54 protein-coding genes, 3 tRNA genes and 1 pseudogene (1 of these 58 only partly in view) are annotated in these 56,001 nt (G+C 66.2%); 24 read left to right on the top strand and 34 right to left on the bottom strand.

What is annotated here, in order from left to right; all coding sequences use genetic code 11:
* From LZ586_RS00285 to LZ586_RS00265, 5 genes are all read right to left on the bottom strand, one after another.
* Positions 1-369, bottom strand: the 5' end (the start) of a protein-coding gene (locus LZ586_RS00285) for a sulfotransferase family protein (RefSeq protein WP_235077730.1). The gene continues 945 nt to the left of window position 1, outside the view; 369 of the gene's 1,314 nt are visible here — the first part of the coding sequence; it begins with the start codon at positions 367-369; its stop codon lies beyond the left edge, outside the window.
* 42 nt (positions 370-411) lie between these two features.
* Positions 412-813 (bottom strand): hypothetical protein, encoded by a 402-nt coding sequence (locus tag LZ586_RS00280; RefSeq protein ID WP_235077729.1) that lies wholly within the window; start codon positions 811-813, stop codon positions 412-414.
* Between the two features lie 94 nt (positions 814-907).
* Positions 908-1,960, bottom strand: a complete 1,053-nt coding sequence (locus LZ586_RS00275) for a Glu/Leu/Phe/Val family dehydrogenase (protein WP_235077728.1) — start codon at positions 1,958-1,960, stop codon at positions 908-910.
* A 25-nt stretch (positions 1,961-1,985) separates the two neighbouring features.
* Positions 1,986-2,062, bottom strand: a tRNA-His gene (locus LZ586_RS00270).
* 57 nt (positions 2,063-2,119) lie between these two features.
* Positions 2,120-2,818, bottom strand: a complete 699-nt coding sequence (locus LZ586_RS00265; protein WP_235077727.1) for a hypothetical protein — start codon at positions 2,816-2,818, stop codon at positions 2,120-2,122.
* Between the two features lie 108 nt (positions 2,819-2,926).
* Between LZ586_RS00265 and LZ586_RS00260 the strand changes: the two genes are divergently transcribed.
* The gene (locus LZ586_RS00260) at positions 2,927-3,607 is read left to right on the top strand and encodes a prolyl hydroxylase family protein (RefSeq protein ID WP_235077726.1); all 681 of its coding nucleotides are present in this window, start codon (positions 2,927-2,929) and stop codon (positions 3,605-3,607) included.
* A gap of 67 nt (positions 3,608-3,674) precedes the next feature.
* Here LZ586_RS00260 and LZ586_RS00255 read toward each other — a convergent pair whose 3' ends face one another.
* From LZ586_RS00255 to LZ586_RS00230, 6 genes are all read right to left on the bottom strand, one after another.
* Complete coding sequence (locus LZ586_RS00255; protein ID WP_235077725.1) at positions 3,675-6,482, bottom strand: TonB-dependent receptor domain-containing protein; 2,808 nt, start codon at positions 6,480-6,482, stop codon at positions 3,675-3,677.
* A gap of 85 nt (positions 6,483-6,567) precedes the next feature.
* Positions 6,568-8,196 (bottom strand): hypothetical protein, encoded by a 1,629-nt coding sequence (locus LZ586_RS00250; RefSeq protein WP_235077724.1) that lies wholly within the window; start codon positions 8,194-8,196, stop codon positions 6,568-6,570.
* Positions 8,197-8,384: 188 nt separating this feature from the next.
* Positions 8,385-8,720, bottom strand: a complete 336-nt coding sequence (locus LZ586_RS00245) for a DUF423 domain-containing protein (protein WP_235077723.1) — start codon at positions 8,718-8,720, stop codon at positions 8,385-8,387.
* Positions 8,717-10,498 carry a cation:proton antiporter gene (locus LZ586_RS00240; protein WP_235077722.1) on the bottom strand — a complete coding sequence of 594 codons (1,782 nt, stop codon included), beginning with the start codon at positions 10,496-10,498 and terminating at the stop codon, positions 8,717-8,719. The genes LZ586_RS00245 and LZ586_RS00240 overlap by 4 nt, the downstream gene beginning before the upstream one ends.
* The gene (locus LZ586_RS00235) at positions 10,498-10,923 is read right to left on the bottom strand and encodes an iron-sulfur cluster assembly scaffold protein (RefSeq protein ID WP_235077721.1); all 426 of its coding nucleotides are present in this window, start codon (positions 10,921-10,923) and stop codon (positions 10,498-10,500) included. Before LZ586_RS00235 ends, LZ586_RS00240 begins: the two co-directional genes overlap by 1 nt.
* Positions 10,924-10,980: 57 nt before the next feature.
* Positions 10,981-11,544, bottom strand: a complete 564-nt coding sequence (locus LZ586_RS00230) for a CvpA family protein (RefSeq protein WP_235077720.1) — start codon at positions 11,542-11,544, stop codon at positions 10,981-10,983.
* A 105-nt stretch (positions 11,545-11,649) separates the two neighbouring features.
* Between LZ586_RS00230 and LZ586_RS00225 the strand changes: the two genes are divergently transcribed.
* A complete protein-coding gene (locus LZ586_RS00225) occupies positions 11,650-11,841 on the top strand; it encodes a hypothetical protein (RefSeq protein WP_235077719.1) in 192 nt (63 codons plus the stop codon).
* Here the strand turns inward: LZ586_RS00225 and LZ586_RS00220 are convergent.
* The gene (locus LZ586_RS00220) at positions 11,838-12,050 is read right to left on the bottom strand and encodes a DUF4287 domain-containing protein (RefSeq protein WP_235077718.1); all 213 of its coding nucleotides are present in this window, start codon (positions 12,048-12,050) and stop codon (positions 11,838-11,840) included. The genes LZ586_RS00225 and LZ586_RS00220 overlap by 4 nt on opposite strands.
* A gap of 133 nt (positions 12,051-12,183) precedes the next feature.
* On the opposite strand from LZ586_RS00220, the gene LZ586_RS00215 reads away from it, so the two are divergent.
* Complete coding sequence (locus LZ586_RS00215; protein ID WP_235077717.1) at positions 12,184-12,741, top strand: hypothetical protein; 558 nt, start codon at positions 12,184-12,186, stop codon at positions 12,739-12,741.
* A 12-nt stretch (positions 12,742-12,753) separates the two neighbouring features.
* On the opposite strand, the gene radA is transcribed toward LZ586_RS00215, so the two are convergent.
* Together radA and LZ586_RS00205 are read right to left on the bottom strand one after the other, a co-directional pair.
* Positions 12,754-14,121, bottom strand: a complete 1,368-nt coding sequence (gene radA, locus LZ586_RS00210) for a DNA repair protein RadA (protein ID WP_235077716.1) — start codon at positions 14,119-14,121, stop codon at positions 12,754-12,756.
* 88 nt (positions 14,122-14,209) lie between these two features.
* Positions 14,210-15,175: an SDR family NAD(P)-dependent oxidoreductase gene (locus LZ586_RS00205; RefSeq protein ID WP_235077715.1), complete on the bottom strand. Its 966-nt coding sequence runs from the start codon at positions 15,173-15,175 to the stop codon at positions 14,210-14,212.
* A 140-nt stretch (positions 15,176-15,315) separates the two neighbouring features.
* On the opposite strand from LZ586_RS00205, the gene LZ586_RS00200 reads away from it, so the two are divergent.
* The 3 genes from LZ586_RS00200 to LZ586_RS00190 all read left to right on the top strand — a co-directional run bounded on the left by LZ586_RS00200 (position 15,316) and on the right by LZ586_RS00190 (position 19,029).
* A complete protein-coding gene (locus LZ586_RS00200) occupies positions 15,316-16,215 on the top strand; it encodes an AraC family transcriptional regulator (protein ID WP_235077714.1) in 900 nt (299 codons plus the stop codon).
* A 256-nt stretch (positions 16,216-16,471) separates the two neighbouring features.
* A complete protein-coding gene (locus LZ586_RS00195; RefSeq protein WP_235077713.1) occupies positions 16,472-17,641 on the top strand; it encodes a glycosyltransferase family 4 protein in 1,170 nt (389 codons plus the stop codon).
* 188 nt (positions 17,642-17,829) lie between these two features.
* Positions 17,830-19,029 (top strand): MFS transporter, encoded by a 1,200-nt coding sequence (locus LZ586_RS00190; protein WP_235077712.1) that lies wholly within the window; start codon positions 17,830-17,832, stop codon positions 19,027-19,029.
* Positions 19,030-19,035: 6 nt separating this feature from the next.
* Here LZ586_RS00190 and LZ586_RS00185 read toward each other — a convergent pair whose 3' ends face one another.
* Positions 19,036-19,530, bottom strand: coding sequence for a GAF domain-containing protein (locus tag LZ586_RS00185; protein ID WP_235077711.1), 495 nt, complete (start codon positions 19,528-19,530; stop codon positions 19,036-19,038).
* Positions 19,531-19,807: 277 nt separating this feature from the next.
* Between LZ586_RS00185 and LZ586_RS00180 the strand changes: the two genes are divergently transcribed.
* Complete coding sequence (locus LZ586_RS00180; protein ID WP_235077710.1) at positions 19,808-22,630, top strand: PAS domain-containing sensor histidine kinase; 2,823 nt, start codon at positions 19,808-19,810, stop codon at positions 22,628-22,630.
* A 118-nt stretch (positions 22,631-22,748) separates the two neighbouring features.
* The gene (locus LZ586_RS00175) at positions 22,749-24,431 is read left to right on the top strand and encodes a cation:proton antiporter (RefSeq protein ID WP_235077709.1); all 1,683 of its coding nucleotides are present in this window, start codon (positions 22,749-22,751) and stop codon (positions 24,429-24,431) included.
* A gap of 3 nt (positions 24,432-24,434) precedes the next feature.
* Here LZ586_RS00175 and LZ586_RS00170 read toward each other — a convergent pair whose 3' ends face one another.
* Positions 24,435-24,758: a DUF2218 domain-containing protein gene (locus LZ586_RS00170; RefSeq protein WP_235077708.1), complete on the bottom strand. Its 324-nt coding sequence runs from the start codon at positions 24,756-24,758 to the stop codon at positions 24,435-24,437.
* Between the two features lie 64 nt (positions 24,759-24,822).
* The gene (locus LZ586_RS00165) at positions 24,823-25,437 is read right to left on the bottom strand and encodes a PadR family transcriptional regulator (RefSeq protein WP_235077707.1); all 615 of its coding nucleotides are present in this window, start codon (positions 25,435-25,437) and stop codon (positions 24,823-24,825) included.
* Positions 25,438-25,552: 115 nt separating this feature from the next.
* Here LZ586_RS00165 and LZ586_RS00160 point away from each other — a divergent pair, with 115 nt between their 5' ends.
* The 4 genes from LZ586_RS00160 to LZ586_RS00145 all read left to right on the top strand — a co-directional run bounded on the left by LZ586_RS00160 (position 25,553) and on the right by LZ586_RS00145 (position 28,631).
* Positions 25,553-26,869: a replication-associated recombination protein A gene (locus LZ586_RS00160; protein WP_235077706.1), complete on the top strand. Its 1,317-nt coding sequence runs from the start codon at positions 25,553-25,555 to the stop codon at positions 26,867-26,869.
* Between the two features lie 387 nt (positions 26,870-27,256).
* Positions 27,257-27,922 (top strand): hypothetical protein, encoded by a 666-nt coding sequence (locus tag LZ586_RS00155; protein WP_319938025.1) that lies wholly within the window; start codon positions 27,257-27,259, stop codon positions 27,920-27,922.
* Positions 27,923-28,024: 102 nt separating this feature from the next.
* Positions 28,025-28,366, top strand: coding sequence for an SWIB/MDM2 domain-containing protein (locus LZ586_RS00150; RefSeq protein ID WP_413777304.1), 342 nt, complete (start codon positions 28,025-28,027; stop codon positions 28,364-28,366).
* A 189-nt stretch (positions 28,367-28,555) separates the two neighbouring features.
* A tRNA-Thr gene (locus LZ586_RS00145) sits at positions 28,556-28,631 on the top strand.
* A gap of 183 nt (positions 28,632-28,814) precedes the next feature.
* On the opposite strand, the gene LZ586_RS00140 is transcribed toward LZ586_RS00145, so the two are convergent.
* The 8 genes from LZ586_RS00140 to LZ586_RS00105 all read right to left on the bottom strand — a co-directional run bounded on the left by LZ586_RS00140 (position 28,815) and on the right by LZ586_RS00105 (position 37,800).
* The gene (locus tag LZ586_RS00140; protein WP_235077705.1) at positions 28,815-29,009 is read right to left on the bottom strand and encodes a hypothetical protein; all 195 of its coding nucleotides are present in this window, start codon (positions 29,007-29,009) and stop codon (positions 28,815-28,817) included.
* A gap of 146 nt (positions 29,010-29,155) precedes the next feature.
* Positions 29,156-31,894, bottom strand: a complete 2,739-nt coding sequence (locus LZ586_RS00135; RefSeq protein WP_235077704.1) for a TonB-dependent receptor — start codon at positions 31,892-31,894, stop codon at positions 29,156-29,158.
* Positions 31,895-31,989: 95 nt separating this feature from the next.
* On the bottom strand, positions 31,990-32,277 hold the full coding sequence (locus LZ586_RS00130; protein ID WP_235077703.1) for a hypothetical protein: 288 nt from the start codon (positions 32,275-32,277) through the stop codon (positions 31,990-31,992).
* A 172-nt stretch (positions 32,278-32,449) separates the two neighbouring features.
* Entirely contained in the window at positions 32,450-34,615 is a 2,166-nt protein-coding gene (locus LZ586_RS00125) for a TonB-dependent receptor (RefSeq protein ID WP_235077702.1), read from the bottom strand.
* A gap of 49 nt (positions 34,616-34,664) precedes the next feature.
* A complete protein-coding gene (locus LZ586_RS00120; protein WP_235077701.1) occupies positions 34,665-34,862 on the bottom strand; it encodes a hypothetical protein in 198 nt (65 codons plus the stop codon).
* Entirely contained in the window at positions 34,859-36,037 is a 1,179-nt protein-coding gene (locus tag LZ586_RS00115) for a PepSY-associated TM helix domain-containing protein (protein ID WP_235077700.1), read from the bottom strand. The genes LZ586_RS00120 and LZ586_RS00115 overlap by 4 nt, the downstream gene beginning before the upstream one ends.
* Positions 36,038-36,150: 113 nt before the next feature.
* A tRNA-Leu gene (locus LZ586_RS00110) sits at positions 36,151-36,235 on the bottom strand.
* Between the two features lie 56 nt (positions 36,236-36,291).
* Positions 36,292-37,800 carry a YifB family Mg chelatase-like AAA ATPase gene (locus tag LZ586_RS00105; RefSeq protein ID WP_235077699.1) on the bottom strand — a complete coding sequence of 503 codons (1,509 nt, stop codon included), beginning with the start codon at positions 37,798-37,800 and terminating at the stop codon, positions 36,292-36,294.
* A 122-nt stretch (positions 37,801-37,922) separates the two neighbouring features.
* Between LZ586_RS00105 and LZ586_RS00100 the strand changes: the two genes are divergently transcribed.
* From LZ586_RS00100 to yidC, 5 genes and pseudogenes are all read left to right on the top strand, one after another.
* Positions 37,923-38,222, top strand: a complete 300-nt coding sequence (locus tag LZ586_RS00100) for a PGPGW domain-containing protein (RefSeq protein WP_235077698.1) — start codon at positions 37,923-37,925, stop codon at positions 38,220-38,222.
* An 87-nt stretch (positions 38,223-38,309) separates the two neighbouring features.
* Entirely contained in the window at positions 38,310-38,444 is a 135-nt protein-coding gene (gene rpmH, locus LZ586_RS00095) for a 50S ribosomal protein L34 (RefSeq protein ID WP_066813008.1), read from the top strand.
* 26 nt (positions 38,445-38,470) lie between these two features.
* Positions 38,471-38,782 (top strand): annotated as a pseudogene (rnpA, locus tag LZ586_RS00090) (ribonuclease P protein component); the annotation flags it as partial.
* Between the two features lie 20 nt (positions 38,783-38,802).
* Positions 38,803-39,015, top strand: a complete 213-nt coding sequence (gene yidD / locus LZ586_RS00085; protein ID WP_235079851.1) for a membrane protein insertion efficiency factor YidD — start codon at positions 38,803-38,805, stop codon at positions 39,013-39,015.
* Positions 39,016-39,037: 22 nt separating this feature from the next.
* Entirely contained in the window at positions 39,038-40,750 is a 1,713-nt protein-coding gene (gene yidC, locus LZ586_RS00080) for a membrane protein insertase YidC (protein ID WP_235077696.1), read from the top strand.
* Here yidC and LZ586_RS00075 read toward each other — a convergent pair.
* From LZ586_RS00075 to LZ586_RS18085, 4 genes are read right to left on the bottom strand one after another with little or no spacing between them, the layout of a single operon-like run.
* Positions 40,674-41,579 (bottom strand): SDR family oxidoreductase, encoded by a 906-nt coding sequence (locus LZ586_RS00075; RefSeq protein WP_235077695.1) that lies wholly within the window; start codon positions 41,577-41,579, stop codon positions 40,674-40,676. The two genes, yidC and LZ586_RS00075, sit on opposite strands and share 77 nt — an antisense overlap.
* A gap of 11 nt (positions 41,580-41,590) precedes the next feature.
* On the bottom strand, positions 41,591-42,475 hold the full coding sequence (locus tag LZ586_RS00070) for a transposase (RefSeq protein ID WP_235077694.1): 885 nt from the start codon (positions 42,473-42,475) through the stop codon (positions 41,591-41,593).
* Between the two features lies 1 nt (position 42,476).
* Entirely contained in the window at positions 42,477-43,448 is a 972-nt protein-coding gene (locus tag LZ586_RS00065; protein WP_235077693.1) for a hypothetical protein, read from the bottom strand.
* Between the two features lie 56 nt (positions 43,449-43,504).
* Positions 43,505-43,639 carry a hypothetical protein gene (locus LZ586_RS18085; protein ID WP_261346017.1) on the bottom strand — a complete coding sequence of 45 codons (135 nt, stop codon included), beginning with the start codon at positions 43,637-43,639 and terminating at the stop codon, positions 43,505-43,507.
* A 277-nt stretch (positions 43,640-43,916) separates the two neighbouring features.
* On the opposite strand from LZ586_RS18085, the gene yihA reads away from it, so the two are divergent.
* Positions 43,917-44,561, top strand: a complete 645-nt coding sequence (gene yihA / locus LZ586_RS00060; RefSeq protein ID WP_235077692.1) for a ribosome biogenesis GTP-binding protein YihA/YsxC — start codon at positions 43,917-43,919, stop codon at positions 44,559-44,561.
* A 49-nt stretch (positions 44,562-44,610) separates the two neighbouring features.
* Positions 44,611-45,276 carry a glutathione S-transferase family protein gene (locus tag LZ586_RS00055; RefSeq protein ID WP_235077691.1) on the top strand — a complete coding sequence of 222 codons (666 nt, stop codon included), beginning with the start codon at positions 44,611-44,613 and terminating at the stop codon, positions 45,274-45,276.
* Between the two features lie 7 nt (positions 45,277-45,283).
* On the opposite strand, the gene LZ586_RS00050 is transcribed toward LZ586_RS00055, so the two are convergent.
* Entirely contained in the window at positions 45,284-45,745 is a 462-nt protein-coding gene (locus tag LZ586_RS00050) for a cupin domain-containing protein (protein ID WP_235077690.1), read from the bottom strand.
* A 17-nt stretch (positions 45,746-45,762) separates the two neighbouring features.
* Here LZ586_RS00050 and dapE point away from each other — a divergent pair, with 17 nt between their 5' ends.
* Positions 45,763-46,902, top strand: a complete 1,140-nt coding sequence (dapE, locus tag LZ586_RS00045; protein ID WP_235077689.1) for a succinyl-diaminopimelate desuccinylase — start codon at positions 45,763-45,765, stop codon at positions 46,900-46,902.
* Positions 46,903-47,039: 137 nt separating this feature from the next.
* Here dapE and LZ586_RS00040 read toward each other — a convergent pair whose 3' ends face one another.
* The 3 genes from LZ586_RS00040 to LZ586_RS00030 form a co-directional block, all read right to left on the bottom strand.
* On the bottom strand, positions 47,040-47,531 hold the full coding sequence (locus LZ586_RS00040; RefSeq protein WP_235077688.1) for a Smr/MutS family protein: 492 nt from the start codon (positions 47,529-47,531) through the stop codon (positions 47,040-47,042).
* 308 nt (positions 47,532-47,839) lie between these two features.
* A complete protein-coding gene (locus tag LZ586_RS00035; protein ID WP_235077687.1) occupies positions 47,840-49,135 on the bottom strand; it encodes a murein transglycosylase A in 1,296 nt (431 codons plus the stop codon).
* A gap of 12 nt (positions 49,136-49,147) precedes the next feature.
* Positions 49,148-49,768: a Tim44/TimA family putative adaptor protein gene (locus tag LZ586_RS00030; RefSeq protein ID WP_413777349.1), complete on the bottom strand. Its 621-nt coding sequence runs from the start codon at positions 49,766-49,768 to the stop codon at positions 49,148-49,150.
* Between the two features lie 184 nt (positions 49,769-49,952).
* Here LZ586_RS00030 and secB point away from each other — a divergent pair, with 184 nt between their 5' ends.
* The 4 genes from secB (at position 49,953) to LZ586_RS00010 (ending at position 54,426) form a co-directional block, all read left to right on the top strand.
* Positions 49,953-50,462: a protein-export chaperone SecB gene (gene secB, locus LZ586_RS00025; RefSeq protein WP_235077685.1), complete on the top strand. Its 510-nt coding sequence runs from the start codon at positions 49,953-49,955 to the stop codon at positions 50,460-50,462.
* Positions 50,463-50,646: 184 nt separating this feature from the next.
* Positions 50,647-52,218 carry a murein biosynthesis integral membrane protein MurJ gene (murJ, locus tag LZ586_RS00020; RefSeq protein WP_235077684.1) on the top strand — a complete coding sequence of 524 codons (1,572 nt, stop codon included), beginning with the start codon at positions 50,647-50,649 and terminating at the stop codon, positions 52,216-52,218.
* A 14-nt stretch (positions 52,219-52,232) separates the two neighbouring features.
* Positions 52,233-53,237, top strand: a complete 1,005-nt coding sequence (trpS, locus tag LZ586_RS00015) for a tryptophan--tRNA ligase (protein ID WP_235077683.1) — start codon at positions 52,233-52,235, stop codon at positions 53,235-53,237.
* Between the two features lie 145 nt (positions 53,238-53,382).
* A complete protein-coding gene (locus LZ586_RS00010; RefSeq protein WP_235077682.1) occupies positions 53,383-54,426 on the top strand; it encodes a CAP domain-containing protein in 1,044 nt (347 codons plus the stop codon).
* A gap of 97 nt (positions 54,427-54,523) precedes the next feature.
* Here the strand turns inward: LZ586_RS00010 and dnaA are convergent, their stop codons facing one another.
* Entirely contained in the window at positions 54,524-55,882 is a 1,359-nt protein-coding gene (gene dnaA / locus LZ586_RS00005) for a chromosomal replication initiator protein DnaA (protein WP_235077681.1), read from the bottom strand.
* Between the last annotated feature and the right edge of the window lie 119 nt (positions 55,883-56,001).

Here is a 56,001-nt window from a genome sequence, read left to right as displayed (position 1 = left end):
CACGACGATCGGTGCCGGTATCGGTATGTCGAGTATCTCGGGGTGGCGCTGCCATAAGGTGTGGGCTCGCGCGCGATTGGCAAGCGCCGCGACCAGCTGCCCATATGCGATCACCTTGCCCAGCGGCGTCAGCGCTGCCTCTTCGTGCAGGGCGTGCAGCAGCAGCTCCAGCCGCTCGCGCCATCCTGGCTCGGCGCCCAGATCCTGCAACCCCGTCCGCGCGCGCGCGGCGCCGATCAGCGCATCGGGCTCCAGCACCGGTCGCGACAGCCAGCCTTTGCTCCAGGCCTTCTCGAGTAGCGCGTTGACGCGAGGCGCCGCGGAGGAACTTGGTGCGATCGCGTCATTGGGCATGGTGGGAGAACCCACCAGCCCTGTAATCGTGCCGATAGCCTCAATAGATTGAGGTATTTAGCGCGCGGCCTTCGTCTTGGTGTAAGGCACGAAGTCCCCGAGCAACACGAAACCTCGCGGGAACCGCGACCCACGGTCGATCAGGTTCACCGCTTCGCCGCGGCAAAGCTGCGAGCCGACCGTTCGCGTCACCAGGATCGAGTCATCGTCAAGCGACTCGGCGCCCGAGCTGGGCTGGTTGACGTACAGCTTGCCACCCACCCGGTAAACGATCGCCCGCCCAGGGACGACTTCGCTCGACCGCGACAGGTTCAGGCTGATGCAACTGACCGGCTTGCCTGCGGTCCGGCCCGCAAGCAGTTTCTGCATTTGCACGTCGGGATTGTCGCGAGGCGCGGCAACGGCAGGCGCCGCGATCACCGCGGAGCCGATCAGGAAGGTCTTCAGGATGTTTCGCATGACACGTCCTTTGCAACACTGCAGCTGAACGTTTGCTGACCCACAGAGGCTCCGTGGATCGTGCTGCCTTGCGGGGACGTCGATGCGGGCGCGGTCAGCCGCGGCCGATCAGCCGCTGCGCGATCCGGTCCGCTACTTCGCTCTCCGGATCGCCGGTGCGTGCGCTTTCGTCCCACACCTCGGCAAGCCGCACCGGGATCTTCTCGACGCGGGTGTCCACCTCGGCGCGGTCGCCCTGGCCTAGATACTCCAGCCCGACATTGATGATGCCGCCAGCGTTGATCACATAATCGGGCGCATACAGGATGCCGCGGTCGTGCAGCCTGTGGCCGTCCTGGCGGGTCGCCAGCTGGTTGTTGGCGCCACCGGCGACCACCTTGCACTTCAGCGCGGCGATCGACTGTTCGGTCAGGATCGCGCCCAGCGCGCACGGGCTCAGCACGTCGGTGTCGAGCGTCAGGATCTCGTCGGCGTCCACGGCCTCGGCACCCAGTTCGGCTGCCAGCGCTTTGGCACGCTCGGCATGAACATCGGCCAGCACCAGCTTGGCGCCATCCGCCGCCAGCAGCCGGGCAAGCCCGCCGCCGACCGACCCAACGCCCTGGATCGCCACGCGTACGCCAGCCATCGAGTCCGCACTCAGGCCGCGCTTGGCCGCAGCCTTCACGCCCAGATAGACGCCGCGCGCAGTCACCGGCCCCGGATCGCCGCCGGCGCTGCCCGCGGCCACGGGCAGGCCCGACACATGCTTGGTCTGGGTAGCCACGACCTTCATCCGCGCTTCGGACATGCCGACATCCTCGGCCGTCACGTAGCGGCCCTGGAGCGATTCCACCGCGCGCCCGAACGCCTCAAGCTGTGCGGTGGTGATCTCGGCCCCCGGCTTGTCGGCCAGCACGACGCCCTTGCCCCCGCCCATCGGCAGGTTGGCCATCGCGTTCTTGTAGCTCATGCCGCGCGAAAGCCGCAGCGCGTCGGTGATCGCCGCGTCCGAATTCGCGTAATGCCAGAAGCGCACGCCGCCGGCTGCCGGTCCAAGCGCCGTGGAATGCACCGCGATGATCGCGCTCAGCCCCGACTCGCGGTCGCTGAAGAGGTGCAGACCCTCATGGTCGTCGAAGTCGGGAAAGCCCCAATCGGTCAGCACAATCACTATCCAGACTGTGAGTGGATGGGGCGACCGACGGGACTTGAACCCGCAACTTCCGGCATCACAAGCCGGCGCTCTAACCAATTGAACTACGGTCGCCGTGGAGGTTGGCCGCTTAGCGGGGCGTTTCGCCGAACGCAAGATAGTTGCCGCGATTCATTCGCGCGAAATCCGCACCGCCGCGTCGGCGGCGATCACTCCGTCGCGCGCCAAAGTCCGCGCCGCGGAGGCCAAATTGGGCATCGCCAGAAACGCGTGCCGCGCCAGCAGCGGAGCATCCGCCCCGTCATAGATCAGCCGCCGCATCGCCGGATCGGCTTCCAACCCTTCGAAGACGCTGATCTCGCCCGCGGTCCCGCTATTACCACATGCCGCGCACCCGGGCGCCGACCACAGGATCGCACCCGGATCGAGCCCCAGCAGCGCCGACAATGAGCCATAGGCCTGTTCGGGCCGTCGGCAGGCGCCGCACAGGCGCGCCGTGACGCGCTGGGCGATCACCAGCCGCAACATCGCCGCGAAGGCAAACCGGTCCGGCGCGAGCCGGCGCAAACTCGCCAGCGTCGAGATCGCGTCGCCACCCTCGCTCGTCGCCACGCCCAGCCCCTGCTCGGCGGCTTCCAAAGCATGCCCCAGCGTGTCGCGGTCGTGGATCGCGCCGAGCACCGTTACGCCGTGCTTTGCAAGCATGGCGACGCTCCGATCCACGCCCGATCCGGTCACGACGATCAGCCCGAACCGCTTGGCGCAGCTGCGCGCCAGCGCGCGGCGCAACGCCGGCGCCATGCCCGGCCATGCGCCGGCTTCCACCGAAGTGGCAGCGTCTTTCGCTTCCAGCTCGATCCCACTGGTCATGTGCCAGAGGTGCCGCACCATTGTGACGCCGAGCTTGCACTTTTGTGACGAGCGGCACCGCCAAGCCTTTGCTGGTCTTCCAACCGCGGATTTGGCAGGATGCCGCCCATGCAAACCGCCGCCGCGACCGCATCGTCCATCGTCCCAACTCCGGGCTCGGGATACCCCGGCGAACCCGTCATCGCCCGGCTGCTGTCGCAGCAGGGCATCCAGCGCGTGCCCAGCCCCAAGGTCGCGATGTTCATCGTCCGGAACTTCCTCAGCCCCGACGCCTGTCAGCAGCTGATGCGCCAGATCGATGCCCGCCGCCGCCCGTCGACGATCGCCGACGCCAATGGCGACAACGCCTTCCGCACCAGCGAGACCTGCGACCTCGATCCCGAGGATCCCGCCGCCGCCGACCTCAAGCAGCGGATCGTCGCGCTCACCGGCCTCGCCCCCCGCCATGGCGAGCCGATGCAGGGCCAGCGCTATGCCGTCGGCCAGGAGTTCAAGGCGCACACCGACTATTTCGAGCCGAACGGCCAGGATTTCGAACGCTTCTGCGCGGTATCGGGCCAGCGCACCTGGACGGTGATGCTCTACCTCAACGACGTGGAAGCCGGCGGCGCGACCCGCTTCAAGGCGATCGACAAGATTGTCCAGCCCGAAGCCGGCAAGCTGCTCGCCTGGAACAATCTGCGCCCCAATGGCACCCCCAATCCATCCACGCTCCACCACGCGATGAAGGTGCGCGCCGGCACCAAATACGTCATCACCCAGTGGTTCCGCGAGCGGCCCTGGGCCTAGGCGCAACGAAAAAGGGGCTCCGGAACCGGTGTTCCGAAGCCCCCTATTCCGCCGGCGCGCCGGGGACTTAGAAGGTGGTGCTCAGCCCCAGGGTGAACACCCGGCCCAGATCGTACTTGTTGATATAGACCACGTTGCCGCCCTCGAAGGTCTGGCGTTCGTTGAACTTGGTGCGCGTCAGGTTGCGGCCTTCCAGCTTCAGCTCGAACTGACCGCCGCCGACCTGGAAGCCCTGGCGGGCGACGATGTCGAAGCGGATGCCGGGGCGCTCGATGATGTCGGGCTGGAAGCCCTGCCCCGACAGCAGCGACGGGCCGCGATTGGTCACGCGGTCGCTGGCATAGTTGAACAGGAAGGTCAGCTGCGACAGGCGATCGGTGTCCTCAATCCCCAGCTGCAGGTTCACCAGATGGTCCGACTGCCCGGTAAGCGGCGCGCCGTCGCGGAACTGGAGGTTGGCCGGGCCGAAGCCGGTCGCGCAACCACCCAGCGTCTGGTTCAGCACGTTGGGAGCGCAGGTCTCGTCCGCGGTGATCTCGGACTTGGTATAGGTGTAGTTCGCGATCGCCAGCAGGCGCCGCGACGAGAAGAAGTCGCCGCCCAGCGATGCCAGCGCGAAATACTTCTGCAGCTCGACTTCGGCACCGTAGAGCTTCGCCTTGGGCAGGTTGGTGAAGCCGGTCTGGAGCCGGTCGTCGGCGCCGGTGTAGAAGCCGACCTGCTCGATGGGGTTCTCGAGCCGCTTGTAGAAGCCCGCCAGGGTGAAGCGCTGGTCACGCGCGAAGAACCACTCGAGGCGGCCTTCGAAATTGTACAGCTCGGTATCCCGAAGCAGCGGGTTGCCGAAGAACAGGCGGTCCGAGTCCGGATCGCGGAACTGCTGCGGCGCGAGTTCACGGAACTGCGGGCGCGAGATCGTCTTGGCCGCGCTCGCGCGCAGCTGCAGGTCCGGCGCGAAGTTCCAGGTCAGGGTTAGGGCCGGCAGCCAATAATCGTTGTTCAGCTGCGTCGTGGCGGTGCCGATCGGCGTAACCGACTGCTCACCCTTTTCATAACGCACACCGCCGACCGCGCGGAGGCCGTCGAACGGCTGCACTTCGGCCTGCACATAGCCGGCATGCGTGGTGAGCTTGGCGTCATACGCATAGGCGCCCAAGGGGGTGCTGAACTGAAGCTGCAGCGTGCAGGCGCCGGTGCCCGCCTGCGGGCAGGCGTTGTTCACGACGTCGGGGCTCAGCAGATAGTCCGGGCGCAGCAGGTTGTATGGGTATCCCGGCGCCGTACCGCCACCCGAGCTGGTCTGGTAGTTGAACTGGAGCCGCCGCGAGAAACGCTCGGTGTCCGAATAATAATAGCCGGCCGACAGCGTGCCCACATCGCGGATCTTGTACGAAACGTCGGCCTGGCCGGTCCACAGATCCTCGTTCAGGTCCGAGAAGATGATCGACGCGAACGGCGAGAAGCGCTGCGTGACCTGATAGGCGCCGTTGCACTGGAAGCCGGTCGTGCCGTTGCCGCCGTCATAGTTGATCGGCAGGCCCGTGGTCGTGCGGTCGGAGCAGAGATAGTCGAACTGGCGCTCATAAGGCGCGTCGCGCTTGGAGTTGGCGTAGGCGCCGCGCAGATCGATGTTGAGCCCGTCGATCGGGCGCAGCTCGGCAACCGCCTGCGATTCGAACAGCTGGCGCTGGAACCAGTTGGTATTCTGCTGGAAGCGCAGGCCGCTGGCGTTGTTGTACACTTCGGCCGCGGAACCGCGCGCCTGCTTCAGCACGTCGCGGATATAGACGTTGGTCCAGCGCAGCGTGTTCTCGCCGAACTTGTAGCCCAGGCCAAGCAGCGCATTGCCGACGATGCGGTTGTCGGTCAGCAGCGTGCGGAAATCGTTGCGGATCGTGCCGGTGTCGGTGACCGAATCCTGCTGGATCGCCGAACGCGTGCGGAAGGTATTGCTGTAGCCGACCGAGGTGATGATGCCGAGCTGGTCGCTGCCGATGTCGATTGCCGTGCCGGTGCTCAGCTCGCCCGACCAGTTGGCCGGCAGCTGCTGGTTGCGCTGGAGCAACGTGGTCGAGGCGTTCGAAAGCTGGAGCAGCTGTTCGGCCGGGATGATCCCCGTGCCATCGGGCGCATTGCGGATGAAGCCCGGCACGCGGCGGGTGCCGTCGTCGAAGCCCAGCCAGTCGGTATCGCCACCATAATAGGTATAGCCAAGCTCGCTGGTGGTCGCGTCGTCCGCGGAGATCGAGCCGCCGACCGTCACGAAATTCTTCTCGGGAATGGCCTTGGTCGTGAGGTTGATCACGCCGCCGCCGAACTCACCGGGATAATTGACCGAATAGGTCTTCTGGACGAGCGCCGAACCCACGATCGTCGTCGGGAAGATGTCGAGCGGCACCGAGCGGCGCAGCGGTTCGGGGCTCGGCAACGGCGAGCCGTTCAGCAGCGACGAGGAATAACGGTCGCCGAGGCCACGGACATAGACGAAGCCGCCCCCGACGACGCTCAGGCCGGTGACGCGAGTAAGCGCGCCGGCGATGTCGCCTTCGCCGGTGCGGGCGATGTCGGCGGTGGACAGAACGGACACGATCTGGGGCGTCGCGCGAACCACGTTCGGGATGTGGCGGCCGGTCACGACGATTTCTTCGCCAGCCAGCGGGTCGATGCCAGGCGCAGAAATTTCCGGCGAGGCCTGCTCGCTCTGCGGATCCGTGGCGCCTGCGTCATCCGCGGCGGCATCCGCAGGGTTGCTGGTCTGCGGCGGAGCGGCCGGTGCGGGCGCGGCGGTTCCTCCGGCAGTCTGGGCGAGCACGGCCGGCGAAACCAGCTGCGTGGTCAGGAAAAGAAGCGTGGCAAAGGCGGGGCGTCGCTGCATGGCCGTGTCATCCAGTCAGGTAATAGGAGCAATGCCGGGGCGGCGGATCGCGCCGCCCCGGCAAGGGGTACAGGTGCGCGGCGCCTTAACGGCCCTGGCAGCTGAAGTAGATCGAGTTGAACACCGGCGGGCCCTGATCGGAGATCGCCGGGTTGGCCGGACGGATCGTGGTGGGCACGCCGCCCGGGGCTTCCTGGGCGATCATGTTGACGCAGGCGCTGCCCGACGGACTCTTCACCACACCGTTGACGAAGGTCATGTCGGCACCGCCGCGCAGACGGATCGCCGCCGGAGCATTGGTCGCCGTCTGGATGAAGGTGAAGTTGGCGTAGCGGCCCCAGGTGCGCGGGATCAAGTCTTCGGCACCGTTCGAGTCGATCTCGGTTGCGAACGAGTCGGCAGTCGCGCCGGACACCTTCTGTGCCGCAACCATGAACTGCATGAACCCGCGCCAGCCATTGTCGACGTCGAAGCCGTCATCGTCCGCGCCGGTCACCGCGATGTACTTCACGTTGGTCGTGCCGCCGAAGATCTCGATGCCGTCATCCGCCGAGTTGTGGCTCTGGATGTGGTCGAGCACGGTGCCCGAACCGGTTGCACCCAGCGTCAGGCCCTGCAGCTCGTTGCCGTCCGAAATCGCGATGCCGCTGTAGCGGATCTGGACATAGGACATCTGGCCGCTGCTGTCGGCTTCGTTGGTGCCGCCATAGAAGCGCTGCGTCACGCCTTCGATCGCCTGCTGGCACGGGGTCGGGTTGGCACCACCGGTGCCGGTCGCGCAGATCGCGGTGGTCGAGCGGCCGAGCAGGATGATGCCGCCCCACTGGCCCTGGGTCACGTCGCTGACGCCGTTCGAAACCAGGTTCTGCTGCGAGGTGAAGACGATCGGCGCATCGCGCGTGCCGACGGCCTGGATCTTTGAGCCGCGGTTGACGAGCAGCAGGTCGTTGGTGGCCTCGCTGGCATCGGCTGCGATCACGACGCCGGCAGCGATCGTCAGCGTGACGCCCGCGCCACCGGTTGCGCCGAGATCCGCGCCGACTTCGGTCTGACCGCGCAGACGGTAGAACACGCCAGCGATCTTTGGCAGCGTCAGGTCGGCAGTGATGTTGGTCGGCAGGCGGCAAGCGCGGAAGCCGGTGTTGGTGGTGCCCACGGTGAGAACACCATCGTCGATCGTGCCGGTCGGGCAGGCCGCGGTCGCGCCGCCGCTACCCACGGCAGGTACTGCCGAGCAGGCCGCGCTGGTGCCGCCAAAGTTCGCGCTGGTCGAATTGCAGGTCCAGCCCTGGAACGACGTATCGGTCGGGCCATTGAGCGCGCCGACGAAGTTGGTGCTGGTGAAGAAGGGGTTGATCGTCGAAGGATCGAGCGCGGTCGTCAGCGAAGTGGCCGAGACCGGGTACACGCCGTTCAGGCTGGCGCCGGTGCCGTTCACATTGTTGTTGGTGCCGGCGTTGACGATCGCGAGCTGCTGGTCGGCGGTGATGGTCACGGCCGGAGTGCCCTGCGCCGTGGCCGCAGCGAACTGCGCGGCGGTGATCGGCGCGGTCGGCGTCGGCGTGGCCGTCGGCGTGGGAGTCGGGGTCGGCTGAACGATCACGACCTCGCCTGCGCCCGGAGATGCCACGTTGTCGGCGCCGTTGCAGGCGGAAAGGGCCGCGGAGGCGGCTGTCGTCAGTAGGATGAGGCCGTAGCGCTTGAAGCTCGCCATCGCGGAATAACTCCCGGTCGTATCGTTGCGGATCCGGACGCGCGGCGATTGAATGTCGATACCCCCTATCGCGCCCAAGAGCGGCGTTAGGCGCGCTACATGACTCGCTCGTTATGGTAGCGAGACGATTTGGCGACAGTCAGATGTCGATTGTGTGACAGTCGCAGCGCGGCGAAACGTGCCTCGGCTCAGCTAGCGCGCGCTGTCGTCCATGCCAGCCACAGCCATCCCAGGATCAACCCGGCGCCCCCGATCGGCGTCACCGCGCCCAGCCAGCGCGGCTGGCCCAGCGCCATCGCGTACAGCGTACCGGCAAAGATCAGCGCCCCGCCCAGAAACAGCCAGGCCGGTCCACGCGCGCCCATCTGTGCCGCTATCAGCGCCGCGACCGCGTGCACCATCTGGTACTGCGCGCCGGTCTTCAGCCACTCGGCCGCGTCGCCCTGCGCGCCATGCGCGCCGAACGCGCCCGCCGCCACCGCGAGCGCGCCGGAAAGCGCCGCCAGTACCGCAATCGGATTCATTTCCGCTCCAGATCGCTCAGCATCGCCGCTGCCTGCCCCGCCTGACTGAACATCGAATCGCGCGCGGCATACAGGTCGCCGGTATCGCGCTGGATCTTCAGCCGCTCGTAATCGCGGCGGCGATATTCGCCTTCGGTCTTGTCGATCTCGCTCCCGTCGACGCCGACCGCCTGCATCGCACGTCTGGCCATCACGATCGCGCTTTCCAGCACCTCGCGCACCGCGCCGGCAATCGGCGCGCCCTTCATCTTCATCACCGATCGCCGGTCATACGCGCGCACGAAGATCGTCGCGTCGGGGAAGGCGTGGTGCAGCCCTTCGAGCTTTTCGGTGTCGAGCCCGTCGCCATCCTGGCAGAACAGCAGCAGCTCGGCATCCGCCGCCCCGGCCTGCCGCAACAGGTCGATGCGGGTGCCGTCGCCATAATAGACCTTCATGCCGAAATCGCCGGCTGTCTGGATCATCTCGACATCGGTGTCGACGATCGTCACCGGAATGCCCTGCCCGATCAGCATCTGCGCCACTGTCTGGCCGAACCGGCCATAGCCGACCACCACTGCGTTGCTGCCATCCTGGCGCGGAGCGTCCAGTCCTTCGGAGCTCGGCGCCGGCTCGGCCCGCAGCCGCTTGGTTGCCATCATCACGAACGGCGTCGTCGCCATCGACAGCGTCACGATCGCGCCGAAGATGCTCGCGGCCTGCGGCTCCACCAGCAGCGCCCGCTGCGCCTGCGCGAACAGCACGAAGCCGAACTCGCCGCCCTGGCTCAGCAGGATGCCCAGCGCGAACGCCTGGCGCCGCTTCATCCCGAACACCAGCCCCAGCGCCATGATCAGCCCGGCCTTGGCCGCGATCAGCGCCAGCGCCATGCCCGCCACGAAGAACGGCCGCTCGGCGATCGCATGCAGGTCCAGCGCCATGCCCACCGCCAGGAAGAACAGCCCCAGCAGGATCGCGCGGAACGGTTCGACATCGGCCTCCAGCTCGTGCCGGTAGGGCGAGTCCGCCAGCATCACGCCGGCGATGAACGCGCCCAGCGCCGCCGACAGCCCCAGTGCCTCCATCACCGCCGCGCTGGCGATCACCGCGAACAGCCCGGCGAAGACGAACATCTCGCGCTCGCCCAGATTGCCGATCAGCCGGAACAGCGGCCGCAGCAGGAAGCGCCCCGCCAGGATCAGCCCGACCACCGCCAGCACCGTATACAGCGCCAGCTGCCACCCCGGCGGCCCGTTCTGGTCGGCCGGGTTGCGCGACATCGCCGCGACGATCGTGATCAGCGGCACGATCGACAGGTCCTGGAACAACAGGATCGCAAAGGCGCGCTCGCCGAAATCGGTGCGCAGCCGCCCCGCCGACTGCAGCAGCGGCAGCACCTGCGCGGTCGACGACAGCGCCAGCGGCAGTCCCAGCGCCAATGCCGCGCCCGGCGAGAAGCGCGTCGCCACCCACACCAACGCCGCGAGCACCAGCCCGCAAATCGTGACCTGCAACAGCCCCAGCCCGAAGATGTCGCGCCGCATCCGCCACAGCCGCGACGGGCTCAGCTCCAGCCCGACCAGGAACAGCAGCAGCGCGATGCCCAGCTCGGCGATGCCCATCTTGGCCTCGGCGTCACCCACCAGCCCCAGAACCTGCGGCCCGACCACCGCGCCGGCGACCAGGAAGCCCAGCGTGGCACCCAGCCCGAGCCTGCGGAACAACAGCACGAAGACCAGGGCGAAGCCAAGCAGCGGCGCGCCGTCGTGGAGCAGCGAGATGCCGGCATTTTCCTCCATCAGCCGCGCGCCTGCTCGGCGGCTTCGGCCGCGGCTTCGAACGCCAGCCGGATCGAGGCGTGGCGCCCGCGATGCGGCAGCGCCGGCGCGAATATCTCCATTCCGGGCCAGTCCGGCGGCACGTCGCGCTCGCCCGCCAGCCAGGCAGTCAGCTCGTCGCGCGCCTGCGCCAGTTGGGCGGCGCTACGCCCGACGACATGCGCGCCCATCAGCGAGGCGGACGCCTGCCCCAGCGCACAGGCCCGCACCAGCATCCCCACCGCCGAAATCTGGCCTTCGGCGTCAACCATAACGTCAACCGTCACGCGGCTGCCGCACACCGGCGAGCGTTTCTCCACGCTCCCCATCGGCTCGGCCAATCGCTCGTCAAAGGGAACGGACGCGGCAAGCCGCAGGATCTCGGTGTTGTAGAGCGGCGCATTCATGCCGGCAGACTTAGGCAAGATGACCGCCCGGCGCCATCGCTTTGCGCGCGCCCCGCCTCACTCCTGGCTATGGCTTGCATTCTCCAGCCCGTCCCGCCGGGTCTTGCCGAACACCGGCTCCCCGCGCCGCCGCCGGTCGACGATCTCGGCGATACCCGCGCTGGTCCGGTCCAGGATCGGGTAAGTCGCAGACCCGGTGATCCACGCCGGCCGGCTCGACTTGCCGCCGCCCACGGTGTCGAACACCAGCACCACCAGCAGGAACGCGACGCTGACCAGCACCAGCCCCTTCAGCGCGCCGAAGCCGAAGCCCAGCGCCCGGTCGATCGGTCCCAGGAAGCTGTCGCGCGTCCGACCGCCGATCGACCGCGCGATCAGCCGCCCGCCGAAATAGGTCGCCCCACCCAGCAGCGCGAACGCCAGTACCGCCCCGCCCTGCACCGTGCCGACCGCACTCGCCAGCACCTGCGACAAGGGCCCGTGAAACAGCTTGAGCGCCAGCACGACCAGCAGCCAGGCGAGCAGCGCCAGCACCTCGGTCACGAAACCGCGGATAAACCCGAGCACCCCCGCCCCGCCGATCGCCAGCAGCACGATGATATCCAAACCGGTCAACGCCATGAAAACCCTCCGGCCGCCCCTCTAGCGCAGGACGGGCCGCCCGCGAAAGCGGAGATCCTTTGCCGCGCATGCACGTTGTACCCGTGATATCTACAGGAGCGGACCATGCCCGACGACGAGAAGATCAGCGAAGGCCCCAACGAGCGCCCCAGGAACGAAAGCATCGCCGGCACCGGCCCCGGCATCCCCGACGAGGCGCTTGCCCCCGGCGAAGACCTCCCCGACACGCCGACCGACGAGGAGATCGCGCGGATCGCCGAAAAGCTCGGCGCCCCCATTCCCGACGGCGGCCGCTAGCGCTTCTCCGCCGCCAGCGTGTGCGCCACCAGCGCATTGGCGTGGCCATGCCCCATGCCGTGATCGTTCTTCAGCATCGCGACGAGGTCCATGTGCTTGGCCGGCAGGTGGGTGCGCACCAGCGCCTGCCAGTCGGCGATCGGCCGGCCATATTTCTTCTCGATCGAGGGGAAATAGGATGCGGGTCCTTTTGTCGGTTCGTTGGCCATCTCGAGTCAGGCTCCCCAAAGTGCGGCGGCGCATAGTCCGTCGTGCGCCGCGCAACTGCAAGGGCGCGCCTGAGCGCCGCTTTGCCGTGGCGATCGTCGCACGATAAGGGCGCGACACGCTGGAGGAATCGCCATGATCGTTCGAGTTCTCGCCCTGCTCGCCGCTTCGGTGCTGGCGGCGGCGCCCTTGCCGGCGCTGACTCCGATCCGCCTCCAGCCTGGCGTGAACCCCGTCCCCGACATCGCCGGCGATGGTCAGAGCGGCAGCATCTCGCTCGATTGGCGCGAGAACGGCAATGCCTGGGGGTACGACATCTTCATGGTGCGCGTCGGCGGGTCGATCGCCACGATCGGCGGCAAGGACCTGATCACCGATCAGCCGCATACCGGCGAGGATGCCATCCGCGCGGTGCGCTTCGCCCGCGGCACGCATGCGGGAAAATCGACCACCTTCGCGCTGGTCGCGGACCGCGCGGTCGGCGAAGCCGTGCCCGACCCGGCGGCGACGACGATCTCGATCTATGCGCTGGTGGCGAACGACGAAGGCTTCGGAACGCCTTACCAGTTCGTCAAGGTCGAGGAGCGGCATGCCAAGCGGCGCTACTGCAACGCACACAACGCGCTGCTCACCGAGCTTAGCTTCCCGCTCCCCAAAAGCTTTGACGGGGTTCGATCACCCGACGGCTGCTGAGGCGCCGGTCCTTTACCGCCCGAGCAGATGCTCGACAAAGCCGCCCAAATTGCGGAAGCCCGCCACCTTCAGTCCGCCGGCGTCCGGCTGCGACGACGGCGCCAGCGCCCGGCCGAACCCCAGCTTGGCCGCCTCGCGACAGCGTAGCGCGCCATGGGCCACCGGCCGCACTTCGCCGGAAAGCGCGATCTCGCCGAACGCAACCGCATCCGCCGGAACCGGCCGCTCGGACAGCGCCGATACCAACGCCGCCGCAACCGCAAGGTCGGCGGCAGGGTCCTGCACCCGGTACCCGCCAGCGATGTTGAGATACACTTCGCTCGCCGAGAAGCTCAGTCCGCACCGCGCCTCCAGCACCGCCAGGATCATCGCCAGCCGCCCGCTGTCCCATCCGACCACCGCCCGCCTGGGCGTCGCCCCACTCGCCAGCCGCACCACCAGCGCCTGGATCTCGATCAGCACTGGACGCGTGCCTTCCAGCGCGGGGAACACCACCGTCCCGGTCACGCTCTCGTCACGCTGCGTCAGGAACAGCGACGACGGGTTCGACACTTCCTCCAGCCCTTCGGACTGCATCGCGAACACGCCGATCTCGTCGGTGCCCCCGAAGCGGTTCTTCACTGCGCGAAGGATGCGATATTGATGGCTGCGCTCGCCTTCGAAGGCGAGCACCGTATCGACCATGTGCTCGAGCACGCGCGGGCCGGCGATCGATCCGTCCTTGGTTACGTGCCCGACCAGCACCAGCGCGGTGCCGCGCTCCTTGGCGAAGCGGATCAGCTCGCCCGAGGCAGCGCGCACCTGGCTCACCGTGCCCGGCGCGCCCTCGATCAGGTCGGAATGCATCGTCTGGATCGAGTCGATGATCAGCAGCGCGGGCGGCGTCCCATGCCCCAGCGTGGTCAGGATGTCGCGGACCGACGTCGCCGCGGCCAGCTGCACCGGCGCATCGCCGAGCCCCAGCCGCCGCGCCCGCAGCCGCACCTGATCGGACGCTTCCTCGCCCGAGACATAGGCGACGTGCCGCCCCGCCTTGGCCAGCTTCGCCGCCGCCTGGAGCAGCAGCGTCGACTTGCCGATACCCGGGTCGCCGCCGATCAATGTCGCGCTCGCCTCCACGAAGCCGCCGCCCAGCGCCCGGTCCAACTCGGCGATCCCGGTCGCCATCCGTTCGGGCAGCGCAACGTCGGTGTCCAGCCCGGTCAGCTGGATCGCACGCCCCCCGGACTGCAAATTATGCCGTGCCTGGAACGGCGTCACCACTCCGCCGGCATCCTCCAGCAGCGTGTTCCACTCGGAGCAGTCGCCGCATTGCCCCGCCCATTGCGACGTCACCGACCCGCAGGACTGACAGACATAACGTTTCTTCGGCTTGGCCATCGCCACACGCTAGCGGAGGAACAGGACGGGAACAACCCCATATGCAAGGGTGCGGTGCCGGCGGAGCCGCGCAGCACCGCGGAGCGCGTCAGAACCGCTCGCCCACCATTTCCTCGCTCTTGGCCCACAATGCCTTCGCGCGCTCCGGGTCCAGCGCATAGGGACGCACTCCGCCGCGCAGCCCTTCGCCCTCTACCGTCTCGGCAACGTGGCAATCCTCGCAGTACCGGCCGCCGACTTCCTCGGCGGGCGCCACCACGGCGGCCCAGACCGAAGTCGCCGCGCCTTCCGGGATCGACTTGAAGCGATAGGGCGGCAGCCCCGCGGCGGCATGCGCCACCTCCAGCGACTGGACCAGCGCCGCCATGTCCTCGGCGCTCATGTGCCGCCCGAGCTCGGTGTTGATCCCGCCCGGATGCACCGCCGCCGCGCGGATGCCCCGGTCGCGGTGCCGCCGGTCGAACTCAACCGCGAACAGCGCATTGGCGGTCTTGGACCGGCCATAAGCCACGAACTCGGCATAGGGCGTATGCTCGAAATTCGGGTCCTCCAGGTCGACATCGGAAAAGCGGTGCCCCGCCGACGACAGGCTGACCACTCGCCCTTCCGGCCTCAGCAACGACGCGATCCGGTTCACCAGCACGAAGTGGCCAAGATGGTTGGTGCCGAACTGCGTCTCGAACCCGTCCTCGGTCCGGCCGAACGGCGGCGCCATTACTCCGGCATTTGCGATGATGACGTCGAACGTACGCCCATCGGCTAGCAGCGCATCGGCACAGGCGCGGACGCTGTTCAGCGACGCGAGGTCGAGCTGAACCAGTTCCAGGCTGCCGCCCGACGCCGTCGCCGCGTCGCGCGCCGCGCCGGTCGCCCGCTCGGCCTTGGCCAGGTCGCGCGCGGCGCCGACCACATCCGCGCCATGCGCCACCAGGACACGCGCCGTTTCCACGCCCAGCCCGGCCGACGCGCCGGTCACCAGGAAGCGCCTGCCGCGCAGGTCCAGCCCGTCGAGTACATCGTGAGTGGTCGAGCTCGCCCCGAAAATCTTGGTCATGATGATCTCCCGCAGAGCCCCATGCTCCGCTTGTCAGAAGATGCGGTTCCGCCTGTCGGAACCCGCGCCCGTTTGGATCGACTTCTTGCCTGATCGTCTCACCTCTTGCGGTCCCGCCAAGCTGGGCCGATCTGTATTGCATGCACGAAGAACTCAGCCGGCTCCGCGGTCTCGTCCTGCGCCATATTCAGCTGGGCACCCAGCACACGATCCCCGGCGCCCGCTTCCACAGCGCCACGGCGCCGACCGCGCCGGTTTCGGGCGTGTACGAACCGATGCTGTGTGTGGTGCTTCAGGGCGCAAAGCACGTCACGATCGGCGACCGGACGATGCGCTACGATCCATCCTCTTATTTCGTGGCGTCGGTGGAGCTGCCCGCCGCCGGCTGGATCACCGAGGCGAGCCCGGAGCACCCCTATGTGGCGCTCGGCATCACCATCGACCGTGCCATGCTCACCGATCTGATCGCGCAGGTGCCGGTCCAGCCCGACGCCGCCACCGCCGGTTTCGCAGTGAACGCAGTGACGCCGCAGCTGCTCGGCTCGGTCGCGCGTCTGCTCGATCTGCTCGATAACCCCGGCGATGCGCCCGTTCTCGCGCCGATGCTCCACCGCGAGATACTCTATCGGCTACTCCAGTGCGAAACCGGCAGCACCCTGTGCCAGATCGCGCGCGCCGACAGCCGGCTGTCTCAGGTGCAGCGTGCGATCGCGTGGATTCGCGACAACTATGACGCGCCGCTCAGCGTCGATGCGCTCGCTACCCTGGCGGGCATGAGCAAGGCCTCCCTACACCGCCACTTCAAGGCAGCGACTGCGATGAGCCCGCTCCAGTACCAGAAGCAGCTACGCCTTGAGGCCGCGCGCCGCTTGCTAGTCGGCCATACCGATGCCCAGCGCGCCGCGCATCACGTCGGCTATGAAAGCGCGTCGCAGTTCAGCCGGGAATATGCGCGAATGTTCGGCCTGCCGCCGGCCCGCGATGCCGAACGGCTCAGGAGCGGGCAGCTTCCGCTCGCGACCGCTCAGGTCCTGGGCTGACCGGTCCGGCATACCCCTCGAAGCGTCACGTGCGGCGCCGGCCGGCCCCGACTGAAGCCCGCTTCGTTGTCGTTTGCCGCCGCTCTCGCGGCCCCCGCCAATGCGCCTTCCCAGGCGCGCCAATCCATCACGTCCATCTCACACCCCCCGGCGCTCGCTGAAGCATGGAAGGTCCCATGCGAATGCGGCAGGCTCGTGGCACGGGCCGCCGGCTGCCAAACTTGCCGGTTCCCCCCACCCCGGCTAAGCCGCCGCGATGCAGCCATCCGACCTTCGTGTCGCGCTCTTCAGCGGCAACTACAACTATGTCCGCGACGGTGCGAACCAGGCGCTGAACTTCCTCGCGGGCCATCTGCTGTCGCAGGGCGTGACGCTCAGGGTCTATTCGCCGACGACCGACAGGCCGGCGTTCGAGCCGACGGGCGAACTGGTCAGCGTCCCGGCGCTTCCGGTGCCCGGTGGCCGCAGCGAATATCGCTTCGCCTGGCGGCTTCCCGCCGAGACCCGCCGCGACCTGGCGGCGTTCGCCCCCAACATCGTCCATGTCTCTTCACCCGAGGTGCTCGGCCACCGCGCCGTAAGCTGGGCACGCGACAACGGCATCGCCAGCATCGCCTCGCTCCACACCCGGTTCGAGACCTATCCCCAATATTACGGCATCGGCTTTCTGGCGCCGTTGATGATCAAAGGGCTCACCCGCTTCTACAACCGTGTCGACCAAGTGGTGACCCCAGGCCAGTCGACTGCCGACTTGCTGCGCGGATGGGGGGTGACCACGCCGATCCGCACCTGGTCGCGCGGGGTTGACCATGTCCGCTTCAATCCCGATCGCCGCGACTTGGCCTGGCGCCGGTCGCTCGGCGTCCGCGACGACGAGTTCGCGGTCGGGTTCCTGGGGCGGCTGGTGCTCGAAAAGGGCCTCGACATCTTCGCCGACGTCTGCGCCGCGCTGCGCGCCAGCGGCGTGCCGCACAAGGTGCTGGTGATTGGCGACGGACCCGCACGCGACTGGTTCGCGGAGCGCGTGCCCGACGCCGCCTTTGCCGGGTTCCAGCGCGGTGACGATCTCGGCCGCGCGGTCGCGTCGATGGACGTGCTGTTCAACCCCTCGGTCACCGAAACCTTCGGCAATGTCACCCTGGAAGCGATGGCTGCCGGCGTTCCCGTGGTCGCCGCCCGCGCGACCGGCGCCGTCGACCTGATCGATGAAGGGGTGACGGGCTTCCTCGTGCCGCCACGCGACGTCCAAGCCTATGCCGGCGCGATCGCCCGCCTGATCCACGACCCCGCGCTTTACCGTGCCCAGTCGCAGGCCGGCCACGCCAAGTCGCAGGCCTATCGCTGGGACGCGATCAACCAGGTCGTGCTCGACACCTATCTCGCCATGCTCGCCGCCAGGGACCCTTCCCCCGCCCCGCTTCGTTGACCGGCTCCCATCCGGAGACGCACGATGCCCCAGGATCCCGACGACCAGGCCCCCGACGATCAGACCGAAGAGCTGGAAAAGGCCCAGGAAGATGCCGCCGAGCAGCGCGAGGAAAATGGCGGCTATCAATAACCTGGCGATAACCTGGGTGGGTTGACGCTGCACTGCAGCATTGCCACCTGCGGGGCATGCACGACCTGACCCGCTCCCCCGACGCTCCCGCGGCCGCGCGCCATCCCGCGCTGGTCCATTTCGCGTTGGCGATGGGCGGCTTCGCGATCGGCACCACGGAATTCGCGACGATGAGCCTCCTGCCCTATTTCGCACCGGGGCTGGGCATCGACGAGCCGACCGCCGGGCACGTCATCAGTGCCTATGCGCTCGGCGTGGTGGTCGGCGCGCCGCTGCTGGCGGTGCTCGGCGCGAAGCTCTCGCGGCGCGTGCTGCTGATCCTGCTGATGGCGAGCTTCGCCCTGTTCAACGGCCTCAGCGCGCTCGCGCCCAGCTATCCGCTGATGCTGCTGTTCCGCTTCCTCAGCGGCCTGCCCCACGGCGCCTATTTCGGCATCGCCTCGCTGGTCGCCGCCTCGCTCGTCCCCACCGACCAGCGCTCCCAGGCGGTCGGCCGCGTCCTGCTGGGCCTCACCGTCGCCACGGTGATCGGCGTGCCGCTGGCCAACTGGATGGGCCAGGCGATCGGCTGGCGCTGGGGCTTCGCGCTGGTCGCGGTGCTCGCGCTGCTCACCGTCGTGCTGGTCTGGTGCCTCGCCCCCCAGGACAAGCCCGCGCGCGGCACCAGCCCGCTGCGCGAACTCGGCGCCCTAGGCAACGGCAGGGTGTGGCTCACGCTGGGCATCGGCGCGATCGGCTTCGGCGGCATGTTCTGCGTCTACACCTATGTCGCCTCGACCTTGCTCGAGGTGACCAAGGTCTCCCCCGGCATGATCCCGGTAGCGCTCGGCGTGTTCGGCCTGGGCATGACCGCGGGCAACATCATCGCCCCGCGCTATGCCGACCGCGCGCTGATGCCCACCGCCGCCGCGCTGCTGGTCGGCAGCGCCGTCGCGCTGGCGCTCTACCCGCTCGCCGCCGGCACTTTCTGGCTGCTCTGCCTCGACGTGTTCGCGATCGGCTTCGGCGGCGCGCTCGGCCCGGTGCTCCAGACCCGCCTCATGGACGTCGCGGGAGACGCCCAGGCGCTCGCCGCCGCGCTCAACCATTCGGCCTTCAACACCGCCAACGCGCTTGGTCCCTGGCTCGGCGGACTGGCGATCGCCGCGGGCTGGGGCTGGGCCTCGACCGGCTATGTCGGCGCGGCGCTGGCGCTTGGCGGGCTCGCCATTCTCGGCCTGACGGTGCTGGACGAGCGCCGGCGGGCCCGCGCCTGACCGCGCTCAGCCCGCCCGCCGCTCGATCAGCCGCACCGCCTCGTCGGCCAGCTCCATCAGCCCCTCGCGCTGATCGGCATCCAGCCCGCCGGGGCGCGGCGCGGTGTCGATCACGCACAGGCTGCCCAGCGCCACCCGCGCCGAGGTGATCAGCGGATAGCCGGCATAGAAGCGGATCCGCGGCCCGCCGAGCACCAGCGACATCCGCGCGGTACGCGGATCGGCGGCAAGATCCTCGATCTGGAACAGATAGCCCTGGCGGATCGCGATCGCGCACACCGACGTCTCCAGCGGCGTCTCGCACTCCTCGATGCCGACCCGCGCCTTGAACCACTGCCGCTCCGCATCGATCAGGCTGATCAGCGCGATCGGCGTGTCGCACAGCGTGCGCGCCTGCTCGACCAGCGCGTCGAAATCGGCCTCCGTCCCGGTATCGAGTATCCGATAGCGGTGCAGCGCCGCCAGCCTGGCACCTTCCAACGCGACCGTTTCCATCTTCATCGTTCCGCCTCGCCGGGTGCGCCTGTTCGCCGAACAGGGATAGTGAAGTCCGTTTCCTTTAAACCGTTGATCTTGTTTACGAGAAGTTACCGGCAGCGATGCCGTGGCGCGAAAACGCCTGACCGGGCGATCTGTCGACTTTCCCCAATCAACTGCCGCGCACCTGTGATACGCGACGGTGGCCAGCGGCGACGCTGGACGGTTTCGCTGTCGAGTTACGCCTTTGTCCTCTGATCGACTTTCGTCCGCCGCCTTCTTCGTTCCAGGCGGCACCGTCATGGGCACCCTGATCCAGGATCATGCCTGGCAGTCCACGCCGCTCGGGCCGATCGAGGCCTGGCCCGAACAGCTGCGGGCGATGGCCGGCATGATCCTGTGCGCCAACCAGCCGATGTTCGTCGTCTGGGGGCCGGAGCGCACGCTTCTCTACAACGATGCCTATGCCGAGATCCTGAAGGCCAAGCACCCGGCCGCCCTCGGCCGCGATTTCCTCGACGCCTGGGCGGAGATCCGGGGCGACCTCGCTCCGATCGTTGCCGAAGCCTATGCCGGCAACGCCGTCTACATGCGCGACATCCTGTTGATGATGGAACGGCGCGGCGCGGTGGAGGAAGCCCATTTCACTTTCTCCTACACGCCGCTGCACAGCGTCGCCGGCGTGGTTCGGGGCTTTTTGTGCGCGTGCATCGAAACCACCGGCGAGGTGGAAGCGGAATCCCTGCGCCAACAGCGCGAAGAGCGCCTGCGCCTGATCCTCGACAGCGCGACCGATTACGCCATCCTCACCAGCGACGCCGACCGTCGGATCACCAGCTGGTCCAAGGGTGCCGAGATCGCCTTTGGCTGGCGCGAGCAGGATGCGATCGGCCGGCTCACCGACGATCTCTATCTTCCCGAGGACCGCGCAGCCGGCGCGCCTGCCCAAGAGCAGCAGGAGCCGCAGCAGACCGGCTTCGCGCCGAACATTCGCTGGCATCAGCGCGCCGACGGATCGCGGGTCTTCATGAACGGCTCGGTGCACCCGCTCGGGACCGGCGGCGATGGCGGCCTGCTCAAGATCGCCCGCAATGAAACCGAGCAGCGCCGCCACGCTGACGAACTTGCCCGCACCCGCGCCGAACTCGTCACCAGCGAAGAGCGCTTCCGGGCACTGATCGCGGCATCCACGGCAGCGGTCTGGACGACCGACCCCACCGGCAACGTCATCGAGGATTCGCCAAGCTGGCGTGCATTCACCGGGCAGACCGTCGATGAATGGATGGGCATTGGCTGGTTGGACGCGGTTCACCCCGCGGACCGCGAACGCGCCACGGGGAAGTGGCAAGAGTCGGTCGCGCACGGCACCGAGTTCGCTACCGAGTTCCGCCTGCGCCATGCCGCTTCCGACAGCTGGCGCTGGACCCGCGTGCGGGCGGTGCCGCTACGGAACAAGGCGGACGAAATCGTCGAATGGGTCGGCATGAACGTCGACATCGACGAACAGAAGCATGCCGAGATGGCGGTGGCGGAGTCCGAGGCGCGGTTCCGCAACATGGCGGACCATGCGCCGGTGATGATGTGGGTGACCGACCCCAGCGGTTATTGCACCTATCTCAATCGGGCCTGGTACGAGTTCACCGGCCAGAGCGAGGAGGAGGCGCAGGGCTATGGCTGGCTCGACGCGACACACCCCGAAGACGAGCCGGCAGCCGAGAAGATGTTCGTCGACTCCAACGCGGTCCGAAGTCGGTTCCGCGTGGAATATCGGCTCCGCCAACATGACGGCACCTATCGCTGGGCGATTGATGCCGCGGCGCCACGCTTCGGCGAGGATGGCGCGTATCTGGGCTATGTCGGCTCGGTCATCGACATCACCGAACGCCGCGAGGCCGAGGAGCGGCTCCAGCAGCTCAACCACTGGCTGGAGGAACGCGTGCACGCCCGCACCGCCGAGCTCGTCCAGGCTCAGGATGCGCTGCGGCAAAGCCAGAAGATGGAGGCGATCGGCCAGCTGACCGGCGGAGTCGCGCACGACTTCAACAATCTGCTGACCGTCATACGGTCCTCCGCGGATCTGCTGCGCCGCGACAACGTGGCCGAGGTCAAGAAGAAGCGTTATATCGACGCGATCGCCGACACCGCCGACCGCGCGGCCAAGCTTACCGGCCAGCTGCTCGCCTTTTCGCGGCGGCAGGCGCTCAAGGCCGAGGTATTCGACGTCCCCGAACGGCTGCGAATCATCGGCGACATGCTGGGCACCGCCGTCGGGCCGCGCATCACCCTCAACGTTCTTCCCTTTTGCGACCCCTGCTTCGTCGATGCCGATCCGGGCCAGTTCGAGACCTCGATCGTCAATCTCGCGGTCAACGCACGCGATGCGATGAACGGCGAAGGCGTGCTGACCATCCGGGTGGAGGTTGCTGATGCCCTTCCGACCGTGCGGGGCCAGGCAGGCGCGAAGGGCCCGTTCGTCGCGATCTCGGTGGAGGACCAGGGTCCCGGAATCGCGCCCGAGATCATCGATCGCATCTTCGAACCGTTTTTCACCACCAAGGGAGTGGGCCGCGGCACCGGGCTTGGGCTGTCCCAGGTCTACGGCTTCACCAAGCAGTCGGGGGGCGAGATAACGGTTCACAGCGAACCCGGACAGCCCACCGTGTTCACCATGTACCTTCCCAAGACGGAGGCCCCGGCCGAGGCAGTCGACCAGCAGCCGGCGGGCGAGACGCCGGACGGCGGCGGGCACATCCTCCTGGTCGAGGACAATGTCCAGGTCGGCGAATTCGCCACGCATCTGCTGCGCGACCTCGGCTACCAGGTTACCCATGCAGTGAACGCCGATGCGGCGATCGCGTGCCTGGAGCAGCCGCAGGCGATCGCGTTCGACCTGGTATTTTCCGACGTGATCATGCCGGGGCGCAGCGGGCTCGAACTCGCCCGCGAGATCCAGACACGCTGGCCCGAACTTCCGGTCGTGCTCACCAGCGGCTACAGCCATGTGCTCGCGGAGGACGCCCGGCACGGTTTCCCGTTGCTGCAAAAGCCTTATTCGGCAGAGGACCTTGCCCGCATGCTGCGACAGGTCCTCGCTCGGTCGCGGCAGTTGAACGCCCAAGACTGAGCGCACCCGGTTCGGCCCTTCACCCCCGCGCCGCAGGACCAGGCAGAGGCGCAAGCTGCAGGGCATGGTAAAGCGGTTGTGCGATGCTGCCGCACGCGCTCCGCGGCGGCATGCCCGCGTGCCGACCGGAATTCGCGGACGTGACGATGCCGGGCGAACCTTCGGCCGCCTGAAGGGTTACATCATTCCCATCCCCACCCGGCGGAGCTCGCATGCCTATTTGCCTTTTCCGCCGCGCCACCTGATCGGGATGGAAAGCTTCGAATTCCTCGTACTGCTGCTGTTCGTCGCGGCGATGCTGCTCGCCGGTTCCAGCAGGATCGGGGTTCCCTATCCCACCTTGCTCAGCCTCGTCGGGGTGGGCGTCGCGCTTACCCCGTTCGCCCCCGACATCGGCATCGATCCGAAGCTGGCGCTTGCGGTCTTCATCGCTCCCGCGCTGCTCGACGCCGCCTTCGACACGTCGCCACGCGAGCTCAAGAAGCTCTGGGCGCCGCTGCTCGCGCTTGCGGTCGGCGCGGTGGTGATGACCGCGACCGTCGTCGCGCTGCTCGGCTGGTATTGGATCGGCCTGCCCTTCGCCGCCGCCTTCGCGCTCGGGGCGATCGTCGCGCCGCCAGATGCGGCCGCGTCCACCGCCATCCTCAACCAGGTGCGCTTTTCCCGGCGTTCCACGCTGGTGCTTCAGGGGGAGAGCCTGCTCAACGACGCCAGCGCGCTGTTGCTGTTCGGCGTAGCCACTGCAGCGGTCGCCGGCTGGCACGAAGAGGGTGAAGTCTGGACCCTGGCGCTCGCCGCGCCCGGCGGGATCGCGATCGGGCTTGTGCTCTCCTGGGGCTATTCCAAGTTCTCGCGGCTGTTCTCGGGCACGCACTCCGCGACGATCATCGAATTCACCGGCACCTTCGGGGTGTGGATCATCGCCGAACGCCTGCACATGTCGCCGGTGCTCGCGGTGGTCGCCTTCGCGATGCTGACGGCGCACTACGCCCCGGGCCGCCAGTCTGCGCGCGACCGGGTGCAGTCCTATGCGGTCTGGGCGGCGGCGGTGTTCGTGCTGAACGTCATCGCCTTCCTGCTGATGGGAACCCAGGTACGCGCCATCCTCGGCGCGCTGTCACCCAGCGAATTGCCCCGCGCGCTCGGTTTCGCAGCGGTGGTGGTCGTTGCGGTGATCGTCGTGCGGCTGGTCTGTGTCTTGGGGTACCGTGCGCTCACCGGCTGGTTGTGGACACGCTTCCAGCCTGCTTGGCTGACCGAGCCGCCCCCCTGGAAGCTCTCGGTGCTGGTATCCTGGTGCGGCATGCGCGGCTTGCTGACGCTCGCCACCTCCTTTGCCCTTCCCGCCACTTTCCCCGGCCGCGACTATATCGTGCTTGCCGCCTTTGCCGTGGTTCTCGGCACGCTCGTCCTGCAGGGACTGACGCTGCGCCCGCTGATGCGGCTGTTCGAAGCCGAAGCGCCGGCCAGCGAACTGGCCGGCGAGCTTGGCGACGCGCGCCGTGCCATGCTCGACGCCGGATTGGAAGCGACGGCGCGGGAGCCCGACGACGTCGCGCGGATGCTCCGCACCAAGCTGGAGGCCGCCCGCGCCGTCAGCCGGTCGGACGATGACCCACAAGGCGCCACGCCGTTCGACACGGGTCTCGCGCATGTCGTCCATGCGCAGCGCCGCCGCCTCATCGCGATGCGCCAGGACGGCAGCATCGCCGAGGACGTGTTCGACCGGCTTCAGGAGGAGCTGGACTGGCTCGAACTCGCCGCCCGCCCCAATCGCGAGATCGAAGTGCGCGAGGCCTGAGCCTTACTGCCAGTCGTATTGCAGCTCGCCCTGGCGGAACGCGAAGCGGTCAAGGTGACGCTGCACCACCTCCTTTAGCCCTTCCAATTGCTCGGACGATGACGCGTCGATCCGCAGGTCGAGCCCGTCCTCCACGGCATTGAAGGTCACAACGGCATCGCCGGGGTAATCGGCGCCGCGCACGTCCTTGGGGAAGATCACCGTGCCGTTCTCGGGGGTGAACTCGACTTGCAGATTGTGCGACCAGTGCTTGCACAGCTGCTGAAGGTAGCGGCTGGCGTTTTCGGTCGGCACCAGCGCCGAAGCGGTCGCGGTCGTGATCGTCATGCGCTCAACTCCTCGGGGAAGCGGCGGTGCAGGCCCGCCGCTTCCATTCCTTGCCCTCGCGGCCTCAAAGCCGCTCGATCTTGCGCGCCGCCTCGTCGAGGATGCCGGCAACGTCGTGCAGCATGTCGGGATCGACCTCCGCGGCGGCAAGGCGCTCGCGCAGCACCGCGTGCAGATTGCCCATCGCGCGCCGCACCGGGCCGCCGCTCGCGCGCGCCGCCATCGACCCCAGCTCGGCCAGCCGCGCGAACAGCGCCTCCACTTCTGCCTGGCGCTCTGCCAGATGGGCGCGGCCCGTTTCGGTGATCGCGAACTGCTTCTTGGCACCTTCGGCCTTCGCCTCTTCGATGAGGTTCATCTCGTCGAGCAGGGTGAGCGTGGGGTAGATCACCCCGGGGCTCGGCGCATAGGCGCCGCCGGAGCGTTCCTCGATCTCGCGGATCAGGTCGTAGCCGTGGCGCGGCGCTTCCTCGATGAGCTTGAGCAGCAGCAGCCGCAGTTCGCCGCCGTCGAACATCCGCCGCCGGCCGCGTCCGCCGCCGCCGCCGCCTTCGCGGCCGTCATGCATGCCCCAGCCGCCGCCGAAGCCGCCGCCAAAGCCGCCGCGCCCCCAGCCGCCGCCTCCTGGCCCGCCGAAGCGCCCAGGGTGGCCGTGATGATGGTGATGATGATGTCGCATCTGAAATCCTTATCTAGCGAGTCATGATGCGTCTAAGATATATCTTTCCGCGGTTTACACAAGCCCTCTCCGCGGCACTTTTGTAAACTTCCACCCACAACCCTATCTCACCCCAATGGCCGACCTTTTCGCCAGCCACGACTCCGCCCCCGCCGAGCAAGCCACCACCGGCCCGCTCGCCGATCGCCTGCGCCCCCAGCAGCTCGACGAAGTCGTCGGCCAGGAACATCTCACCGGTCCCGACGGCGCGATCGGCCGCATGGTCGCCGCCGGCCGCCTCAGCTCGATCATCCTCTGGGGACCGCCCGGCACCGGCAAGACTACGATCGCCCGCCTCCTCGCCGACGCCGTCGGCCTCCGCTTCGTCGCGATCTCGGCCGTCTTCTCCGGCGTCGCCGATCTCAAAAAGGTCTTCGCCGAGTCCAAGGAACACGCCCGCATCGGCCGCAAGACGCTGCTCTTCGTGGACGAGATCCACCGCTTCAACCGCGCCCAGCAGGACGGCTTCCTCCCTTATGTCGAGGACGGCACGGTCACGCTGGTCGGCGCCACGACCGAGAACCCGTCGTTCGAGCTCAACGCAGCGCTTCTCAGCCGCGCCCAGGTCCTGATCCTCCACCGGCTCGATCACCGCGCCTTATGCAAGCTGCTCGACCGCGCCGAAGCACTCGAAGAACGGCCGCTTCCGCTCACGCCCGAGGCGCGCGACGCGCTGGTCGCCAGCGCCGATGGCGACGGCCGCTTTCTGCTGAACCAGGCCGAGACGCTGTTCTCGGTGCAATTCGACGTAGCGCTCGACTCCGCGGCCCTCGGTGCATTCCTGCAGCGCCGCGTCGCAGTCTACGACAAGGACCGCGAAGGGCATTACAACCTCATCTCGGCGCTTCACAAATCGATCCGGGGGAGCGATCCGCAGGCAGCTCTCTACTATCTCGCCCGGATGCTTACCGCTGGCGAGGAGCCGCTATACCTGCTGCGTCGTCTCACCCGCGCAGCGGTAGAGGACATCGGCCTTGCCGACCCGCAAGCCCTGGTCCAGTGCATCGCCGCCAAGGACACTTACGACTTCCTGGGCAGTCCCGAAGGCGAACTAGCCATCGCTCAGGCCTGCCTTTACCTCGCGACCGCGCCCAAATCGAACGCCGCCTACGCCGCGCAGAAAGCCGCATGGCGCGCCGCCAAGGAAACCGGGTCGCTGATGCCCCCGCAGAACATCCTCAATGCCCCAACCAAACTCATGAAGCAGATCGGCTATGGGAAAGGCTATCAGTACGATCACGATACCGAGAACGGCTTCTCGGGTGCCAACTACTGGCCTGAGGAAATGGCCCCGCAGACCTTCTACACACCGACCGACCGCGGCATGGAGAAGCGGATTGCCGAGCGTATGGCCTGGTGGGACCAGATGCGCGCGCAGCGGAGCGATGTGTGATCGGGAGCAAGCGTGTCCCTTCACGCTCGGAACTGATCCGTACGTTCTGGCGAACCGATTGCCACACCAGTGCCCGATGCTGCTGGCCCGCTACGGCAGGCCGTTTAGTGAGCGGATCGAACGCCACACGCATCGCGTCTCTTAGGATCGCACCAAGGTGCGGCGTCTCGCAGCAGGAATGGAAGTCTGCCCCTGAACTTCACTGACTTCATCGCGATCGACTGGTCTGGCCAGGCTGTCGAGCGCCCCAAGGGACTGGCCGTAGCCCATGCTCGTGCTGGAACTGCGGCGCCGGTGTTGATCGACCGGCCGTGGTCCCGAGGAGACATCCTTGGTTGGCTAGAACAACTGGCACATCGCCGCGTTCGCGCACTGATCGGACTAGACTTGTCGCCCGCCTTTCCGTTCGAGGACGAAGGCGCCTACTTCCCAGGCTGGAACAGCTCTCCGCCCGATGGTCCTTCGCTTTGGGGCCTGGTCGATGCGCTCTCTAGCGGTGACCCGCACCTGGCGGCCACCAGCTTCGTGTCGCACCCGGAGGCGCGCCGACATTTCCGCCAGCGCGGCGACTGCGGCGACCTGTTCCCGCCAGGTCGCGGCCGCTTCCGTATATGCGAACACGGCCAGGAGTTGCTTCGCCTTTCACCCTACAGCTGCTTCAATCTGGTGGGTGCGAGCCAGGTGGGCAAATCCAGCCTGACCGGCATGCGCGTGCTTCACCGGCTGCGCGGAACGCTTGGCTTGTGGCCGTTCGATCCCGTTCCCGCGAAAGGTCCGCTGCTGGTCGAGATTTACACCGCTTTGCCCGCCCGGCTTGCAGGCATGCGCAAAGGCACGTCCAAGATCCGCGATCCTCAGTCGCTTGACACTCTGCTCGACGCATTCGGCTCCGAGCCTCACCAGCCGCTTCCGCGCTACGATGACCACGCTACGGACGCGATCCTATCTGCTGCCTGGCTGCGCTATGCGGCGCCCGATCCCGGATTGTGGTCTCCAGCGACACTGACTCCCGAACTCGCCCGAACCGAAGGCTGGACCTTCGGCGTTCCCTAAGCTGCGAGGAGCACGCGATCTTCTGAGCCAGGAAACGAAACGCCACGCACCAGCGTATATGCCCGTGCGCGCCGATGGCGAGCAAGCAAAGCGGAGAAACACATGGCACGATCGGCGGAGAAGCGCGGCAAGGATGAAACTGCCGCAGCAGAAAAGAAGGTCAAGAAGACCGGCAAGCCCGCTGGCGGCGCGCGCGGCGGCATCACCGCTCCCGTGACTCCCTCCCCCGAGCTGGCAGAGATCGTCGGCAAGGACGATCTCCCGCGGAGCGAGGTTGTCAGCAAGATGTGGGAATATATCAAGAAGCACGATCTGCAGGACGAAAAGGATCGCCGTCAGATCAACGCAGACGACAATCTCGCCAAGATATTCGGGAAGAAGTCCGCGAGCATGTTCGAGATGAACAAGTTCCTGAGCGCGCATCTAAAAGCGGTGAAGAGCTAAGGAGACTCGCCTTCGCCGGCAACGCTAGCCCCGCCGTCCGGCGAGGCCCGGATGCCCAGGTCTTCGGAAGGTTTGTCCGCCCGAAGCCGTGCCTTCGCAGGAAGATTTCTGTGCTACCCGCCTTGACCACGGCGGGCGCACATAGCACAGGCCGGCGACCGGCTCATACGCTGAGACCGGTATTGGCACGCCGGATTAGCTCAGCTGGTAGAGCAGCGGTTTTGTAAACCGAAGGTCGCGGGTTCGATTCCTGCATCCGGCACCACCTTCGAAACCCCTCTGGTTGGGCGTCGTTTCGGCCGGCTCAAGCATTCTGATGGGATGGCCGAGGCAATTGAAGAGCGTACGCTGCGAGGCTTGTGTCGGCGCGCCTGGAAAGCTTGTTCGTGGCTGCGGTGCGGCACGATGCCCAACCCCACGCCCAGCCCCTTCGATCATGAAAACTACTTCAGTCGTTTGAAGAAGCTCTGGTCGAAAGTGGTGCTCCAAGCGCTCCCTGCTCGGAATCGCCGTAGAACCGGTCGAGATAATGTCCGGCAAGCAGGTAATGCGCACGTACTGCCGCAGGGTGGGCAGCAGTCTGCGCCATCTTCAGTTCAGCTTCGGCCCGGTCGTAAAAGTAGCTATCCTCTTTCGTTGCCATCGACGTTCCCCGTTCACATGGCCCTGATATACCACAGGAACACCCCCGTCCTTCAACCACGTTGATGGGCCAACCGCCGGACGTGCTTACGGCGCGCTTCGTCGCAAAGCTATCGGGCGGCGCTCACCACGCCGCCCGAGCTTACGTCAGAAGTTGACGTTCACCGAAGCGAGCAGCTTTCGTCCCGACTTGTACACGCCGCGAGGCAACTCCGGCGTGTTGGCATAAGCGTAATACTGACTGTCGGTGAGGTTCATGCCCGACAGAGTAAGACCGATTTGCGGAGTGAAGTTATAGGTCGCCGACACGTCGACATTGGCCGTGTCACGGACATACATGTCATCGCCGCGATCGATGCCGGTGAAATAGCTCGACCGCCAAGTGTACGTGCCCCGGATCGACACCGGCCCTGTCTCGAAGAACGGACTGAAGCTCACCTGGTGTTTGGAATTGTACGGCAGGTCCGCAGCGTCCTGGCCATGCCCATCCGAGTAGGTGTAGTTCGCCAGCACGCCAAAACCGTATGGCAGGTTCTGCTGATACGCTACGGCAAAGCCTTTCACCTCCGCGTCGCCAGCGTTGTACGGCCGGCTGATCTGATAGGTAGTAACCGCGTTCTGAGACTGGTTGAAATAGCGCTCAGGCGCGGTCTGCTGAAGGATGTAATTGCCGATGTCCTTGTAGAAGACCTCGGCCGCCAAAATCGCGCGCGGCGAGAAATACCATTCGAGCGATGCGTTGAAGTTGTTCGAGCGATAGGGCTCGAGGTCGGGATTGCCGCCGCCTCCCGTCAGGATCTGATCGGAAAGCCAGAAATAATTGGTCAGATCGGCATAATTCGGCCGGGCGATGACCTGCGCTGCCGCGAGGCGGAGGATGACGTCCCGTCGCACATCCACCGCCACGTTCACGCTCGGCAGCACATTTTCATAGGTCTTGTTTGTGGTCTGCCATGTCCAGTTCGCCTGGGCGTTGCACGGCGTTCCAGGGTTGCAGACAAAGCCCGCACTTTCGGTCGAGGTGCGGACGTAACGGGCGCCGAAATTGCCCCGCACGGTCCCGGTATCGAAGTTCGCCTGTCCATAGGCGGCATGGATATCCTCGCTGACGTCCCAGTTGCCGGCGGTGAACTCGGCCGCGGCGAACTCGGAAGGCACCGGGAAGGGTGCGCCCGCCGCAAGCCACTGTCCGCTCGACACATAGTCGACCATCGCTCCGCCATCGATCTTGAAGCGGCCGGCCATCTGATCGTTCACGCCGTCGAAGCCGCTGAGATAATTGTCCTTCACTCGCGAAGGTTCAAACAGGGACGCCGCCGCCGCGACGCCGGCTACGGTCACGCCGCGATAGCGTTGTCCGGTTTCGTGGCGTCGGAACTTGTATCCGAATTGAATGCGCTTCAACGCGCCGTCGAAATCGAACCCCAGGTCGGCCTGGGCATAGCGCTCCTTGTCTGTCGTCGGCTTTTCCACCAGGTTGCCGCTCCAGCCAGGATCGGTGGCAAACGCCGCCGGGTTACCAAGCACGTCGGTGGTGTAAGCGATGGTGCCGGGCTTGCCCGGAGCACCGCTGATGTCGACGGTGTAATCGGCCCAATTCAGAAACTCGAGAAACACCTGGCGCTTCGTGCCACCATCGGCATCGGAAAGGCCGCCCTCGACATTCAGGTCCCAGCCGGTGCCTTCCCAGCCGAGCTGGGCGTGCCACGTGTCCGAGTTCATCGAAGCAAGCCGGTACTGCGCATCTAGCACCGAAAGCGCATTGTCGAACGTCGCTTGGCGGACGATGCCGTTCTCGACCGTGAGCCCGGTTAGCGCATTCGCGCTGTTCCAGACATTGCCGGGAAACGCATACATCGACTGGTTGAAGTTATCGTAATCGGCCTCGATCCGCAGCCAGTCGACTGTCAGCGTGAGCTCCGGCACAGGCTTCCATTGCGCCGTCGCCGAATAGGTCAGGCGTTCACGTGCCTGTTCGAAATAGGAAGTCCCGAACGCATTCGGGAACACCGCATCGGGGTTGGCCCGCAACGTCGTTGCGCAGGTGCCGACACATGCGGGCGGCAGCGCCGTGGCCCCGCTTCCCCTCGGCAATAGCGAACTGATCCCACCATCGTTTGCGCCAGACCAGAAATCCGCGCTGATCGTGCCGTAAGACTCAAGGCCGTCGCGCCGCAAGCGATCCTTGGTACGCTGAAACGAGGCGAGCAAGCCGATCGTCCCGCCCTCGTTGCGCCAGCTGACCAGCATGGAGCCTTGGACATCGCCTTTCTCGGAGCGGTCGTTGTACAGGTAACCCAGAGTTCCCGCGACGGTGAACGGCTTCAGGTCGAGCGGCCGCCGCGTGTTCACGTTGACCGTTCCGCCGATCGAACCTTCGTCGATACGCGGTTCCGGTGACTTGAACACGTCTACGCGTCCGACAAGCTGCGGCGCCAGCAGCGCATAGTTGAAGGTCCGCCCAGGCGAGTCGAGAATGAACCAGTCCGCCGACGCCACCGTCTGGCCGTTGAGTAGCGTCCTGTTGAGCGCCGGATCGGTGCCGAGGATCGATACCTTTTCGCCTTGACCGAACTGTCGGTCCACAGTCACGCCTGGGACGAGCGTCAGCGCCTCCGCCACATTGGTGTTGGGAAATTTTCCGACATCCTCGGCCGAAACCGAATCCACGATTGCATTGGCGTTGCGTTTCGTCGCGATCGCCGCGGCAAGCGACGCGCGATAGCCCGTGACAACGACATCCTCGCCATCATTTGCGTCGGCAGCTGCTTGTGCTTCTGCCGCGGCCTGCGCGTCCGCGGTCACATCGCTGGTCTGTGCATGTGCCGTGCTAGACAGCAGCGCAATCCCACTTGCCGTGCCGACAAGAAGAGCCCGAATTCTCATGACCCCGTCCCCTTTAGCTATTCAGCAGCATGCCATTATTGAACCAGTTGCGTGCCAATATGCATACCATCCGGCAGTGTCATAGAACCGTCAAGTCAGATTCTTTCGTCGCCGCCCTGCAGAGAGCCATCATTGTTGCAGTGGCGTGGTACTACATTGGTAGATTCATAGTGGCAGCTGAGCTTCATCCTTAGAAAACAGCCCACTTTATCCGCAGTGTATTCGCCCGATTTTCGTCCGTGGCAGGAGTTTTTATCCCTGAGTTCGTTGTATTTGTCAGTTACGAGCGTCACGAAGGGCCCGTTGTCTAACGTCGACAGGATGCCGCTGCCTTGAACTCGCGCCAAGATCAGCCGATTGGAATCGGCACGGATGCCGCACATGGGCGCGGAAAGTGCGCCGGCACGATGCGGCCGGGCTCCAGCGTTGGGCGTGCCAAGCAACAGGCGTCAGGACGCGGCACAAACCTCCCAACTTGACTGAGTGCTCATCAAGTGGTGCGTTCACAAAAACGAGTGACGGGCTCCCACGCGCGGCGGAAGCCCGTTTGGCAAGTTAAAGGTCGATGGAGATCGACGCCTTGTAGGTCCGCGGTGTCCCCTGAAGAAGCGAGGTGACGCTCGACGGGTCGTAAGCGGACGCCCAGTAGCGCTTGTTCGCCACGTTATCGACGTTGAAGCGGAAGGTTAGCGGACGCTCCCCGACAATGGCGACATACCGCGCGCCCAGATCGAACCGCGTCCAACCGTCCAGTTCCAGCGTGTTGGCCGTGTTCACCTGCTGCTCGCCGGTGTTCACGACGCGGCCCGTAAGCGTCAGCGCAGGTACGAACGGCAGATCCCATTCGATGTTGGCGTTGACGGTATATTCCGGCACGCCAACCGCGCGATTACCCTCCAGGACCGTGCCGGTGTCACGCAGTTTGGCTTCGGTGAGCGAGGCTCCCGCGATCACTCGCAGCCCCTTCACCGGCTCGCCGTCGACACTGAACTCGAGCCCCCGGTTGCGCTGCTTACCGAGCAACACGAAGCGGCGGAGCGTTGCGCTGCCTTCGACTGCCTCAGTCCCGGTAGCGGGCCGGTCGGCTTGAAACACCGCGAGCGTGGCGTTGAAGCGTCCCAGGTTGAGCTTGGCACCGGCCTCATATTGCGTCGTCTTGACCGGCGCGAATACCTCGCCCGAATTGATGAGGAGCGCGTCGATCGGAGCAGTGGGGCCCTGCTGAAGCCCCTCCATGCGATTGGCGTAGAGCGACAGCCCGGCGAGCGGCTTCACCACGACGCCGGCGATCGGCGTCACTGCGCTTTCCTGATAAGTATTGGTCAGTTGATTGGTGGCGGTGGCATAGCTTTCGACTCGCAGATCCTGCAGCCGCAGACCGCCGGTAACCAGCACGCGGTCGTCGAACAGGCCGATCGTGTCCGACGCGAAGAGGCTGCTCAGGCGCACCTTGCTGACCGGTCCTGGATTGTCCAGGTCGCCGGCGGGGTTCCACGTCGCCACGGTCGATGGCGGGATCGCCACGCTGGGCGTGTCGTACAAGTTGGTCGCGAAGCCGTTGAGGAAGTCATAGCCGTTGCGATTGACCTGACGGCTGTGCGAGCCACCGAAGTTGACCTGGTGGCTCATGCCGAAACCGTTCAGCTTTACGCGGATGCCCGCCGTCGCCGCTTCGTTATTGTCGGTGCGGGGCACATAGAGACCGCTGCCGGTCGCGGCGCCGGTCGCTGCATCGGTCAGAGTGATGCCGTCATAGATGCCGTCTTCGGATCCGTCGCGCGCCCCCAGCGTCGCATAGAACGTCGCATTGTCGGTCAGGTCGTATTCGCCATGCAGCACGCCGAAGATGTCGCGCAGCGTGGAGTAGGACCAGGGCTGGAAATAGTTCGCGTCTGCCGCGGGCACTTCCGGGATCACGGTGAGCGAGCCCAGCCGCACCTTCTGACGCAGGTTGCGCACCTGAACGCGCTGATAGGCGAGGTCCAGTGCGAGACGCGCGCGATCGCTGCGCCAGTCGAGCCCAACGCCGAGCACTGCCGAGCGGCGGAACTCGTCATCGACGGCCACGTCGCCGCCGCGGTATGCACCATTGATCCGCACGCCGAAATCGCCGTTGCTCCCGAAACGGCGGCTGACGTCGAAGCTGCCGCCGAAATGCGCGCCACCGCCATAATTGCCAGTCACTCGTGTGAGCGGTACCTCGCCAGCACGCTTGAGCTCCAAATTGACGCTGCCGCCCAGTCCGGTGCCACTGGGTGCAGCACCGTTCAGGAAACCGCTCGCGCCACTCAACACCTGGACCTGCCCGTACAGCTCGGGCGCGACCAGCTGGCGCGGCGTGATACCATAAAGACCGTTCAGCCCGACATCGTCGCTGTAGAGCGGGAAGCCGCGTATGATGAACACCTCGGCCGCATTGCCATAGCCGAAGCTGGTGCGGATCGACGGATCATTCTCCAACACCTGGCCAAGGGTCTGCGGCTGCTGGTTCAGAATCAGCGCCTCTCCATAGCTCTTCATCGCGAACGGGACGTTCTCCGCCGCCTGATCGCCTAGCACGCTGAGGCGGCCACCATGCTCAACCTGCGTCTGGTTCGCGCGCTGCGCAGTCACCAGTATCTCCTCGGGGGTTTCCGCATCCTGCGCCCAGGCCGGCGCGGAACCGGCAAGCGCGGTTGCGGCGAGCAGCCAGCCGGACAGGCGCGATGAAGTCGTGATCATATGCTTCCCTTTCTCAGGCGCTTGGCCGCGCCCCATTTTTTTCGTGAATCTAGCGACGCCGCGCGCGCATCGCCCAGGCGACGGCCGCGATCGGCGCGGACAGCAGCACCCAGGACACCAGGTCGGGCCAGCCTTGATCGACCAGTGCGACCACAAGACCAACGACACTGAGCATCGCCAGCAGCAGCGGGATCGCGAAGATCGCCCGTAACGACTGGTTGCGGGCGCGGCCAATCGCCTTGGTCATTTCACGGCTACCGGCGTCCAGGCGCCGCCGCTCTCGACTTCGCGCACGCGGGCGTCCAGCGGCGTACGGCGCTTGCCAAGCCACAGATACAGACCCGAGCCGAGCACCAGGATCGTGAACAGGTCGAGCACCGCCCACAGGATCTTGAGCGGCAGGCCGCCATAGTCGCCGAAGTGCAACGGACGCGAGAGCGACAACGCCTTGAAGTACCAAGGCATCGGGCGCGCGTCGGTGAGCGTGCCGGTCTGCGCATCGATCAATGCGGTGGTCAGCAGTCGCTCGGTAAGCGGCGTCGCCCCCTGAAAGAACACCGCATAATGATGCTTGGAACTGAACTTGCCGCCCGGAAACGCGATGAACTGCGGGTTCATGCCCGGGATCGCCCGCCGCGCCTCGGCCATCGCCTTGTCGAGCGAGCCGTAGCGCGCGGGCGAAAGCGGCGCGCGGCCGGCATAGGCGGCCGTCATCGCGCTGAGTTCGCTGCTCTGCCAAAGCTTGGTGATTGGATCGACCAGCGCGTTGATGACCCCGGTCAGCCCCACGACGGTCATCCAGGCGAGCGCGCAGATGCCGACCAGATTGTGATAATCGAGCCACTTCACGCGCTTGGAACGGCTGACCCGCAGAGTGCCGAACGCCAGCTTGCGCATGAAAGGGGTGTACAGAACCGTTCCCGACACCAGAGCCGCGACGAAGAGCACGCCCATGGCGCCGAGAAACAGCATGCCGGGCAGCCCCAGGAACAGGTCGGTATGCAGTTGCAGCATGAAGCCCATGAAGCCGCCGCCCTCGGCCGGCTCGGCCCCGATCGGCCTTCCAGTTGCGCGATCGAACTGCTGCAACGTCATCTTCGCGGCGGGTGCGTCCGGCGCCGGCCCCGTGGTGATCGTCATCAGCGCATTGTCGTTCGAGAACGCCATGAACAGCGGCACTTCACTCGGACGCGCCCCCAGTGCTTTGGCAAGCATCGCGTCCAGCGGCCGGAGCCCCGGCCCTTGACCCGATGAGGCTTGACGGCTGATCGTGGCGTTCGGGCCGTCGCCCGTCGCAGCCTCGATCTCGTCATGGAAGATCAGCGGCAAGCCAGTGATGCACAGCATCAGCAGAAACGCCGTGCAGACGAGGCTCGTCCACTTGTGGACCAGATACCAGCTACGGACCGACGTGCGAGTCATGCCGGGGCATTATTGCGAATGCGTCTCAGAAGCTAGCACTATTCCTATCGCGCAAGCGCGTGAAAGCTGTGGCCTGCCGACCACAGCTCTTTCAGCACCGATGTTGCGGAAGATGGTGCCCCTGGCCGGACTCGAACCAGCATGCCTTGCGGCAACCGATTTTGAGTCGGTCGCGTCTACCAATTTCGCCACAGGGGCAGCGAGCGGGTGTGGCTAGACGATGCGCGCGCCGCCTGCAAGCGGGTGTTGCGCGTTCAACTGGCCGGAGCGCGCCGGCGATAGCTAAGCGCCTCCGCGACATGAATACGTGTCACATGATCCGCCCCGGCCAGGTCCGCGATGGTCCGGCTGGTACGCAGCACCCGCGTATAGCCCCGCGCGGACAAGCGCATCGCCTCCGCTGCCTGGGCCAGCAGCTTGCGCCCGGCTTCGTCCGGCGTCGCGACCGCCATGAGCGCGTCGCCATCGGCTTCGGCATTGGTCCGCGCGGGCGTGCCGGCGTAACGCGCCGTCTGAAGCGCACGCGCCGCCGCGACGCGTGCCGCGACGTGCTCCGATCCTTCGGCCGGCGGCGGCAACACCAGGTCGGCAGCGGTGACCGGCTGCACCTCGACGTGCAGATCGATGCGGTCGAGCAGCGGGCCGGAAACCTTGGCCTGGTAATCCGCCGCGCATCTCGGCGCCCGTGCGCATGCCAGCGCCGGATCGCCAAGATGTCCGCACCGGCACGGGTTCATCGCGGCCATTAACTGCACGCGCGCCGGAAAGGTGACATGGGCGTTGGCACGGGCAACGCTCACCACGCCGGCTTCGAGCGGCTGACGCAGTGAGTCGAGCACCGCCCGCTGAAACTCGGGCAGCTCGTCCAGGAACAGCACGCCAAGATGGGCGAGGCTCACCTCGCCAGGCTTCACCTTCAGCCCGCCGCCGGTCAGCGCCGCCATCGACGCGGAATGGTGGGGACTGCGAAAAGGCCGGGTCCGCGTCAGCCGGCCGCCCTGCAACGTCCCTGCCACCGACGCGACCATCGACACCTCCAGCGCCTCTGCCGCATCCAGCGGCGGCAGGATGCCGGGCAGGCAGGAGGCGAGCAACGACTTGCCCGCACCGGGCGGACCGCACATCAGCATGTTGTGCCCGCCAGCCGCGGCGATCTCCAGCGCACGTTTGGCGGTCTCCTGCCCCTTCACCTGACGCAGGTCGGGGCCATGCGCCGGAGTCTCCGCTTCTCCGGGAAGCGGCATCGCCAGCAGCTGCTGGCCCTTGAAGTGATTGAGCAGTCCGATCAGGTCGGGCGCGGCGACCACCTCGATCTGCCCTGCCCATGCGGCCTCGGATCCCTGCACCGCCGGGCAGACCAGCCCCTTGCCGATCTCCGACGCGTGCAGCGCGGCCAGCAGCACGCCCGGGCTGGGCGCGATCCGTCCGTCCAGCGCGAGCTCGCCGACTACAACATAGCCGGCGAGCGTCTCGGCATCGACGACGCCCATCGCCCCGAGCAGCGCCAACGCGATCGGCAAATCGAAATGCGATCCTTCCTTGGGCAGGTCAGCCGGCGACAGGTTCAGCACGATGTGCTTGGGCGGCAGCGCCAGCCCGATCGCCGCCATCGCCGCGCGCACCCGCTCGCGGCTTTCCGCCACCGCCTTGTCCGGCAGCCCGACCACGACGAACTTGGGCAGCCCGGCGACGAGGTTGCACTGCACCTCCACCGCTCGCGCTTCGAGCCCCAGATAGGCCACCGTCGAAACGCTCGCGACCAAAGCCCGCCTCCCCTTAAGCAGGCAGACCATAGCGGCTTTTGTCCATTGTGGAACGCTTCCCTCCGATATGGATAAACATGGCGTGCCTTGCAGCAGCAACACAGGGCTCCCACATCGCGTTTATGCCCCGGACACACCAGCGCAGCCCGGCCATCCGCACCACCCTGGTAGTGCTCGGCTTCGTCCTGATGGCGGTCGCGCCGGTGCTGGGCGTCCTCCCCGGGCCCGGCGGCATCTTCGTGTTCGCTGGCGGCCTGGTTCTCGTGCTACGCAACGCGACCTGGGCACGACGCAAGTTCGCCAGGCTGAAGCGCCGCTATCCGCGCCTGGGGCGCTATTGCGACATGGCGCTTCGCCGCACCAGCTTCCGCCGCCGCGAACGACGCCGGCGAGAGGCGCTGGCGGCGCAGGAGGCACATTGACTCAGGGCACGCCCCCCATTAAGGGCACCCGACACGCGGCCGCCCCAGTGGTGGCCCTTTTACATTCTAGATACTCGAGGATGAGCGATGAAGCGGACCTTTCAGCCGAGCAACCTGGTGCGTGCGCGCCGGCACGGCTTCCGCAGCCGGATGGCGACCGTGGGTGGCCGCAACGTGATCCGCGCCCGCCGCAACCGCGGCCGCAAGAAGCTGTCGGCGTAACTGCCGTAGCCGTTTCGCGGCTCACGCAGCGCAAAGACTATCTCGCCGCGAATGCGGGCAAACGGGCGCCCATGCCCGCTTTCGTCCTTCTCGTGCGCGAACGGAATGATGCCGATCCGGCTATCCGGGTCGGCATTACCGTTTCCAAGAAGGTCGGCAACGCAGTCATTCGCAACCGGATGAAGCGGCGCTTTCGTGCGCTGATCCGCGACGTGCTGCCGACGGCCGGTATTTCCGGCGCCGATCATGTTCTTATCGGCCGCCACAGCGGCATCGAGCGCGACTACGACGCGCTCAAGGCGGAGCTTGCCAAGGCGCTCGGCAAGGTGAAGCGGTGAACGACGCCGGCAAAGAGGGCGTGATCGCCCGCATACTCATCCTCATCGCCCGTGGCTGGCAGCTGGGGCCTTCCGTGATCCTGCCGCCCAGCTGCCGGTACCAACCCAGCTGTTCGGCCTATGCAATCGAGGCGCTTCGCCGCTATGGCGCGCTTAAGGGCAGCTGGCTCGCGCTTCGGCGCATCGGGCGTTGCCATCCATGGGGCGGGCACGGCTATGATCCCGTGCCATGACGGTTTTTCCGGGGACTGATCGGTGAAAGACGACAAGAAGAATTTTCTGATCTTCGCGGTGCTGGCCGCGCTGATCCTGTTCGGCTGGCCCAAGATCCAGCACTGGATCTTCCCGCAGCAGAACCCCGCGCCGACGCAGATCGAAGGCGGCAAGACCAAGGTCGTGCCGCAGCCCGGCGCCGACCCCACGGCCGATTCGCCGCAGGCGCTGCGCGACCGCCAGATCGTCCTGGCCGAAAGTCCTCGGGTGCAGATCGAGACTCCGGCGCTCCGCGGGTCGATCAACCTCAAGGGGGCCCGTCTCGACGATCTCGTCCTTGCGAAATATGACGAGACCGTCGCGAAGAACTCGCCGCCGATCCGCCTGCTCTCTCCGGGCGGCGCCACTGGCGCGTATTACGCGCAGTTTGGCTGGCAAGGGGCCGGTGCCCAGGCGCCGGGTCCCGACACGGTGTGGCAGGCAAGCGGCACCAAGCTCACCCCCACCACTCCCGTCACGTTGACGGCGTCCAACGCCACCAGCCAGATCTTCCGGATCGAGCTGTCGGTGGACGAGAACTACATGTTCGGCATCCGCCAGACCGTTGCCAATACCGGCAGCGCCCCGGTGTCGGTCACGCCGTACGCGCTCGTCTCGCGCGCAAGCCGCTCGACCGATGCCGATCAATGGGCCGCGCATGTCGGGCCCGTCGCAGTCGCGGACGGTGCTGCCAACTATATCAACTGGAAGGACATCGAGAGCACGCCGGAGCAGCTCGCCACCACCGGCGGCTGGGTCGGCTATTCGGACCATTACTGGCTGACAGCGCTCGTCCCCGATCAGCGCGTGCCGGTGCAGCTTCAGCACCGCGGCAATGCTGCTCAGTCCTATCAGGCCGATTATCAGCTCGCCCAGCCGCTCAGCCTGCAGCCGGGCCAGAAGATCAGCTATTCCAGCCGCTTCTTCGCCGGCGCGAAGGAAGTGAAGCTGCTTGAGGCGTATCAGGACAAACTCGGCATCGTGCAGTTCGACCGCGCGATCGATTGGGGCTGGTTCGGCGTCATCGAACAGCCGATCTTCTATTATCTCGATTGGCTGTTCCGCCTCGTCGGCAATTTCGGTGTCGCGATCATCCTGCTGACGATCACCATCCGCGCGCTGCTGTTCCCGATCGCGCAGAAGCAGTTCGCCTCGATGGCGAAGATGCGGGCGATCCAGCCGAAGATGAAGGCTATTCAGGATCGTCACAAGGAGGACAAGCAGCGTCAGCAGCAGGAAATCCTGAAACTGTACAAGGACGAAAAGGCAAACCCGGTCGCCGGGTGCCTGCCGATGCTCCTCCAGATCCCAATCATGTTCGCACTGTATAAGGTTCTGCTGCTCACCATCGAGATGCGGCACCAGAGCTTCTTCGGGTGGATCAAGGATCTTTCCGCGCCGGATCCGCTCACGCCGCTGAACCTTTTCGGCCTGCTGGACTTCACCCCGCCGCATTTCATCGCGATTGGCGTGATTCCGATCGTTTTGGGGATCTCGATGTATTTCCAGTTCAAGCTGAATCCGACCTCCACCGATGAGGTGCAGAAGCAGATCATGATGATCATGCCCTGGATGATGATGTTCCTGATGGCGCCGTTTGCAGTCGGCCTTCAGGTCTATTGGATCACGTCGAACGTACTCACGATCCTGCAGCAGCAATGGCTGTATTCGCGTCACCCGGCGTTGAAACAGCAGCCGGCGCCTTCGAAACGCTAGACTTCTGGCGCGGCAATTCGGTCAGTGCCTCGCTGATGCCCCAAAGACGTCCCGCACTGGCCGCATCGCGCGCGGCCGGTGCGGGACGTGTCTCTTTCATACCTTCGAAATAGCGCCCGCTCACGCCGGCAAGCGTGGGATCGGTGGCTAGCCGGATCACAGCGCGTGCTGCAGTGGCCGGGCGCTTCGAAAAGGGCCAGGCAAGCGCGCGCATCAACGGCGCCTCACGCAATATGCCGGTGGTCACGCCACCTGGATGCAGCGCATTGACGCTCAGCGCCGGCGCTCGGCGGGCCAACTCAACCGCGAACATCACATTGGCCAGCTTGCTCTGCGCATAGGCGCGGATCATCCCGTAGCCGTGCTCGAGGTTGAGGTCGTCCCACGCGATCTCTCCGGCGCGGTGCATGGCGGAAGACACGATCACGACGCGCGGATCGGCGCGTTCGGCCAGCATCGGCATCAGCTCGCGCGTCAGCAGGAAATGCCCTAGGTGATTGACGCCGAACTGCCTCTCGTGACCATCTTGAGTACGTTCGCGGTTTCGCGTGATCACACCGGCATTGTTGATCAACACGTCGAGGCGCCCGAACCGGCTTTGGCACTCCGCCGCGAAGCTCCGGACCGAAGCCGCCGAACCGAGATCCAGCGGCATGGCCTGCACGGCACCGGATACACCCCTGTGCACTAGGGCGTCGATGGCGGGCTGCGCCGCTTCGGGATGGCGAGACGCGGCGATGACGGTGTGGCCTTGTTCCGCCAGCATCTGGACGGCCGCCCACCCCAGTCCTCGCGTGCCCCCAGTGACGATGCAGACACGCTGATCCATCGCCCCTGCCATCAATGGGCGAGGAAACGATGGACGGCCTGCCGCAGCCCACCGCAATTCGAGTTCATCCCATAGGCGACTAGGCGCTCTACTTCGTCCTCGTCGGCCGCGCCCCGAAGCGCCGAGCGCAGCGCGCACGCCCGCGTATATTCGCTCTGGTGGCGCTTGCTGATGAAGACCAAGGCCTCTTGGATCTCAGCGTCGCCGAACGAGGCCGCGACTTCGAACAGGTTCGGCGAACAACGCGAACTCAGGACCACCGCAACGCTTCCGCCCTCGCCGTCGAACATATATTGATCTTTGTAATGGTGCTCGGGGCCGGACTCCATCACGTTCAAAGTGATCGATAACTTATCTGGAGGAAGCTGAGAATGGATGTCGACATGGGCCCGGTAGAGCATCACCGAATCTAACCCTAGCGACTTGAACGCGACTTCCCGAATGCGAACTTCTTCCCCGGTATATCCTTCGACATTCTCATAATCGAATTCGTAGTACCGGCTCTTATACCCGGGACCCCAATATCCGACCGTCAGGAAATTGAAGTTATGGTCGTGCGGCACGCCGTAGATAAAGGCGTTGGGTGAGCGCCGATAATCTTCGTCCGTCGCCGAGGCCCAAATGTTCGCACGCATCACGGTGCTGTCCGTCGGATGCCCCAGCTTGATGACCGAGGGACCATAGAAGTTGTCGCGCTGCCCCGACATGTCGTCGGTCAGTTCCTTCATGATCAGATCGGGAAGGAAGCTCTTGTTGTTGCCCAGCGCCAGCAAAATTTCGGCGGCGTCCTTCAACGACTCCGAATCGCGCGCATCGTACTTGCCGTCGCGGAACAGCTCCTGGAATTCATCCAATCCGAGCTGCCGGTCGGTCTGAACCGGGATGTCTAGCGACATGTCACGCCCTCCTCTTCGCAAGCATGGTCAGGGTGGCGGAGGCTGCCCGACGGACAGTGGGGCTCGCATCATCCTCGGCGAGGGACTCCAGCAACGCCACGCTGCGCTCGGGCGCTGCCGCGACGGTCTCGCGCGCGAAGTGCCAGCGCAAATAGAACGGACCCTCACGCGCCGGCGCGGGCAGCGTGGCCAGCCGGCTACTCGCGCCCATGTGCTTCAGCGCAGAGCACATCACCATGCGTCGCAACGCGGTTCGGTCCGTGGGATAGGTTTCCATGAACGCGCCTGTTTCGCGGTGGAATGCCACCGATGTGCCGACGTCCCGCACGACATTCTCCACCTGCAGGAACACTGCCGTACTCTCGCAGCTTCCGAACGACAGGCTCTCGCGGGTACCGTCGACTTCAAGCGTGTCGCCGGCGCTCACTCGAACGTCGCGCGACCCCGTGCACCGCAGCGCGCCGAATTCGCTGGCGTCGCTGAACGGATCACACTCCCAAATCGTGACGACGGCATTATCGGCCTTCAGGAACTTGAAGAACACGCGCTGCCCGGAGAACACTACCCGCGTACCGACACCGCGTTCCCGGCTAGCTGCAATGTCCTGCTCAGAGATGGAGCTGGCAGTGATACTGATCCCATCCCGCTTCAGGATGTTGACGTTGTGGAACAGCCCTTCGTCATACTCTATCGCATCCCTGAACGGCGGCAGCGCCTTATCGTCCTCTACAGCTTCGAGTATCCATTTCTTCAGCGACTCCAGAACGAAGCTAGTGTCTGTTGAAAGAAACTGCCGAATTGCTTCATCGATCGCTTCCACATGGCGAGCGCCGCTTGAGTCACGCGCAACGGAGAGTAGCGCCTCGATCGACGGAGTCGATCTGAACGCCTTCATCTCCTCCAGCTTGCGGACGAGATACTTCAGGGGCCCGTCAGATACGAGAAAGTCTCTATAGCCAGCATCGATACGCATGAACGCCTCCGCGAAAAGAGCTCGCGACATGCATGATGCCGCGAGCTCGATCACTGCTACACGATGATAGCCGTGCCGATCAGGATAGGAATGAAGATCGGATGTATGACGTTGTGGGAATGTGCTTCTTCCGTGTCGAACAGCACTTTGACATCCAACTGCGGAATTTCTTCGAGATCAATCTGTCCCATCGCGTTGCTCCACAAGTTTGCTGGTCTATACCAGCGCAAGGAGCCTATCACGCCGTCAATTCGTTGCAATGATTCGAATTCATCAGGCTATTTACAAGGTTTTACGGTGAATAGATCTATGTGGCAGGACGAGTTGACTGTCATCATAGTTGACTCCGGGCGGATATCCTGCCAATAGGCCCTCGCCGGCGTGAGGAAGGCTCCGTTCCCGGCACCCCAGTTTTGGTCTAGGCAGCGCAGTCACTTCGCTCGTAAAGCGGCGCGGGAGAACTGGCACGTGAACGCAGACAATCTGAACCCGGAGGCGATCGAGAACGCCCGCAAGATCTTCGCCGGGCCGGTCACGTTCCTGAAGTCCGCTCCCGAGCTGAAGCACCTTCCTGACCCGATCGTTCCGGAAGTTGCAGTCGCTGGCCGCTCCAATGTCGGCAAATCGTCGCTGCTGAACGCGCTGACCAACCGCAACGGCTTGGCGCGTACGTCGAACACCCCCGGCCGCACGCAGGAGCTCAACTTCTTCGACGTCGGCGAGCCCTTGCGCTTCCGCTTGGTCGACATGCCCGGCTACGGCTTCGCCAAGGCGCCCAAGGATCTGCTCCGCAAGTGGCGCTATCTGGTGAACGACTTCCTGCGCGGGCGCCAGTCGCTCAAGCGTGCGTTCGTGCTGATCGACTCGCGCCACGGCATCAAGGACGTGGACCGCGAGATCCTCGACATGCTCGACACCGCGGCCGTCAGCTATCACATCGTCCTCACCAAGACCGACAAGATCAAGGCCACCGACCTTGCCGAAGTCCGCGCGCAGACCGAGGCCGAGGCACGCAAGCGCCCTGCCGCGCACCCCGACGTCATCGCCACATCCAGCGAGAAGGGTATGGGCCTGCCCGAGCTGCGCGCCGCCGTTCTGGAAGCCATCAGCTAGCGACGGCTAGCCGTTGCCGCGGCCTGCCGGCGCGGCTATCCCCCGCCCCATGAAACTCATCATCGGCAACAAGGCCTATTCCTCCTGGTCGCTACGCGGCTGGCTCGCGTGCAAACAATCCGGGCTTTCGTTCGAGGAAGTCGTGGTGCCGCTCTACGACGACAATTGGGACAAGACCCGCGAAGGCGCCGAGTTCGCCCCATCGTCGGGCAAGGTGCCCATCCTGTGGGACGATGACGCGGTGGTCTGGGACAGCCTGGCGATCGTCGAATATCTCAACGACAAGACCGGCAACACGCTGTTCTGGCCCGAAGCCCCCGCCGCCCGCGCCATGGCCCGCTCTATGGCTGCGGAGATGCATTCCAGCTTCACTGCGCTGCGCCGCAAGCACAGCATGAACATCCGCCAGGTCTATCCCGCCAAGACTCCCGACGCGGATGTCGTGCAGGACCTCGCCCGCATCATGGAGCTCTGGGCCCAGGCCCGCGCCCGCTTCGGCGGCGACGGCGAGTTCCTGTTCGGTGCATTCGGCGCCGCCGACATCATGTTCGCGCCGGTGGTCACCCGCCTGGTCACTTATTCGCTGCCCGCCCCGCGCTTCGCCCAGGCCTATATGATGGCAGTGCTCCAGCACCCCTTCCTGCAAGACTGGATCGCCGGCGCGCAGGAAGAGGATTGGGTGATCGAACAGTTCGAACTGCCCGCCACCGCCTAGCGCGCGCTTAGGGTAGCCGCTGCGTCGGGTATGGCGTGCCGTCCTTGTGAAAATAACCATCGGCGTTGAAGTACATGTCGATGTCCGAATATTCCCCAGAGCCTCGTGCCCCGGCACTGATCGCCACGAACACGCAGTCCGCCTCGCTTCGGTTCTGAAGCTGGTGCCCGTCGCGCACGCCCTTGGTAAAGGCTGCGACATCGCCGGGCCGCAGCACCGTCTCGCCGCCATCCTCGACCAGCACTGCCTCACCGGCGATTATCACCACCAGTTCGTCCTCATGTTCATGCCAGTGCCGCTGCGACGACCAGGCGCCCGGCTTCAGCACCACATGACTTGCGCCCATCTCGGTAAGCCCGCTCGCCGGCGCCAGCCGCCGGTACCAGCGTCCCTGCACCGCCGCGTCGAACGGCGCGGGGTAGCCGGTCGCATTGGTTTGCGGGATTGTGTCGAGATCGAGCTTGGGCAATGCCACCTCCGCTGAAGATGGAGCCCGCTTTGCCAGACGTCGTCGAACTCACCAAGGCGCTGATCGCCGCCGAAAGCATCACCCCGGCGCGCGGGCAGGTATTCGACGTGCTGGAAGCCGCGCTGCGACCGCTCGGCTTCACCGTGACGCGCTTCGTGGAAGGCGAGGCGCCGGACGGCCCGGTCGAGAACCTGCTCGCCACCCGCGCCGGCACCGGCACCCACCTCGCCTTTGCGGGTCATCTCGACGTGGTTCCCCCCGGCGAGGGCTGGACCGCGGGCGCCTTCACGCCCGAGATCCGCGGCGACCTCCTCTACGGCCGCGGCGCGGTCGACATGAAGGGGGCCGTCGCTGCCTTCGCCGCCGCCGCCGCCCGCGTGCCGGGCGCCACTGCCAGCCTGCTCATCACCGGCGACGAGGAAGGCCCCGCCACCTTCGGCACCCCGCGCCTGATCGAGCGCATGGCCGAGCGCGGCGTCCGCCCCGATCTCTGCCTGGTCGGCGAACCCACCTCGGCGCATCGCCTGGGCGACACGATCAAGATCGGCCGCCGCGGCTCGGTGGTCATCACGGTCGACGTACCCGGCAAGCAGGGCCATGTCGCCTACCCGCACCTCGCCGACAATCCGATCCCGCGCTTCCTGCGCGCGCTAGCCGAAGTCGACGCGATCGTCCTCGATCAGGGGAATGACTGGTTCCAGCCCTCAAACCTGGAGATCATCGACGTCCACACCGGAAACGTCGCCAGCAACGTCATCCCCGGCAAGGCCAGTGCGCGCGTCAGCATCCGCTTCAACGATCTCCAACGCGGCCCCGAACTGATCGAGCGAGTTCGCGCCGCGGTGCACGCGCATGCGCCCGAAGCGATCGTCGAAGGCCGCGTATTCGGCGACGCCTTCCTCACGCACCCAGGCCCGCTTTCCACGCTGGTCGCCGACGCGGTCGAAGCCCGCCTCGGCATCCGCCCCGAACTTTCCACCAGCGGCGGCACCTCCGACGCGCGTTTCCTGGTGAAGCTCTGCCCAGTGATCGAATTCGGCCTGCTCAACGCCACGATGCACAAACTAGACGAAGCGGTCGCGCTGGCTGACCTCCATGCGCTGACCGACATCTATGCCGGCGTGCTGGAGCGGATCGCCTCGTCATCCCGGCCTTGAGCCGGGATCCCGCTTCTTCTTATCTACGGAAAAAAAAAGCGGGACCCCGGCTCAAGGCCGGGGTGACGAAGAAGGAAACAGGCAAGAACGGCAGTTCCCCGGCGAAGGAAGACCGCTACGTCTATACGCCCTCCCCGCTAGCCCGCCGCCTTCGGCCGCCGCAGCACGATATACAGCGCCCCCGTCCCGCCATGCCGCGGATGCGCCCCGCGCACCGCCGCAATCCGCTCGGCATGCCGCGAAGACGCCAGCCAATCGCCAACTGCCGCGCGGATCGCGCCGCGCGCGTGCGGCCGCTCGGACTCCGGCCGCGGCGGCTTGCCCGTTACCAGCAACAGCACCCGGTCGCCCCGCCGGATTGCCTGGTCGAGCCCGCGATCGAGCCGGTCATACGCCGAGGCCAGGCTATGCCCATGCAAGTCGATCGAGCTTTCGGGCGCAACCAGCCCGCGCGAAAGCCGCCGGTCCCAAGAAGCGTCCAGAGTGTTGGCACGCGCCTGTTTGGTAGGGGATGCAGAGCCCAGCGGAGGTGCACTGACGGTCGCGAGTGCTCGCTTGGCCGGCGCCGCGACAGGCGCGACCGCCGCTGCAGGCGCCAGAACCGCAGCCGTCGCCCGCAACGGCGTCACCGAAGCCGCTACCTGCGCCCAGAGCCCAGCGTCGCTTCCCTCCCTGCTCGCAGGGAGGGGTTGGGGGTGGGTGCGCGCGTCTGCGCGCCCAGAAGGCTCTTTGGCTAGCCGAGGCACTCGCTTCGCCGAGCGCCCAGTTGCGGAAGCCGCGCCGCTCGCCTTGCGGCTCGCCTCCACCCCCGCCCCCTCCCTTCCAGGGAGGGCAGTCTCTGACGAAGTTGCTTTCACCCGCACGCCGGCCAGCGGCGCCACCGAAGCGATCACCCGCTCCCACAGCGCCGCTTCCTCTGGCGAAAGCCGTCGCCGGCTCACTGCGGCGTTACGCTTCCCTGCAGCCGGCTCAGCACGCCGCGCGGCAGCAGCAGCCAGGCAGTGCCACGCGCCGACATGCCGCCGGCGATCGCCCGCGCGTCATCGCCCGCGCCCCAGAACGTGTCGAAGCGGTTGGCGCCCTTGATCGCGCCGCCGGTATCCTGCGCCACCCACAGCCCGGTCGCGTCGGTGCGGTCCATCGACAGGAACGCCGGCGCGCCCAGCGGCACGAACTTGGGATCCACCGCCGCGCTGGTCCAGCCGGTCACCGGCAGCCCCATCGCGCCCAGCGGGCCTGCCCCGGTCAGTTCCTTGAAGAACACGAAACTCTTGTTCTCGCGCATGATCGCGCGGCCTTCTTCGGGGTTGGCGCGCAGATAGGCCATGATGCCCTGCATCGACGTCTGGCCGGGCCCAAGCAGCCCACGATCCTTCATCAGCTTGCCGATGCCGGTATAGTCACGCCCGTTCTGCCCGGCATAGCCGATCCGCATGACGCCGCCATCGGGGAGCCGCAGCCGTCCCGAACCCTGTACCTGGAGGAAGAAAATCTCGACCGGATCGGCTGCCCAGGCGATCACTTCGGCACTGCGCTCGATCGATCCCTGTTCGATCTGGGTACGGTCGAAATAAGGAACGAACTTCTGCCCATCCACGCGGCCGCGCACGCGCTTGCCTTTCAGGCTGTCGCTGAACAGGCCCAGATCGGCTTCGATCAAGTCACGCGGCACGCCATAGATCGGCACGTCATAGCCCGGCCGCCGCTCGCGCGATCCGCGGATTTCCGGCTCGTAATAGCCCGTGGCATAGGCGGCACCGTCGCCCACCTGCACCGTTTCGAAATGGCGGATGAAGAAATCGCGCGCGTCGGCTGCCGGCCAGCCCTGCACCGCCTGGCACGACGCGGCCCAATCGGTGCCGCGCGTCAGCCCGGTTCCGTCGGTGCGGCGCTGGAGCGATCCACAGCTCAGCCGGTAGGCGGCAAGCGCGCGTTCGGCGCTTTCCTGGGTAATCGGCAGGCCTTCGATCGCCGGCCCGGCTACAAGCCCGGCAGCCGCCGCCGTGGTCGCACCGGGAACCGCGCGCGAGGGCATCGGCGGCAACGGAGTCGCGCCGATCGGCTGGCGTGCAGGAAGATGCACCGGCGTTTCCGGCAATTGCGATCCGCGCGAAGGCCGCTCGCGTGGCGGCTGTACCGCCGCGGCCGGCCGGGTTCCCGCTTCGGGCGGCACGAGGCCGCCGGAGCACGCGCTCAACAACACCGCAAGCGCGGTCGCCCCCAGAACCCGCATGATCTGCCCCTTTTAGGCTTCGTCGGTTTCGACAAGCTTCCAGTTGGGATCGTCGCTGCGCAGCTTGCGCGCAAAAGTCCAAACATCGTGCGTCTCGACTGCGTCGGTCAGCGATCCTGCGACGACATTGCCCTCGAGGTCGCGCGTCACAGCAGCGATGTCGGCGTCGAAGCGCACGGTGATCCGCGCCAGCTTGCCCTCGACCGACGCGTCGAGGATCGACGCGCGCTCCACAACGACCAGGCGGTTGTCGAGCACATGGCCGGCTTCGCTGCGGGCGGCGATCGCCTCGGCAAAGCCGCTGCGCACGTCATCTTCGGCCAGCCAGCTCAGCGTTTCCTCGTCGCCCTTCCAATAGGCTTCCAGGATCATGCGATAAGCGGACTTGGCGCCTTCCAGGAACTGGGCGACGTCGAAGCTTTGATCCGCGGCGATCACGCTGCGCAGCCCCGTCTCGGCGCGCGCATCGACGGCGCGGTTGGCGACTTCGCGCACTTCGGGTTTCATGTCGATCGTGCGGGGCATCGATGCGGGCGCGATGCGCTCCTCGGCCGGCTTGGGCAGCGGCTGCTCATGCCCGGTGCGCTTGCCCAGCACCGAGTAGAGCCTCAGCGCAAGGAAGCCAGCTATCATCGCGAACAGAATGACGTAAAACACTGAGCCTCCGAGCCACTAGGCCCCGTACATAGGGCCGAACGCCGCCGGTTTCAAATAGCCACCGGCCCCACGATTGAACTGCCGTCACGTGCCTGCTAGGCGCGCTCGCGATCCAACGCGTCACAAGCGTGAAACTTTCCCGAAAAAGAAGGAACCTTCGATGGCCGAGAACGAGACCGGCGCCGATTTCGGCGAGACCCAGACCAACGGCGCCGACACCGCGCCCGCCGCGCACGTGCTGTCGCAATACGTCAAGGACTTCTCGTTCGAGAACCCGAACGCACCCGGCGTCTATCAGTCGCAGACCGCGCCTGCGATCGACGTTCAGTTCAACATCGGCTCCGGCCAGGTCGGCGACGACGTCTATGAAGTCGTGCTCAAGATCGACGTGCGCGCCCAGGCCGAGACCCAGGTCGCGTTCGTGGTCGACCTTTCCTATGCCGGCCTGTTCGCGCTCCGCAACATCCCGGCCGACCAGCTCGACGCCTTCCTGCTCGGCGAAGCGCCGCGCCTGCTGTTCCCCTTCGCGCGCCGCGTGCTGGCCGACGCCGTGCGCGACGGCGGCTTCCCGCCGCTCATGCTCGAGCCGATCGATTTCGGCGGCATCTACCTCCAGCAGCGCGCCCAGCAGGACGCCCTCGCTTCGGCCCCGCAGGCCGGCAACGCCTGACACGGCTTCGGAGGGGTAGAACGGTGACCCGCTTCAATCCTCCCCGAGCTACGCTCGGGGAGGGGGACCGCCGCGAAGCGGTGGTGGAGGGGCCGCCGTCGCAGACGGCGGACTACGTCCGCCATCCCTCCACCATGCTGCGCATGGTCCCCCTCCCCGAGCAAGCTCAGGGAGGATTTACCCGATGAAACTCCTCCGCACCCTCGGCTCGATCGGCGGTCTCACCCTCGCCAGCCGCGTCCTCGCGCTCGTCCGCGACTCGCTCCAGGCGCGCTATGTCGGCGCGAACTTCGCCTCCGACGCGTTCCTCGTCGCCTTCCGCCTCCCCAACATGTTCCGCGCCTTCTTCGCCGAGGGCGCGTTCGCATCGGCGTTCATCCCGATGTTCAACCGCAAGCTGGGCGAGAGCGGCGAACGCGGCCCTGCCTTCGATTTCGCCGAGCGTACGCTCGCGGTGCTGTTCACGTTTCTCGCGGCCATGACGGCGCTGCTGCTGCTCGCCGCCTGGCCGATGACGTTCCTGCTCTCGGGCTTCGGTTTTGCGGAACAGCATCCCACTCCAGACCAGTTCGCCTTCGCAGTCCAGCTCAGCCGGATCACCATCCCCTATCTGATGCTGATCTGCCTCGCCTCCCTGCTCGGCGGCATCCTGAATTCGCTCGACAAGTTCTGGGTGAACGCCGCCGCGCCGATCCTGCTCAACATCGCGATGGTCACCGCGCTGTTCGTCTTCCACGGCACGCCGGAGGAGACCGCACGCGCCCAGGCGATCGCCGTGCCGCTGGGCGGCGTACTCCAGCTCATCTGGCTCGCGGTCGCCTGCCGCGCCTCGGGCGTGTCGCTGCGCCCGCGCCGCCCGCGCCTCGATCCCGAGGTCAAGCGCCTCCTCAAGCTTATCCTCCCCGCCGCGCTCGGCGCCGGTGCGGTGCAGCTCAACCTCGTCATCTCGACCGCGCTTTCGGGCTATCTGCTCGGTGAAGGCTCGATCTCGTACATCTATTATGCCGACCGGCTGAACCAGCTCCCGCTCGGCATGATCGGCATCGGCCTCGGCACCATCCTGCTCCCCACCATCTCGCGCCTGCTCGGCAAGGGAGAGGAAGCGCAGGCGATGGAGACGCAGAACCGCGGCATGGAACTCGCGCTGTTCCTCACCCTGCCCGCGATGATCGCGCTGATCGTCTCGGCCCAGCCGATCGTGCGAGGGCTGTTCCAATATGGCCATTTCGACGCGGCGGACACCGCCGCCTGCGCATGGGCACTCGCCGGCTTCTCCATCGGCCTGCCCTCCTACGTCCTGGTGAAGGTGCTCACCCCCGGCTTCTACGCGCGGCAGGACACCCGCACGCCGGTTCGCTTCGCCACCATCTCGGTCGCGGTGAACATCGCCGCCAACCTCGCGCTGATCCCGCTGATCGCCCATGTCGGCCCGCCGCTCGCCACGGCGCTGTCCTCGACCGTCAACGTGGCCCTGCTTTACCGCACACTCGCCAAGCGCGGCCATTTCGTCGCGGACGCGCAGCTCAAGCGTCGCCTACCTCGCCTCGCTTTGGCCGCGCTGGTCATGGGCCTTGCCCTGTTCGCCGCCAACCACTTGCTCGACCCCTGGCTGAGCGGCCCGCTCGCCCAGCGCTACGTCGCGCTGATCGTCCTCGTTGGCGCCGGCTGCGCGATCTATGGCGCGGCCTGTTTCCTAACCGGCGCCTTCCGCCTATCGGACGTCAAGGCGCTGATGCGCCGCCGCCGTACTTCGTGAACCAAGGACCCAAGATGCGCGTCATTTCCGGCATCCAGACCACCGGCAATCTTCACCTCGGCAACTATCTCGGGGCGATCAAGCAATGGGTGGCGATGCAGGACGCGGCCGAGAAAGACGGCGGCGACTGCCTGTTCTTCCTCGCCGATCTTCACGCGCTGACCGGCAACATCAGCCCTCAGGATCTCGCCAACGCCACCATCGAGATGGCCGCGACCCTGCTCGCCGCCGGGATCGACGATCGCTCGGTGCTGTTCAACCAGGCCCGCGTCCCCGCGCATGCCGAGCTGTGCTGGATCCTCCAGGGCACCGCCCGCATGGGCTGGCTCAACCGGATGACGCAGTGGAAGGACAAGGCCGGCAAGAACCGCGACAGCGCCAGCGTCGGCCTGTTCACCTATCCCGTGCTCCAGGCCGCCGACATCCTGGTCTACCAGGCGACCCACGTGCCGGTGGGAGAGGATCAGAAGCAGCATCTCGAGCTCACCCGCGACATCGCCGCCAAGTTCAACACCGATTTCGGCGTCGAGCTCTTCCCGCTCCCTGAGCCGCTGATCTCCAAGGCCGCGCCGCGGATCATGTCCCTGCGCGACGGCACCGCCAAGATGTCCAAGTCCGATCCCTCGGACATGAGCCGCATCAACCTGATCGACGACGACGACACTATCGCCCAGAAATTCCGCAAGGCCCGCACCGACGCCGAGCCGCTGCCCGATTCGTTCGATGCACTGGGCGAGCGTGCGGAGGCCAAGAACCTCGTCACCATCTACGCCGCGCTATCGGACCGCTCTCCCCAGTCGGTGGTCGAAGAATTCGCCGGCCAGGGCTTTGGCGCCTTCAAGCCCGCGCTGGCGGATCTCGCCGTTTCGGTCCTGTCGCCGATCCGCACCCGCCTTACCACTCTGCTGAACGACCGCGCCGAAGTGGGGACCCAACTTGCCAACGGCGCCGAGCGTGCCAACACGCTCGCAGCCCCGACGCTCAAGGCTGCCAAGGAAGCGGTAGGGCTCCAGATCTGATCCGTCGTTCCTCCCCCTCGTGGGGATGGCCGGCAATCGTCCAGCGCCATGCACGCGCAAGCGGGGGCAATCATGCCCGTTTCAGAAACACTTAACCCTGTTTAGCGAGGAACCGCTTCCGACCAGTACCGGTTGAACGGATGCTATGCGGAAGCTCGCCCCTCTTCTCCTTGCCTCCTTGCTGACCGCCTGCGGGGGCGGGAGTTCGGACGGAGGCGGCACCGTCGTCGCTCCAACGCCGACGCCAGCACCAAGCACCACGCCCGGTCCCATCTCGACGCCCACTCCGACCCCGGCACCCGCCAGCAGCGAACCCGCGACCGGCTCGGACTTCTTCGCCTCGATTGCACAACTCTACACGGTCCAGCCAAACATCGCCGCCTGTCAGCCCGGCGCACTGAAGCTCGAGGTCGGCGCCCGCGTGCTCGCGACGCTCAACGACATCCGCGCCCGCCACGGTCTGCCGCCGGTGACCTATGCCAGCGCCGAGGAAGCGGCCGAGATGCAATCCTCGCTGATGATGGCGGCTAACGGCCAGCTCAGCCACACCCCGCCCACCAGCTGGCTGTGCTATACGAGCCTGGGGGCCACTGCGGCGGGGCAGAGCAACATCTATCTCGGCTATGGCGCCGGGCTGCGCTATTCGCAGGATGCCGACATCATGATCGGCTGGCTGACCGACGTCGACAACCTCATCGCCAACAATATCGGCCACCGCCGCTGGCTGCTCTACCCGTTTCTCTCCAGCGTCGCCTATGGCCGCGTCGCGGGGCCCTATACGACCAACGCCCGCGCCGATGCCGCCTCGATCAAGGTGATCAACACCACGCAGAACACGGCCGGCCCGCTGCCGGACTTCGTCGCCTATCCCTATCAGGACTATCCCGCCCGCTATTATGCGAACGGTGCGCTGCTGTCGTTCGGGGTGATCGCCGACAAGAGCCGCAACTTCGGCATCAACGCGCAGGTCAGCTATGCCAACGCCACGGTCAGCGTGCAGCAACGCGGTGGCGCGGCGCTGGCAGTGTCGAACGTCGCCTCGGACAATGACGGCTATGGCCTGCCGAACAACCTGCAGTGGAACGTGGCGGGGCTGGCGCCCAACGCCATCTACGACGTCACGATCAGCAACGTCAGCGTAGCCGGCACGCCACGCACCTACAGCTATTATTTCCGCCTGACGCCGTAGCTCGGAGAGCTAAGCGAACCGGATGTGGACGCGGCACGCAGCGCGACCGAACAATTGCCGATCATCGAAGGACGACATCAGGAACGCAAGCGCACCCTTATCCCTCCAGCGTGCGCATCAGCGAGCGCACCGCACCGTCGATCTCGACATCCTTGGCGCGCAGGTCCTCGATGCGGCGCACCGCATGGATCACCGTGGAGTGGTCGCGCCCGCCGAACTTGCGGCCGATCTCGGGCAGCGAACGCGTCGTCAGCCGCTTGGCCAGATACATCGCGATCTGCCGCGGCCGGGCGATCGCCACCGCGCGCCGCTCCGAGATCAGGTCCAGCTGCTTCAAGTCAAAATGGGTGGAAACCGCGCGCTGGATCTCGTCGATCGTCACGCGCCGCTGCGCCGAACGCAGCACCTCGCCCAGCGTGTTGACTGCGAAGTCGACGGTGATCGTCTCGTTCGACAGATTGGCATAGGCCACTAGCCGGTTGAGCGCGCCCTCAAGCTCGCGAACGTTCGACGTGATCCGCGCCGACAGCAGATCGACCACCGCTTCGGGCAGGCTCACTGCGGGCATGTCCTCCAGCTTGCGGGCGACGATCGCACGGCGCAGCTCAAGCTCGGCCGGGCGGATGTCCGCCACAAGGCCCGATCCCAGGCGCCCCGCCAGCCGCGGTTCGAAGCCTTCCAATGCCTGGGGCGCACGATCGGCGGCGATCACCAGCCGCTTGCCGGCCGACATGAACTCGTTGACCGTGTGGAAGAACTCTTCCTGAGTCGCATCCTTGCCGCCGATAAACTGCAGGTCGTCGATCATCAGCAGATCGACGGAGCGCAGACGCGTCTTGAAGGCGTGCGTGTCGCGATTGCGCAATGCCTGGACGAATTCGAACATGAAGCGCTCGGCGGTGACGTAGATCGCCGTCGCGCCTGGATTGGCCTCAAGGAACGTCTGGCCGATTGCGTGCATCAGGTGCGTCTTGCCCTGGCCGGTACCGGCATGAAGGTAGAGCGGGCTGAACTGCGGCACGCCCGGCAGCGCCATCGCCTTGGAGGCGTTGAACGCGACGCGGTTGGTGGTGTCCACCACGAAACGCTGGAAGCTGAAGCGCGGGTCGAACGCCGGGCGCTCGGCCGATGCGGGCGGCGGCACCATCGCTGGCGCCTCGGCCACCGCCTTCAGCACGCGCTGCGGCTCGTCGGTCACCGTCTCCAGTGTAACGCTCGCCACTTCGGGCAGCACGGCGCGGAATTCGAGCAGCAGCCGGTCGGCATAGTGGTTCTTCACCCACTGGGTCATGAAGGATGACGGCAGACCCAGCCGCACATCCTGTGCGGTCGAGCCCTCGACCAGCACCACTGGCTTCAGCCACTGGTCGAACAGGCGCTGGCCCGCCGAACGGCGCAGGTTGCCACGGACATGCGTCCAGGCCTTGGCCACTGCACCCAATTCGTTTCGGTCCAAGCTCTGCACCTGAGTCACGCCGACGCACCTCTCCCTCGCAAGAAGCCGCTGCCTCCCGCGCGCTAAACCAACAAAACCAAGTGGCTCCCGCCAGCCGGACATTCCCCCCAGGCTGGCAC

Origin of the sequence: Sphingomonas sp. S2-65 (assembly GCF_021513175.1) — a bacterium.
Lineage (GTDB): Bacteria > Pseudomonadota > Alphaproteobacteria > Sphingomonadales > Sphingomonadaceae > Sphingomonas.
Note: the sequence above shows the minus strand (reverse complement) of the source record. Positions and strands in the feature narration are given on the sequence as shown.

Bases quoted from the DNA above. Each gene is read 5' to 3' on its own strand.
- LZ586_RS00280 (WP_235077729.1), bottom strand. From the start codon at position 813: ATGCGAAACATCCTGAAGACCTTCCTGATCGGCTCCGCGGTGATCGCG.
- LZ586_RS00265 (WP_235077727.1), bottom strand. From the start codon at position 2,818: ATGACCAGTGGGATCGAGCTGGAAGCGAAAGACGCTGCCACTTCGGTG.
- LZ586_RS00260 (WP_235077726.1), top strand. From the start codon at position 2,927: ATGCAAACCGCCGCCGCGACCGCATCGTCCATCGTCCCAACTCCGGGC.
- LZ586_RS00255 (WP_235077725.1), bottom strand. From the start codon at position 6,482: ATGCAGCGACGCCCCGCCTTTGCCACGCTTCTTTTCCTGACCACGCAG.
- LZ586_RS00250 (WP_235077724.1), bottom strand. From the start codon at position 8,196: ATGGCGAGCTTCAAGCGCTACGGCCTCATCCTACTGACGACAGCCGCC.
- LZ586_RS00245 (WP_235077723.1), bottom strand. From the start codon at position 8,720: ATGAATCCGATTGCGGTACTGGCGGCGCTTTCCGGCGCGCTCGCGGTG.
- LZ586_RS00240 (WP_235077722.1), bottom strand. From the start codon at position 10,498: ATGGAGGAAAATGCCGGCATCTCGCTGCTCCACGACGGCGCGCCGCTG.
- LZ586_RS00235 (WP_235077721.1), bottom strand. From the start codon at position 10,923: ATGAATGCGCCGCTCTACAACACCGAGATCCTGCGGCTTGCCGCGTCC.
- LZ586_RS00230 (WP_235077720.1), bottom strand. From the start codon at position 11,544: ATGGCGTTGACCGGTTTGGATATCATCGTGCTGCTGGCGATCGGCGGG.
- LZ586_RS00225 (WP_235077719.1), top strand. From the start codon at position 11,650: ATGCCCGACGACGAGAAGATCAGCGAAGGCCCCAACGAGCGCCCCAGG.
- LZ586_RS00220 (WP_235077718.1), bottom strand. From the start codon at position 12,050: ATGGCCAACGAACCGACAAAAGGACCCGCATCCTATTTCCCCTCGATC.
- LZ586_RS00215 (WP_235077717.1), top strand. From the start codon at position 12,184: ATGATCGTTCGAGTTCTCGCCCTGCTCGCCGCTTCGGTGCTGGCGGCG.
- radA (WP_235077716.1), bottom strand. From the start codon at position 14,121: ATGGCCAAGCCGAAGAAACGTTATGTCTGTCAGTCCTGCGGGTCGGTG.
- LZ586_RS00205 (WP_235077715.1), bottom strand. From the start codon at position 15,175: ATGACCAAGATTTTCGGGGCGAGCTCGACCACTCACGATGTACTCGAC.
- LZ586_RS00200 (WP_235077714.1), top strand. From the start codon at position 15,316: ATGCACGAAGAACTCAGCCGGCTCCGCGGTCTCGTCCTGCGCCATATT.
- LZ586_RS00195 (WP_235077713.1), top strand. From the start codon at position 16,472: ATGCAGCCATCCGACCTTCGTGTCGCGCTCTTCAGCGGCAACTACAAC.
- LZ586_RS00190 (WP_235077712.1), top strand. From the start codon at position 17,830: ATGCACGACCTGACCCGCTCCCCCGACGCTCCCGCGGCCGCGCGCCAT.
- LZ586_RS00185 (WP_235077711.1), bottom strand. From the start codon at position 19,530: ATGAAGATGGAAACGGTCGCGTTGGAAGGTGCCAGGCTGGCGGCGCTG.
- LZ586_RS00180 (WP_235077710.1), top strand. From the start codon at position 19,808: ATGGGCACCCTGATCCAGGATCATGCCTGGCAGTCCACGCCGCTCGGG.
- LZ586_RS00170 (WP_235077708.1), bottom strand. From the start codon at position 24,758: ATGACGATCACGACCGCGACCGCTTCGGCGCTGGTGCCGACCGAAAAC.
- LZ586_RS00165 (WP_235077707.1), bottom strand. From the start codon at position 25,437: ATGCGACATCATCATCACCATCATCACGGCCACCCTGGGCGCTTCGGC.
- LZ586_RS00160 (WP_235077706.1), top strand. From the start codon at position 25,553: ATGGCCGACCTTTTCGCCAGCCACGACTCCGCCCCCGCCGAGCAAGCC.
- LZ586_RS00150 (WP_413777304.1), top strand. From the start codon at position 28,025: ATGGCACGATCGGCGGAGAAGCGCGGCAAGGATGAAACTGCCGCAGCA.
- LZ586_RS00140 (WP_235077705.1), bottom strand. From the start codon at position 29,009: ATGGCAACGAAAGAGGATAGCTACTTTTACGACCGGGCCGAAGCTGAA.
- LZ586_RS00135 (WP_235077704.1), bottom strand. From the start codon at position 31,894: ATGAGAATTCGGGCTCTTCTTGTCGGCACGGCAAGTGGGATTGCGCTG.
- LZ586_RS00130 (WP_235077703.1), bottom strand. From the start codon at position 32,277: ATGTGCGGCATCCGTGCCGATTCCAATCGGCTGATCTTGGCGCGAGTT.
- LZ586_RS00125 (WP_235077702.1), bottom strand. From the start codon at position 34,615: ATGATCACGACTTCATCGCGCCTGTCCGGCTGGCTGCTCGCCGCAACC.
- LZ586_RS00120 (WP_235077701.1), bottom strand. From the start codon at position 34,862: ATGACCAAGGCGATTGGCCGCGCCCGCAACCAGTCGTTACGGGCGATC.
- LZ586_RS00115 (WP_235077700.1), bottom strand. From the start codon at position 36,037: ATGACTCGCACGTCGGTCCGTAGCTGGTATCTGGTCCACAAGTGGACG.
- LZ586_RS00100 (WP_235077698.1), top strand. From the start codon at position 37,923: ATGCCCCGGACACACCAGCGCAGCCCGGCCATCCGCACCACCCTGGTA.
- rpmH (WP_066813008.1), top strand. From the start codon at position 38,310: ATGAAGCGGACCTTTCAGCCGAGCAACCTGGTGCGTGCGCGCCGGCAC.
- LZ586_RS00075 (WP_235077695.1), bottom strand. From the start codon at position 41,579: ATGGATCAGCGTGTCTGCATCGTCACTGGGGGCACGCGAGGACTGGGG.
- LZ586_RS00070 (WP_235077694.1), bottom strand. From the start codon at position 42,475: ATGTCGCTAGACATCCCGGTTCAGACCGACCGGCAGCTCGGATTGGAT.
- LZ586_RS00065 (WP_235077693.1), bottom strand. From the start codon at position 43,448: ATGCGTATCGATGCTGGCTATAGAGACTTTCTCGTATCTGACGGGCCC.
- LZ586_RS18085 (WP_261346017.1), bottom strand. From the start codon at position 43,639: ATGGGACAGATTGATCTCGAAGAAATTCCGCAGTTGGATGTCAAAGTG.
- LZ586_RS00055 (WP_235077691.1), top strand. From the start codon at position 44,611: ATGAAACTCATCATCGGCAACAAGGCCTATTCCTCCTGGTCGCTACGC.
- dapE (WP_235077689.1), top strand. From the start codon at position 45,763: ATGGAGCCCGCTTTGCCAGACGTCGTCGAACTCACCAAGGCGCTGATC.
- LZ586_RS00035 (WP_235077687.1), bottom strand. From the start codon at position 49,135: ATGCGGGTTCTGGGGGCGACCGCGCTTGCGGTGTTGTTGAGCGCGTGC.
- LZ586_RS00030 (WP_413777349.1), bottom strand. From the start codon at position 49,768: ATGATAGCTGGCTTCCTTGCGCTGAGGCTCTACTCGGTGCTGGGCAAG.
- secB (WP_235077685.1), top strand. From the start codon at position 49,953: ATGGCCGAGAACGAGACCGGCGCCGATTTCGGCGAGACCCAGACCAAC.
- murJ (WP_235077684.1), top strand. From the start codon at position 50,647: ATGAAACTCCTCCGCACCCTCGGCTCGATCGGCGGTCTCACCCTCGCC.
- trpS (WP_235077683.1), top strand. From the start codon at position 52,233: ATGCGCGTCATTTCCGGCATCCAGACCACCGGCAATCTTCACCTCGGC.
- LZ586_RS00010 (WP_235077682.1), top strand. From the start codon at position 53,383: ATGCGGAAGCTCGCCCCTCTTCTCCTTGCCTCCTTGCTGACCGCCTGC.